The 41,895-nt window shown below is 59.0% G+C and carries 34 protein-coding genes, 3 tRNA genes and 1 pseudogene (1 of these 38 only partly in view); 21 read left to right on the top strand and 17 right to left on the bottom strand.

From position 1 onward, the window contains the following. The 4 genes from DWV48_RS02935 to DWV48_RS02950 all read left to right on the top strand — a co-directional run. Window positions 1-79 carry the end of a hypothetical protein gene (locus DWV48_RS02935; protein WP_118653295.1) on the top strand. 347 nt of this gene lie to the left of the window's left edge, so 79 of the gene's 426 nt are visible here — the last part of the coding sequence; its start codon lies off the left edge, out of view; its stop codon occupies window positions 77-79. 93 nt (window positions 80-172) lie between these two features. After that, a complete protein-coding gene (locus DWV48_RS02940) occupies window positions 173-1,684 on the top strand; it encodes a nicotinate phosphoribosyltransferase (protein WP_118653297.1) in 1,512 nt (503 codons plus the stop codon). Further along, window positions 1,684-2,802, top strand: coding sequence for a glutamate 5-kinase (proB, locus tag DWV48_RS02945; protein WP_118653299.1), 1,119 nt, complete (start codon window positions 1,684-1,686; stop codon window positions 2,800-2,802). Before DWV48_RS02940 ends, proB begins: the two co-directional genes overlap by 1 nt. Before the next feature lie 72 nt (window positions 2,803-2,874). Then, on the top strand, window positions 2,875-4,152 hold the full coding sequence (locus DWV48_RS02950; protein WP_118653301.1) for a glutamate-5-semialdehyde dehydrogenase: 1,278 nt from the start codon (window positions 2,875-2,877) through the stop codon (window positions 4,150-4,152). Between the two features lie 104 nt (window positions 4,153-4,256). Here the strand turns inward: DWV48_RS02950 and DWV48_RS02955 are convergent, their stop codons facing one another. Both DWV48_RS02955 and DWV48_RS02960 read right to left on the bottom strand, forming a co-directional pair. Next, complete coding sequence (locus tag DWV48_RS02955) at window positions 4,257-4,856, bottom strand: HD domain-containing protein (RefSeq protein WP_118653303.1); 600 nt, start codon at window positions 4,854-4,856, stop codon at window positions 4,257-4,259. A 196-nt stretch (window positions 4,857-5,052) separates the two neighbouring features. Next, the gene (locus DWV48_RS02960) at window positions 5,053-5,562 is read right to left on the bottom strand and encodes a CarD family transcriptional regulator (RefSeq protein ID WP_118653305.1); all 510 of its coding nucleotides are present in this window, start codon (window positions 5,560-5,562) and stop codon (window positions 5,053-5,055) included. 321 nt (window positions 5,563-5,883) lie between these two features. Here DWV48_RS02960 and argS point away from each other — a divergent pair, with 321 nt between their 5' ends. Then, window positions 5,884-7,737 (top strand): arginine--tRNA ligase, encoded by a 1,854-nt coding sequence (gene argS / locus DWV48_RS02965; RefSeq protein WP_118653307.1) that lies wholly within the window; start codon window positions 5,884-5,886, stop codon window positions 7,735-7,737. A gap of 450 nt (window positions 7,738-8,187) precedes the next feature. Further along, window positions 8,188-10,509 (top strand): transcription termination factor Rho, encoded by a 2,322-nt coding sequence (rho, locus tag DWV48_RS02970; protein WP_118653309.1) that lies wholly within the window; start codon window positions 8,188-8,190, stop codon window positions 10,507-10,509. 174 nt (window positions 10,510-10,683) lie between these two features. Here the strand turns inward: rho and DWV48_RS02975 are convergent, their stop codons facing one another. Beyond that, on the bottom strand, window positions 10,684-11,460 hold the full coding sequence (locus tag DWV48_RS02975) for an SDR family oxidoreductase (protein ID WP_118653311.1): 777 nt from the start codon (window positions 11,458-11,460) through the stop codon (window positions 10,684-10,686). A 285-nt stretch (window positions 11,461-11,745) separates the two neighbouring features. On the opposite strand from DWV48_RS02975, the gene DWV48_RS02980 reads away from it, so the two are divergent. From DWV48_RS02980 to DWV48_RS03000, 5 genes are all read left to right on the top strand, one after another. Further along, window positions 11,746-12,900 (top strand): hypothetical protein, encoded by a 1,155-nt coding sequence (locus DWV48_RS02980; RefSeq protein WP_118653313.1) that lies wholly within the window; start codon window positions 11,746-11,748, stop codon window positions 12,898-12,900. A gap of 6 nt (window positions 12,901-12,906) precedes the next feature. Next, a complete protein-coding gene (locus tag DWV48_RS02985; protein WP_118653315.1) occupies window positions 12,907-13,404 on the top strand; it encodes a VanZ family protein in 498 nt (165 codons plus the stop codon). 162 nt (window positions 13,405-13,566) lie between these two features. Next, window positions 13,567-13,643, top strand: a tRNA-His gene (locus DWV48_RS02990). A 25-nt stretch (window positions 13,644-13,668) separates the two neighbouring features. Continuing rightward, window positions 13,669-13,745: transfer RNA gene (locus DWV48_RS02995), tRNA-Lys, on the top strand. A 21-nt stretch (window positions 13,746-13,766) separates the two neighbouring features. Further along, window positions 13,767-13,843, top strand: a tRNA-Lys gene (locus DWV48_RS03000). Window positions 13,844-13,953: 110 nt separating this feature from the next. Here DWV48_RS03000 and DWV48_RS03005 read toward each other — a convergent pair. From DWV48_RS03005 to sufC, 9 genes are all read right to left on the bottom strand, one after another. Continuing rightward, entirely contained in the window at window positions 13,954-15,576 is a 1,623-nt protein-coding gene (locus tag DWV48_RS03005; protein WP_118653317.1) for an FAD-dependent oxidoreductase, read from the bottom strand. A gap of 356 nt (window positions 15,577-15,932) precedes the next feature. Continuing rightward, complete coding sequence (locus tag DWV48_RS03010; RefSeq protein ID WP_118653319.1) at window positions 15,933-16,937, bottom strand: GGGtGRT protein; 1,005 nt, start codon at window positions 16,935-16,937, stop codon at window positions 15,933-15,935. Between the two features lie 17 nt (window positions 16,938-16,954). After that, window positions 16,955-17,689: an iron-sulfur cluster assembly scaffold protein gene (locus DWV48_RS03015; RefSeq protein WP_118653321.1), complete on the bottom strand. Its 735-nt coding sequence runs from the start codon at window positions 17,687-17,689 to the stop codon at window positions 16,955-16,957. A gap of 191 nt (window positions 17,690-17,880) precedes the next feature. Further along, window positions 17,881-19,308 carry a lysylphosphatidylglycerol synthase transmembrane domain-containing protein gene (locus DWV48_RS03020; protein WP_118653323.1) on the bottom strand — a complete coding sequence of 476 codons (1,428 nt, stop codon included), beginning with the start codon at window positions 19,306-19,308 and terminating at the stop codon, window positions 17,881-17,883. Between the two features lie 103 nt (window positions 19,309-19,411). Beyond that, window positions 19,412-19,834 carry a Fe-S cluster assembly sulfur transfer protein SufU gene (gene sufU / locus DWV48_RS03025; RefSeq protein ID WP_118653325.1) on the bottom strand — a complete coding sequence of 141 codons (423 nt, stop codon included), beginning with the start codon at window positions 19,832-19,834 and terminating at the stop codon, window positions 19,412-19,414. Further along, the gene (locus DWV48_RS03030; RefSeq protein WP_118653327.1) at window positions 19,827-21,170 is read right to left on the bottom strand and encodes an aminotransferase class V-fold PLP-dependent enzyme; all 1,344 of its coding nucleotides are present in this window, start codon (window positions 21,168-21,170) and stop codon (window positions 19,827-19,829) included. The genes sufU and DWV48_RS03030 overlap by 8 nt, the downstream gene beginning before the upstream one ends. Beyond that, on the bottom strand, window positions 21,167-22,429 hold the full coding sequence (locus DWV48_RS03035) for a SufD family Fe-S cluster assembly protein (protein WP_118653329.1): 1,263 nt from the start codon (window positions 22,427-22,429) through the stop codon (window positions 21,167-21,169). The genes DWV48_RS03030 and DWV48_RS03035 overlap by 4 nt, the downstream gene beginning before the upstream one ends. After that, on the bottom strand, window positions 22,429-23,841 hold the full coding sequence (gene sufB / locus DWV48_RS03040) for a Fe-S cluster assembly protein SufB (RefSeq protein WP_118653331.1): 1,413 nt from the start codon (window positions 23,839-23,841) through the stop codon (window positions 22,429-22,431). The genes DWV48_RS03035 and sufB overlap by 1 nt, the downstream gene beginning before the upstream one ends. Window positions 23,842-23,853: 12 nt before the next feature. Beyond that, window positions 23,854-24,636 (bottom strand): Fe-S cluster assembly ATPase SufC, encoded by a 783-nt coding sequence (gene sufC, locus DWV48_RS03045; RefSeq protein WP_118653333.1) that lies wholly within the window; start codon window positions 24,634-24,636, stop codon window positions 23,854-23,856. 161 nt (window positions 24,637-24,797) lie between these two features. On the opposite strand from sufC, the gene DWV48_RS03050 reads away from it, so the two are divergent. Then, window positions 24,798-25,343: an Rrf2 family transcriptional regulator gene (locus tag DWV48_RS03050; RefSeq protein ID WP_118653335.1), complete on the top strand. Its 546-nt coding sequence runs from the start codon at window positions 24,798-24,800 to the stop codon at window positions 25,341-25,343. A gap of 135 nt (window positions 25,344-25,478) precedes the next feature. Then, on the top strand, window positions 25,479-27,623 hold the full coding sequence (locus DWV48_RS03055; RefSeq protein ID WP_118653337.1) for an LTA synthase family protein: 2,145 nt from the start codon (window positions 25,479-25,481) through the stop codon (window positions 27,621-27,623). A gap of 35 nt (window positions 27,624-27,658) precedes the next feature. Here the strand turns inward: DWV48_RS03055 and DWV48_RS03060 are convergent, their stop codons facing one another. Together DWV48_RS03060 and DWV48_RS03065 are read right to left on the bottom strand one after the other, a co-directional pair. After that, window positions 27,659-28,414 carry an ABC transporter ATP-binding protein gene (locus tag DWV48_RS03060; RefSeq protein WP_118653339.1) on the bottom strand — a complete coding sequence of 252 codons (756 nt, stop codon included), beginning with the start codon at window positions 28,412-28,414 and terminating at the stop codon, window positions 27,659-27,661. 10 nt (window positions 28,415-28,424) lie between these two features. Next, window positions 28,425-29,249: an ABC transporter permease gene (locus tag DWV48_RS03065; protein ID WP_118653341.1), complete on the bottom strand. Its 825-nt coding sequence runs from the start codon at window positions 29,247-29,249 to the stop codon at window positions 28,425-28,427. Window positions 29,250-29,964: 715 nt separating this feature from the next. On the opposite strand from DWV48_RS03065, the gene DWV48_RS03070 reads away from it, so the two are divergent. The 5 genes and pseudogenes from DWV48_RS03070 (at window position 29,965) to DWV48_RS03090 (ending at window position 33,024) form a co-directional block, all read left to right on the top strand. Beyond that, the gene (locus DWV48_RS03070; RefSeq protein WP_118653343.1) at window positions 29,965-30,183 is read left to right on the top strand and encodes a hypothetical protein; all 219 of its coding nucleotides are present in this window, start codon (window positions 29,965-29,967) and stop codon (window positions 30,181-30,183) included. 280 nt (window positions 30,184-30,463) lie between these two features. Continuing rightward, window positions 30,464-31,570 carry an ATP-binding protein gene (locus tag DWV48_RS03075; RefSeq protein ID WP_118653345.1) on the top strand — a complete coding sequence of 369 codons (1,107 nt, stop codon included), beginning with the start codon at window positions 30,464-30,466 and terminating at the stop codon, window positions 31,568-31,570. Between the two features lie 32 nt (window positions 31,571-31,602). Next, a pseudogene (locus tag DWV48_RS03080) lies at window positions 31,603-31,776 on the top strand (ATP-binding protein); the annotation flags it as partial. Between the two features lie 32 nt (window positions 31,777-31,808). After that, window positions 31,809-32,498, top strand: coding sequence for an IS21-like element helper ATPase IstB (gene istB, locus DWV48_RS03085; protein WP_118653347.1), 690 nt, complete (start codon window positions 31,809-31,811; stop codon window positions 32,496-32,498). Window positions 32,499-32,607: 109 nt separating this feature from the next. Beyond that, a complete protein-coding gene (locus DWV48_RS03090; protein WP_118653349.1) occupies window positions 32,608-33,024 on the top strand; it encodes a hypothetical protein in 417 nt (138 codons plus the stop codon). 104 nt (window positions 33,025-33,128) lie between these two features. Here the strand turns inward: DWV48_RS03090 and DWV48_RS03095 are convergent, their stop codons facing one another. Further along, window positions 33,129-34,061, bottom strand: coding sequence for an Abi family protein (locus tag DWV48_RS03095; RefSeq protein WP_233546084.1), 933 nt, complete (start codon window positions 34,059-34,061; stop codon window positions 33,129-33,131). A 366-nt stretch (window positions 34,062-34,427) separates the two neighbouring features. Beyond that, window positions 34,428-35,144, bottom strand: coding sequence for a hypothetical protein (locus DWV48_RS03100; protein ID WP_233546086.1), 717 nt, complete (start codon window positions 35,142-35,144; stop codon window positions 34,428-34,430). A 290-nt stretch (window positions 35,145-35,434) separates the two neighbouring features. On the opposite strand from DWV48_RS03100, the gene DWV48_RS09145 reads away from it, so the two are divergent. The 3 genes from DWV48_RS09145 (at window position 35,435) to DWV48_RS03115 (ending at window position 38,530) form a co-directional block, all read left to right on the top strand. Continuing rightward, window positions 35,435-35,635 carry a hypothetical protein gene (locus DWV48_RS09145; RefSeq protein WP_118653355.1) on the top strand — a complete coding sequence of 67 codons (201 nt, stop codon included), beginning with the start codon at window positions 35,435-35,437 and terminating at the stop codon, window positions 35,633-35,635. A 180-nt stretch (window positions 35,636-35,815) separates the two neighbouring features. Further along, a complete protein-coding gene (locus DWV48_RS03110) occupies window positions 35,816-37,585 on the top strand; it encodes an NTP transferase domain-containing protein (RefSeq protein WP_118653357.1) in 1,770 nt (589 codons plus the stop codon). A 3-nt stretch (window positions 37,586-37,588) separates the two neighbouring features. Continuing rightward, on the top strand, window positions 37,589-38,530 hold the full coding sequence (locus DWV48_RS03115; protein WP_118653359.1) for a DMT family transporter: 942 nt from the start codon (window positions 37,589-37,591) through the stop codon (window positions 38,528-38,530). 68 nt (window positions 38,531-38,598) lie between these two features. On the opposite strand, the gene DWV48_RS03120 is transcribed toward DWV48_RS03115, so the two are convergent. Then, the gene (locus DWV48_RS03120) at window positions 38,599-41,667 is read right to left on the bottom strand and encodes an N-acetylmuramoyl-L-alanine amidase (protein ID WP_118653361.1); all 3,069 of its coding nucleotides are present in this window, start codon (window positions 41,665-41,667) and stop codon (window positions 38,599-38,601) included. Window positions 41,668-41,895 lie beyond the last annotated feature (228 nt).

The following is a 41,895-nucleotide window of genomic DNA, read 5'->3' on the forward strand; positions in this document are numbered from 1 at the left end:
GCCCGTTGCGCAAAAGATCATCATCGCCGCCGCCCTTATCGCGCTCGTGGCGTTCATCATCTACACGGTTACGCGTTAGACCGCCCGCGCTGCCCTTCTCTCGCGTTCACGTTCGTCGATGGCGCTTCAAATCGACGAGGTCCTCAATCGCAGACACGTTAGGAGCCGTCTCATGGCTTTGACTGATATCACCCGTTCCACCGATGTGTCAATGAACACCGATTTATACGAGCTCACCATGGCCCAGGGGCTTTGGGAGAACGGCAAGCTTGGTGAGCAGGGTTGCTTTACCGCGTTCTTTCGCGAGGCGCCGTTTGGGAGCGTGTACGCCGTCATGTGCGGCACCGCTGAGTTGGGGGAGTTCGTCGAGAACTTCCGGTTCACGGATGAGGACATCGCGTATCTGGCCGAGCTTGAGGCTCCGGGTGGCGGTGCCCTGTTCAAACCCGGCTTTCTCGAGTTCCTGCGCGGCTTTTGTCCGCAGGTGGATATCGACGCCATCCCCGAGGGCGAGCTCGTGTTCGCGCGCGAGCCCATGGTGCGCGTGAGCGGCCCCATGCTCGATTGCCAGCTGCTTGAGACCGCCCTGCTTAACATCATCGGGTTTCAGACCCTCGTGGCGACCAAGACCGCCCGTGTGGTCCAGGCGGCTCAGGGCAGGCCCGTCGCGGAGTTCGGCCTGCGCCGCGCCCAAGGCCCGGACGGCGGAGTGGCGGTCGCACGTGCGAGTTATGTGGCGGGGTGCGCTTCGACTTCCAACGTGCTCGCGGGTCGTCGCTATGGTATTCCCGTCTCCGGTACGCACGCTCATAGCTGGGTCCTGAGTTTCCCAACCGAGTTGGAGGCGTTCCGCGCGTTCGCCAAGAGCTCGCCCAAGAACTGCACTCTGCTCGTGGACACCTACGACGTGCGCGAGGGCGTGGAAAACGCCATCACCGTCGCCCGCGAGATGGAGGCGGAAGGTGAGCGCTTGTCCGGCATCCGCATCGATTCGGGCGATCTCGCCAAGCTTTCCGCCTACGCGCGGCGCCGCTTTGACGAGGAGGGGCTTTCCTACGTGAAGATCGTCGTGTCGAACGACCTCGACGAGCACACCATCACCTCGCTGTTCAATCAGGGCGCGCCGGTCGATGCTTTTGGCGTGGGCACCAAGCTCGCGACATGCTACGACCAGCCCGCTTTGGGCTGCGTGTACAAGCTCTCCGCCCGTCGCGGCGGCGCCAACGAGCCCTGGACGCCTGTCATGAAGTTTTCCGAGCAGCCGTTCAAACGCACGATTCCTGGCGTGCAACAGGTTCGCCGTTATATGGATACCGCGGGTGCGCCGGTGTGCGATATGATCTACGACCCCGATCATCTCATGGGGGAGGGCGAGCGCCGCGGCCACACGTTGGTGGCGGTGAATGACGCGGCCTTGGTGACGGACGTTTCCGAGTTCTCCTATCGCGAGCTCCTCGTACCGCAGGTCCGCAATGGCGCGGCGGCGTCGCCGCGCGAGGACATCGAGGTTGCGCGGGCTCGTTGCGCGAGCGCCTTGGAGTCACTTGACGATGTCTACAAGCGTTTCCTGTATCCACAGTCGTATGTGGTGGGCATGGAGGCGGGCCTCGCCGCCGTGCGCGACGAGCTCGTTCGCGAGCGCATGGCTGCCACGTCCTCCGTTCTTCCCTGGAAGGCAAAGTGATGACTGCACGTAAGACCATGGTCGTGAAGATCGGATCCTCGACACTGGTCGAGGACGGTGAGCTGCGGCGCGATTTCATCTCCGCCCTCGCCTCCCAAGCGCGCGACCTGCGCGAGGCCGGGTGGAATCTCGTCGTAGTGAGCTCCGGCGCCATCGCGTGCGGCGCGCCTTTGCTCGGATTTGAGCGCAGGCCCGTGGACATGCCGAGCCTGCAGGCGTGCGCCTCGGTGGGGCAGTGCGTACTCTCCGCCGCCTACGATGAGGAGTTTCGGGCGGTGGGTCTTCTCACCTCACTCGTCTTGCTCACGCGTGGTGACACGGCACGCCGTACCTCGTATCTGCATGCTCGCGATGCTCTCACGCGCCTCGTCGATTTGGGCGTGGTGCCCATCGTGAACGAGAACGACACCACCGCCGTCGACGAGATCAAGTTCGGTGACAACGACACCCTCGCGGCACTTGTGAGCTGCTTGGTCTCTGCCGACCTGTGCGTGACCCTCTCCGATATCGACGGCCTCTACACCGCCAACCCCTCTCTCGACCCCACTGCGAAGTTTATCCCCCGGGTGGATAAGATTGACGCCGCGATCATCGGCTCTGCGGGAGATTCGACCACCACGGTGGGCACGGGCGGCATGATCACCAAGATCCGCAGCTGCCGTATCCTCATGACGGCGGGCATCGAGAGCGTCATCTGCTCAGGCGCCGAGGAGCGGCCGCTCGTGCGGCTCGCGGCGGGGGAGCAGGTGGGCACGAGGTTCGTTCCGCCCGCCGCCCGCCTCGAGATCGCGCCGCGCAAGCTGTGGATCGCGCTCGGCGACAGCGCCCACGGCTTCGTGACCGTGGATGCGGGCGCCGCGGGCGCGCTGGTCGAGCGCGGCAGCTCGCTGTTGCCGGTGGGCATTACGGGCGTCGAGGGGGATTTCGCCGCAGGCGATGTACTCGACGTACGAGATGCAGATGGGCTCGTTATCGCTCGCGGCATCGCCGAGGCGGGTCACGATGAGCTGGAACTTGCCGCCGGCCGCCACCAGGAGGACATCGCGGGCAACCATCTGCTCGCGGCGCTCGCCAACAAGCCCGCTATCCACCGCGACAACCTCATCGTGTTCGCCTAGCGCGCGATGTGCAACAGGGGCACGGGCACTTTTTACACGTGGAAGCGTACGTACATATGTGAGGAGATTGCCATGAACGACATTGCCGGATATGTCGAGGATCTCGCCCGCAGGGCAAAGCAGGCCTCGCGCTCCCTTGGGTTCGCCTCCGATGAGGCCCGTTGCGCCACCGTGCGCGCTATGGCCGTAGCGCTGCGTGATCGCGCGGACGAGGTTCTGACCGCTAATGCTGCCGACATGGACGCTGCCCGCGCCGCCGGTACGTCCGAGGGTCTGCTCGATCGCCTGTTGCTCACCCCCGTGCGCATCGAGGGGATGGCCGCAGGGTTGGAAAAGCTTGCCGATCTGCCCGATCCGGTGGCGCGCGTGCTCGATGAGCGCGATATCGACCAGGGCGTCCACCTGCGCCGTGTAAGCGTGCCGCTGGGACTGGTCGCCATGGTGTACGAGGCGCGTCCCAACGTCACAGCCGATGCCGCGGGCATTTGCGTCCGCACGGGCAACGCCTGCATCTTGCGTGGTGGCTCCATCGCCCAGAACAGCTGCGTGGCGATCGCTCATATCTTGGCGGATGCCGTTGAGGCGTACGGATTCGACCGCGCCTGCGTATCCATTATCGAGACCACCGACCGTGCAGCCACCGCTGCGCTCATGAGCCTGCGGGGCGTTGTTGATGTGCTCATTCCGCGCGGAGGCGCAGGCCTTATCCAGCGCTGCGTGCGCGAGAGCCTGGTGCCGGTCATCGAGACGGGCACGGGGAATTGCCATACGTACGTGCACGCGAGTGCCGACTTCGCCAAGGCGCGAGCCATTGTGATGAATGCCAAGACGCAGCGCGTGGGCGTGTGCAACGCCTGCGAGTCCCTGCTCGTGGACGAGGCTGTGGCGGACGCGTTCCTGCCCGGCATGCTCGCCGAGCTCGCCGCCGCGGGCGTCACTATTCACGGAGACTCCGTTGCCCGAGAGGCTGCGCGCGACGCCGACATCCTCGGCTCCTTCGTCGATGCAACGGACGAGGATTGGGGACGCGAGTACCTCTCGCTCGATATCAGCGTGCACACGGTGAATGGTTTGGACGATGCCATTGCGCACGTGAATCGCTATGGAACCGGTCACTCTGAGTGTATCGTCGCCGAGGACGCGGACGCATGCGACCGCTTCCTGCGCGAGGTCGATGCGGCGGCGGTCTACGCCAACGCGAGCACGCGCTTCACCGATGGCGGGGAGTTCGGCCTGGGAGCCGAGATCGGCATCTCCACCCAAAAGCTCCACGCCCGCGGCCCGTTTGCCGCCGAGGCCCTCACTACCTACAAGTACGAGCTTCGCGGCACCGGCCAGGTGCGCCCGTAGCGCATGATGGCACCTGCTTAGCAAGAGACCCCGCAGCTCGTCGATCAAGCTGTGGGGCCTATCCTGTTTCTTACGCGGTGCGGTGCACCCGCCTGCGGGGACGGTTACTCGGCGACGAAGCTGTCGCGGTCGGGCGCGAAGGACTGCATGGCCTCGATGGTGCGGGCGAACAGCTCGTCGAGCTCCCATCCGAGCATCTCGGCTCCGGAGCGGATCACGTCGCGGCTCACGCCGGCGGCGAAGCGCTTGTCCTTGAACTTCTTCTTGAGCGATTTAACGTTGAAGTCCATCACGCTCTTGGAGGGGCGCATGACCACGGCGGCGCCGATGAGGCCGGTGAGCTCCTCGGTGGCGAACAAGATCTTCTCCATCATGAGCTCGGGGCGGGGAAGGCTTGTGTTGAAGTCGCTCGTGTGCGTTTGGATGGCGCGGATGAGCTCCGGGCTGCCGCCTGCCGCTTCGATGTCCTTGGCGGCGTAGATGGTGTGGTTCATCGGGTCATCGTCGTGCTCTTCCCAGTCGAGGTCGTGCAGCAGACCCACGATGCCCCAGAACTCCTCGTTCTCGGGGTCGTACTCGCGCGCGAAGTAACGCATGGTCTGCTCGACCGTCTCGGCGTGCTCGATGTGGAACGGATCCTTGTTGTGCTCGCTGAGCAGATTGAACGCTGCCTCGTGGGTTATACCGGCGTTGAGCTGCGCCATGCTTCCTCCAAATGACGGTGCCTGTAGACAAAAGGTGCCCGAGACCCTGCCTTATAGCGCGTGAACGCCGTACCTATGGTCGGGGATCGGACACCTTGATTCCCCCATCCGGTGAAGGGGGGGGTTGCTGCATCACACTATAGCACGCGCTCGTTCGATGTGGCCCGTGCCCCTCGCGCGGCAACGTCAATTGAGATTAGTTGACCGCAGGAATCTCGCCGGCCTTCGTGGCCGCATCGATAAAGAGCTGTTCGACAGTCGACTCTTCGGCGTCCAGCGCGAACGCGAACTCTTCGACCGAGCGACGATGCGCTTCCTTGAGCACGCGTGCATAATAGCTGCTGGGCTTTTTGCCCCGCGCCTCCGCCTCGTTGATACGATGGTGCATGGTTTTCGCCACGCGCACCGTCTCGGGTGCGCCCAGTTTGAGCTGCTGCTTGAAGTGCGTTTCCTCGAGGGCGCTGTTGCGTTCCGTAAAGGTGTCGACCGGCAAATCGGCATAATTCCCCAAAAGGCTCTCGGCATCCTCGCGTGAAATAATAGCATGCAGGCGGTCCTGTTGGGCAAGGGGGTACATGAGGTGGGTTTCCGCATGTCCGGACTTTGCGCAGAGTAGAATCATGGGATGGGCTTTGTCCTCGGTGAATCCGGTGACGGTGCAAACACCTTGCCCGGGGTGAATAACGTGCTGTCCGATTTGAAACATGCTTCCTCCAACTGAATACTCTACGCGCTCGATAGGTTTTATATTACCACGAATACGTGCGGAAATTAGGTAAATGGCACCAAAACCTGATAATTCAAATGAATAAGGAAATGCAAAATCCAGTGAAGATACATCGATTAACTGATAATCCGACCGAGGATTATTCGTCTTGATGTGAAAAAGGCAAAGAAAACGCGTCTGGAGTATGCAAATACCTCCATTTCAGGATGTCTCGAGGATTCGCTGTGCTACAGTACAGTGCATCTGTACATGAGCCCTGCGAGAAGGACATCTCAGGGCCATACGATGAGGAGGACCTCTATGCCGGAGAAGATTGAAGAGCTGGTACGCGCTGCGCTGGCCGCTGCTCAGGAGGCTGGCGACCTGCCCGCATTCGAGCTTGAGGATTGTGGCATGGAGCGACCGGCCGACACTTCTCATGGCGAGTGGACCTCCACTTGCGCGATGAAGTCCGCCAAGCTGGCCCACTGCGCACCCAAGAAGATCGCCGACGCCATCGTGGCCCACATGCCCGAGAGCGCCGAGATCGCCAAGGTCGAGGTCGCCGGCCCCGGCTTCATCAACTTCTACCTGAACGCCGCCGCCAACAACGCCATTCTGGACGTCGCTCGCAAGGAGGGCATGGACTTTGCCAAGTCCAACGTCGGCCAGGGCCTGAAGACCCAGGTCGAGTTCGTTTCCGCCAACCCCGTCGGTCCGATGCACGTCGGCCACGGCCGTTGGGCCGCTCTCGGCGACTCCCTCTGCCGCGTCATGAGCCACGCCGGCTATGACATCCAGCGCGAGTTCTACATCAACGACCACGGTTCTCAGATGGACGTGTTCGGTAACTCCATCTCTTACCGCTACATGCAGCTCATCGAGATCATGGAGAAGGAGGGCCTCGATATCGACGGCGCTCGCGACTTCCTGGCTCAGGACCGTGACAACTTCGTCCAGGACGAGGCCGACGAGCACCTCGATTCCCATCCCTACATGGACGCCTTCACCGAGGGCCTGGGCGGCAACGCCTACGGCGGCACCTACATCATCGACGAGGCCGCTGCGTTCTACAAGAAGGACGGCGACAAGTGGGCCCATGTCACGGATGAGGAGCGCATGCTCTACTTCCGCGAGGAGGGCTACGCCAAGATGGTCGAGAACATGCGCCAGCTGTGCCACGACGTCCGTTGCGATTTCGACAAGTGGTTCTCCGAGCGCACCGTCTACATCAAGGATACCGAGGGCCCGAACGCCGGCACCTCCGCCGTCGACCGCGCCTTTGCCAAGCTCGACGAGATGGGCTATCTCTACAACAAGGACGGCGCCCTGTGGTTCCGTTCCACCGATCTGGGCGACGACAAGGATCGCGTCCTGGTGAAGGCCAATGGTGAGTACACCTACTTCGCCTCCGACGTCGCCTATCACTGGGATAAGTTCCAGCGCGTCGACCACGTCATCGACATCTGGGGCTGCGACCACCACGGTTACATCAACCGCGTGCGCTGCGTCTGCGACGCGCTCGGCTACCCTGGTCAGTTCGAGGTCCTGCTCGGCCAGTTCGTGAACCTGCTCCGCAACGGCAAGCCGATCCGCATGTCCAAGCGCAAGGGCACCATGGTCACCTTCCAGGAGCTCGTTGACGAGGTCGGTGCCGACGCCACCCGTTACACCCTGATCTCCCGCTCTTCCAACCAGGCCATCGATTTCGATATCGAGGCCGTCAAGGAGAAGAGCCAGAACAACCCCGTGTACTACGTCCAGTACGCGCACGCCCGCATCTGCTCCATCCTGCGCAAGGCCGCCGGCGTCACTCCTGAGCAGGCCGCTGAGATGGGCATGGACGCCGTGGCCGCCAAGGCCATCGGCGAGAACGTCGATTACGCGCTGCTCACCGACCCCACCGAGCTCGCGCTCTCCCGTAAGATCTCCGAGCTTGAGGACCTCATCGCCAGCTGCGCCCGCGACCGTGCGCCTTTCCGCCTGACCCACTTCGTCGAGGAGCTCGCCGCCGGCTTCCACAGCTTCTACCAGGCCTGTCAGGTCCTGCCGAGCGAGGGTCGTCCGGTCGAGCCCGAGGTCACGCGCGCGCGCCTCGCCGCCTGCGACGCCGTGCGCTCCGTCCTCGACCTGGTGCTGAGCCTTATCGGCGTCTCCGCCCCCACCAAGATGTAGCGGGCGCAACCACAGCACCCAACCTTGCCGCGCGCCCAGAGGCTTATGTACGTCAGTACACTGCGCCTCTGGGCGCGCGGCAATCTTGGGTGCCGTGGCACGCCCGGGGCTTCCTCAGACACCGCATCTCAGGGCTCAATCGTCGGGCGCCGCACGCCAGGCGTGCGCCCTCCTCTTTCGCCGCGATCTGCGGCACCTGAGAAACCGAGCGGCGTTTCCAAACGCGCCGTTTTGCCCGGATGTCTTGTCGACATCCGGGCATTTTTGGTCGAATACGGGCACGATGTGGACAGATTCGCAGCTCATTGTTGCCGTCTGGTTGGAATATGGTATATTTTGCCGTAACGCGAACTGCGCTTTGCATCCCTTTTACAACGAATTCCACTATGAGCTCGTTCTTGGACAGATCAGAGCGCTCGCATTACCAACGCGAGAAGAAAGTAGAGCCGCGTGTCTGAAGAAGTGAATATCGAGAACGCGCCCGTTTTGGCCCCCGCTTCCGAGGGTGCCGCTGGCCCCGCCGCTTCCACTGCCGCTCAAGCGACAGATGTCGAGGCGATTCGTTCAACGGAGGGGGAGGGGGCGGCTGCCGCAGAAAAGGCTCCCGCCAAAAAGCGCTCCACCGCCAGGAAGAGCACCACGGCAAAGAGGGCTTCTGCCAAAAAGTCCGCAAATAAAGCTTCTGCCGATGGGGAGGCTCCTACGCAGTCCGGCAGTGATGTCGAGTCGGAGCCGGCAGTGAAGCCGAAGCGCCGCGCGCGCAAGGCAAAGACCGCGGACGAGGCGGGCACCCCGGCATCTCCCGAGATCATCCAGGCTCGAGCGCTCGCTCAGGTGAGCCAGGCATCAGTGGTCCGTCGTCAGCGCCGCGCGGCGGAACGCGCGGCGGAGATGGTTGCCGGAGAGGCCCCGGTCGCGGAAGTTCCGTCTTTGTTGGAGAACCCCACCGTGCCGCTCATCGACCCCGCACTACGTCCGCATCGTCGCGGCAGAAAGCCCAAGGCGTATATTGAGGCGGAGAAAGCCGCTGCTGCGGCGCTGGCGGCCCAGCAGGCGGCATTGATGGCCGCCCGGGACGAACAGGCTGCGGCGAGCAATGAGGCGCAGCCTAAGGTTCCCGCGTCCGGTGTTCAAGACGCAGAGTCCGAGGACGTGCAGACTCCGAAGGGCGCCGCGCCCAAGAAGGACGCTCGCCCTGGTCGTGGCGCACGTGCAAAGAAGGCTCAGGCGCTCGATGCGCCCGCTTCCTCCGACACGGCGGACACCCAGCCCACGCCCCCACATCCGGGCGAGTCGGACGAGGCCAAGGGCAAAGACGATGCCCGTACCGATGGTAAGCAAACCCGCCGCACCCATCAGAATCGCCGTGACGCCGAACATGGCGAGCGTGATGACAAGGGTCCCAAGACTCCCTCCAAGAACGCGGAGCGCCGCGAGCGTCGCGAGCGCCAGCAGAACAACCGCAAGCAGCGCAACAACCGTTTTGCTCCCGTCGAGCCCTCGCTTAAGCGCGAGGAACTGGCCGCCATGAAGGTGGCCGAGCTGCGCGAGAAGGCCCGCGAGCTCGAACTTGATCCGACTGGCATCAAAAAGCCCGAACTTATAGAGGCCGTGTATGCCGCAGCCGCCCGCGCAGAGGGCTTCCGTGACATCTCGGGCATCCTCGATATCGACAATCAGGGATTCGGGTACGTCCGCGCGCACGGCTATATGCCCAGCCGTGACGACGCCTTCGTTCCCGCGCAGATGGTTCGAGCTGCTGGCCTGCGCCCCGGCGACTTGGTCGAGGGCACGCTGCGCCCCATGCGCGCAAACGACAAGCTTCCCGGCCTCGCCAAGCTTCGCTCGGTGAACGGCATGGACCCCGAGGAGGTCAAGCGTCGCCCCAAGTTCTCCGATCTCACGCCGATCTATCCCAACGAGCCGCTCAAGATGGAGCATGGCCGTGATTCCATCACGGGCCGAGCCATCGACATCGTGAGCCCCATCGGCAAGGGCCAGCGTGGCCTGATCGTCTCGCCGCCCAAGGCCGGCAAGACCACCATCCTCAAGAAGATCTGCCAGTCCATCGCCATCAACAACCCCGAGGTCCATCTCATTTGCCTGCTGGTGGATGAGCGTCCCGAGGAAGTCACGGACATGCAGCGCTCCATCAAGGGCGACGTCGTGGCTTCGACCTTCGATATGCCCGCCGAAAACCACACACGTGTGTCCGAGCTCGTGATCGAGCGCGCCAAACGCATCGTGGAGCTCGGCGGCGACGTCGTGGTGGTACTCGACTCCATCACTCGACTCGCCCGCGCGTATAACCTCGCGGCACCGGCGTCCGGACGCATCCTGTCCGGCGGAGTGGATTCCGCAGCGCTGTACCCGCCCAAACGCTTCCTGGGTGCGGCTCGCAATATCGAGAACGGCGGATCCCTCACGATCCTCGCCTCTGCGCTCATCGATACCGGCTCCAAGATGGACGAGGTGATTTTTGAGGAGTTCAAGGGCACGGGCAATATGGAGCTCAAGCTCGATCGCGATCTGGCCGACCGTCGCATTTTCCCGGCCATCGACCCAGTGGCATCGGGCACGCGCAACGAGGACCTGCTCGTTGACGAGCAGATGCGCCCATTCATGTGGGGCATCCGCCGGATTCTGGCGGGTATGAACAATACCGAGCGCGCCGCCGCGTCCTTCATCAAGGGCCTCAAAGGCACGAACTCCAACCAGGATTTCCTTATCCGCACCGCCAAGAAGGCTGCAGACCACGCCGACGCGCTGTAGGGGCTTTTGGGTCGCGTAGCGGGGTATACGCTTCGGGTCGTGGCTTCGCTTCGCTCCACAAAAACGACCCTACGGTATACCCCGCCACGCGACTAAGGCCCGCACGTGATTGTGGAATCTGCCTAGACGAAAAATCCCCTCGCAGCTCTTCCTGCCGTGAGGGGATTGCCTTGCTTACAGGATGCCCAGCACGCGCTCTGCCGCCAGAGCTGCTTTGTAGGGGAGCACGCGCGAGACGGCATAGTAGGCCCGCATGTCCAGGGACGGGATGCAGAGGTCTTTGCCCGCGCACGAGGCACGTAGGGCTGCCTTCGCCACGTTCTCGGCGCTCTCGAATCCAATTGCGGTCATGGCGCGTGCGGCGACATCGTCGCCCGGTTTGTCAAGGAATTCGGTCTTCATGAATTTGGGGCACACGGCGGTCACGTGGATGTCTGCGCTGCCGAGTTCTGCGTCGAGCGAGCGCGAGAGGTCCAGGACGAACCGCTTTGCCGCCGAGTACACAGCGAGCTTCGGTTGGGGAATGAACGCAGCCACGCTCGAGATGTTGATGATGCGGGAACCGGCGCGTAGATAAGGGAGGGTACGGTAGATGAGCTCGACCGGTGCCTGCATGAGCAGACGTGCCATTGCGCCGCCGTCTTTCGTGCGCTGGGAGGCGACCGAGCCAAAGATGCCGAACCCCGCATTGTTTACCAGGAGCGCGACTTCCGCGCCGGGCGTCTCGGCAAGAGCTCCCTCGATGACTTCGAACGAAGACGGATCGGTGAGGTCGAGGCAAAAGGGGCGAACGGGCGTCGAGCTCGTGCGGCGAAGCGCCTCAAGACGCTCGAGCCTCCGAGCAACGGCCCAGATCTCATCGATGTGCCCCGCCTCGCCGGCGTCTATGCGCCTGACGAGCTCTCGGCCCAATCCGGAGCTTGCTCCCGTGACAATGGCGACTCGCAGCATATGAACTCCCTACGTATCGATATCGCTTGTGCGATTTCGCATCGGCAAGGTTCTTGTTCCCGATTTCCACTTGCCAAATTCACTTGAAAATACCTGCGAATTCTTACATAATCAACGAAGATCGCGACGGAATAATGCAGATGAAACGAACCACCATCCGTTGCTTGGGGCGCACTGCGCCATCGAGCCATACCATTCATCTTTTCCATCCGACCTCAAGCCGTCGCCCGACGTAGTCTGGCGCGGTCATCTGTCATGAAACGTATGGTACCGAGGGAGTGCGCCATGGCTGAGGCAAGAATTGGATATCGTGGCAACGCGGTCGGCATCTCCGCGGGATTGGGCATTGCACTTCCGCTTGCCGCGTATGCTGTGAGCTTGCCGTTCGATGGTGTAAGCGAGGTCGTCCGCGCCGACGCCATGCCGTTCGCCGCCGGTATCGTCGCCGGTGTCGGCATGCTGGCGCTCACGGGTCATCTTCTCGACGTCCATGCCGATCGTGTCGCCGCCGAAGAGGCCGAGGCCGCGCGATTCTCGTCCATGTACGAGACGGGCGTCATCAATCGGGGTGCTTCCAATTCGCATTCCCAGACATCCTCGGCACCACGGGGCAAGCGCTTTGCCCGTAAGGGCACCCCGGCCGGCGTCCCTGTGATCTCGCGCGCGGTCGATGCGCTCGACGAGATGGAGGCATGGGCCGAAATCGACGCGATGTTCAAGGACGGCTCGCCTATCAGCTGTGACCCCACGCGTTCGAAGGATATGTACCAGATTGCGCTCGAGGAGCTGCGTCGTTCCGAACGCGCTGCAACGGCCGCCACCTCCGTCACCACGGCCACGGCTACCGCTGCCACCGCGGCCGTTCGAGCCACGACCCCCGCCCCTCAAACTGTCAATGCGGGTGGGTCGCTCGTCGATGATTTCGATTTGGACGAAGCCGACGCGCGCGACGAGGCCATGGCCTCCCTGTACGGCCCCTCGGTCGTCTCTCGCTCCCATGCGCCCGTGCTTCCCACCATGTCCGCGCCCGTCGTCCAATCGGCGGTCCCCGTGCGAACGGCCCAGGCTTCTAGCCCTGCTCAACAAGTACGGTCGCAGGAGGCCCCGAGCGTCCCGGTTGCCGACTACTCCGGCCATGAGGGTATGTGGGTGGCGGCGCTTGCCATCCTCGCCGACGAGAGCGTATCTGCTGTGACATCCGTCTCTTCCGCACCCGCTGTTGCCGAGCCTGCCGAGACCTCAGTCATGGATGCCAAGCGCATGGCGGCCATCGCCGAAGGCGGTCATGCCACGCGCCTACATAGCCATGTCAACTCGATCATCGAGGAGGAGTTCGACAAGGTCCCGTCCAAAAGCGTCCACAGGACCGCTCATGAGTACCTTAAGGTCATCGAGGGCGGGACGGCGGGGATGCCGGCCCTTCGGTCTGCGGAGGGGTAATTCGTCTTGTCGAACTTGTCCGGTCAGTTTCGTTTCAAGGTGAGCACTCCCTGGCTGCTGCTCACCTTGGTGTTCGTCACCTTCATATGGGGCAACTCTCTCGTTCCCGGTCAGGGGAGCGGTTCTTTAAGCCTGAGTGTCATGGAATGTGCCCATGAGGTGCTGCGCTCGCTGGGGCTTCCCTATGCGTGGCTGACGAACTTCATCATTCGCAAGACCGCGCATTTCACCGAGTATCTCGTGCTTGGTCTGTTCGCGTCGCAGGCGTTCGACAGGACCGGTGCCGCGTCGCGCGCCTCCCTTGTCGCCACCGCCGTGTTTTGCGCATTCATTCCATCTATTGATGAGACGATTCAACTCTTCGTCGCCGATCGTTCCGGGCAAGTGATCGATGTGCTCCTCGATTGCTGTGGGGCGGCAACGGGTATCGCGCTCCGGACAGCATGGATTAAGATGCGGAGAGTTCGTAACAACTCGCGTCAAGTGCGTGCGAAGCGCGCGTAACCGCATCGCGCGGGATTGGACGAAGCCGGCGGTGGGGCATGGGACGGCCATGGGGCCAATGGATTTTCACCCTCAGGCCAAGGCTCTCAAACTTTTCTTGAATTACCCCTTGCATTGAACGCCATGAGCGTGCATAATACTCTTCGCTGTGTGACAGACATGGTGGGTGTAGCTCAGTTGGCTAGAGCGACGGGTTGTGGTCCCGTAGGTCGAGGGTTCGAGTCCCTTTACCCACCCCATTCCCTTTCACACGGCAGATGCAAAGGGCGATTAGCTCAGCTGGCTAGAGCAGGGGACTCTTAATCCCAAGGTCCAGGGTTCGAATCCCTGATCGCCCACCACATTGCATCCTTTGGACATACGGGCGATTAGCTCAGCTGGCTAGAGCAGGGGACTCTTAATCCCAAGGTCCAGGGTTCGAATCCCTGATCGCCCACCATTGAATGCATGCTCCCGCAAGGGAGTTTTTCTTTATGTGCGTGTTTTAGTTCCTCAAATCGATTGCGTTCGGCTGCATCCCATTGAATCCAGGGGATGCAACAACGGTGATCAGGCACGCGGGTGATGCACGTGCGGCGGATAATCGGGTCGATAGTGGGATCCAAGGCTCTCACGTCGTTCGCGCATGGCGCTTAGCATGGCATGGGCGAGCTTGAGCTGCGAGGAAATGCGAATTCCCCGTGCGAGTGAGGCGTCACGGGGGATGACGCAGCCGCGGCATGCTCCGTGGAAACGCGCCTCACGCTGTAACTGCTCGATATCCCGCAGCGCATCTGCGAGACCTGTCTCGGTGCGCTGGATCATGGCGTGCGCGCTCATCGTGCACTTCATGTCCCCCGTAATGCGGGAAGCATCCATGTCGTCCAGAGGTGCTTTCGTCATGCGGATGTCTTGAAGCGCCAGCTCGAGGGCGCGTGTCGCGACTTGACGCATTGCGGCACCGGATTTCATGCGCTCAGCTGCCTTCGCTGCCTGTGTGCCGGCAATCCTTCCAAACACGAGTCCATTGGCGCTCGAGAGCCCTCCAATGCGATCGGCCCCGTGCATGCCTCCCGTCACCTCACCGCAGGCATAGAGACCGGGCACGCCGGTCTGAGCGCATTCATCGATCTGTATCCCACCGTTTGCCGCGTGTGCGTACATGGCGACGCGCAGGTTATCCGCGGGAGTGATGCCCAGCTCGTCTTGCATCCATTGGGCGAATGTCCTCACAAATTCGGGGGCTCCCTCATGCGGGAATCGATAGCGAACAGAAAGCCCCTCGTCGCCAGCAGCGTCAATCGCCATGTCCACGAGTGCATCGTTAAGACGGCAGGTGAAGGGTCCGTGCCCGGAGCGCCTCTCAAGGAGCGCGCCGAGGTCCTCTGGCTCCCTGGGCAGCAGTTTGTTCTCGTCCTCGAACATGGCGTAGCGAAACGTCTTCTCATTGAAGACGATGCCGCGGGCGGGGTAGACCAAGCCGGGCATCATCTGCATGAATTCAATGTTGACGAGGGAGCAACCGGCATCCATGGCGATGCCCTGGGCGGAGCTTAGGACGTCTTGGGAGGTGAGGCTTCGCTCGAATAGGCCTCCGGTTCCACCTGTCGAGAGGACGACGGCGTTGGCGATGCATCCGAAGAGTTCCTGAGCTCTTCGGTCGTAGAGGATGGCACCCGTAATCGCCCTCGTTCCCTCTTCACCGCGGGTGAGGCGCATCAGCTCGCATCGTTCGAGGACATCGATGCCGAGCTCCTTGAACGCGCGCTTTGCGGCAGCCTCGAACTCCTTTCGTGTGATGCCACGCCACAAGCGGTGTTTATGGTCGAAGCAGGGTATAAAGGTTGATTCAAGGGCGCTTTCGGCGCTCTCCGGACGTTTGAGCCTCACGCCAAGCTCATCTTCGAGCCAGGCGATCGACGGGTGAATACCCCGTACGAACGTCTCCACGAGCCTCTCATCGGCGACACCGCAGCCAACGCGTAAGATGGATGCGATCAGATCCGCCTCGTCGGTATCGGATTCGGGTCCGATGAGGCCGAGCCCCCATGTGCCCGGGTAGAAGCTCGATCCTCCGAATAGCGGTCCGGCGCAGGCGAGTGCCACCGATGCGCCATGGGATGCGGCTTCGATTGCGGCGCTGATGCCTGCAATGCCGCCTCCGATGACGAGGGCATCGCATTTGAGTTCCATGGGGTTCTCCTATCTGCGGATTGGCCGATGATGCGCCGTTCACTAGGGTACGTGGTCGCGGTATCGTTCGGACGCGCGGGTCGGTACGCGGCAGATGCTATTGCGCGGACGGTTTGTCATACGAGTCATCTAGTCGGATATTGCATGAGATCGTCTGAATTTTAGATATATGCGTACGCGCCTCTCGTGCGCCTGAGGGCTGTCGCGCCCGTACATCGGCGGGTGCGCCCGTTGCCGTGTCCGCCTGTCCGCCCTCCATCCTCCACCTGGAATCCTCTCCAAGAAAAAGGGCCGCCACCCGAAGGTGACGGCCCGTATTGCCGAGTCGTTGGCGTGCGTCTCGCGCGGCGCGAATGCTACTCGTTGATAGCGGCGTTCACGGCGACGGCGCAGGCGACGGTGGCACCGACCATGGGGTTGTTGCCCATGCCGATGAGGCCCATCATGTCGACGTGCGCGGGCACGGAGGAGGAGCCGGCGAACTGGGCGTCGGAGTGCATACGGCCCATGGTGTCGGTCATGCCGTAGGAGGCAGGGCCGGCGCCCATGTTGTCCGGGTGCAGGGTGCGGCCGGTACCGCCACCGGAGGCCACGGAGAAGTACTTCTTGCCGGCCTCGAGGCGCTCCTTCTTGTAGGTGCCCGCGGTGGGGTGCTGGAAGCGCGTGGGGTTGGTGGAGTTACCGGTGATGGAGATGTCCACGTTCTCGTGCCACATGATGGCAACGCCCTCGCGGACGTCGTCGGCGCCGTAGCAGTTGACGGCGGCACGGGGACCATCGGAGTAGGGGATGGTCTCGACGACCTTGAGCTCACCCGTGAAGTAATCGAACTGGGTCTTCACATAGGTGAAGCCGTTGATGCGGGCGATGATCTGGGCGGCGTCCTTGCCCAGGCCATTCAGGATGACGCGAAGCGGCGTCTTGCGGGCCTTGTTGGCGTTGAGGGCCAGCTTGATGGCGCCCTCAGCGGCTGCGAAGGACTCGTGACCGGCGAGGAATGCGAAGCACTCGGTGTCGTCGGACAGGAGCATGGCGCCCAGGTTACCGTGGCCCAGACCGACCTTACGGTCCTCGGCGACGGAGCCCGGAACGGTGAAGGCCTGGATGCCCTCACCGATGATGGCGGCAGCCTCAGAAGCGCTCTTGGCGCCCTTCTTGATGGCCAGCGCGCAGCCCAGGGTGTAGGCCCACTCGGCGTTCTGGAATGCGATGGACTGGGTGTCGTGCACAATCTCGCGGGCGTTCACGCCCTTGTCGAGGCAGATCTGCTCGGCTTCCTCGAGGGAGGCGATGCCGTTCTCGGCGAGGCAGGCGTTGATCTTCTCAACGCGGCGCTCGTAACCTTCGAAAGTAACAGCCATTTTCTATCCCTCCCTTTCTACTCGTGAACCGGGAAGACGTTGGCGACCGTGTGGGTCTCCTCGTCGGTGCGCGGGTCGATGTACTTGGCGGCGTTCTCCCACTGGCCGTAGTGGCCCATGGCGCCGGCGATGGCCTCCTCGGGGGTCTTGCCGGCCTTGAGGGCGTCGGTGAACTTGCCGAGGTTCATGAACTCGAACGCGATGATCTCGTTGTTGGCGTTGAGGGCCATGCGGGTCACGTAGCCCTGGGCGAGCTCGAGGTAGCGAGCGCCCTTGGCCTTGGTGCCGAACATGGTGCCGACCTGGGAGCGCAGGCCCTTGCCGAGGTCGTCGAGGGAGGCGCCCACGGGCAGGCCGCCCTCGGAGAACGCGGTCTGGCTGCGGCCGTAGACGATCTGCAGGAAGATCTCGCGCATGGCCACGTTGATGGCATCGCAGACGAGGTCGGTGTTGAGGGCCTCGAGGATGGTCTTGCCGGGGAGGATCTCGGAAGCCATGGCGGCGGAGTGGGTCATGCCCGAGCAGCCGATGGTCTCGACGAGGGCCTCCTCGATGATGCCCTCCTTGACGTTAAGCGTGAGCTTGCACGCACCCTGCTGCGGGGCGCACCAGCCAACACCGTGCGTGAGGCCGGAGATGTCCTTGATCTCCTTGGCCTGGACCCACTGGCCCTCCTCCGGGATGGGCGCGGGGCCGTGGTATGCGCCCTTGGCGACGGGGCACATGTTCTCCACTTCCTGTGAGTACTGCATGCCTCTCCTCTCTTTCGTAGTCGCTGCCGGACGCACGGTTTTGATTCCGATGGACCGGGCAAACCTGACATGCAGCTTTATTTTAACCCGAGTTGGGTCGCCTGCGAGGGAGAAGGTAAGTTGAAACGCTTTAATATGGGCGAAGCGTGGCAGGAGTGATCATGTCCGAGGGGCCGCGCCAACGGGGGACGCTATGCGTTGCGATCTTTGCAGGTGCCCGATGTGGAACCGTCTTCGTGCGCGCGCGCCTCCTTGTTCGTGCGTTTTGCAGGAACCTTGAAGGTGACACCGTCGGACTTGCGCGCGGCGTTGACTCGCGTCGGCGTGCTTGTTCGCTTGTCCGTCGGCCTGAACTTGACGCCCGCCGGCCGTCTGACTCCGCCCCAGTCACCATGTGCTACATGATGGGCGTTATGCGCGCGGCGGCTCCAGCGGTTGTAGATGCTCTCTCCTGTAGTGGAACGCATGCCCATGCAGGGGGCGGCGATGACGACGGGCAGCAGATACTCGATGGAGCGCCATATGACGAGACCTGCAGACAGATGCCATCCGAACATATTGCCAAACAGGTAGGTAAAGCCGACTTCGGCGCCGCCTGCTCCACCTGGCAGCGGAATAGCGTTAACGAGCAGCTCGACCATGGAGCCGGAGGCGAGGCAGACCAGCAGGTCGGCCTCGAGGCCAAACGAGCGCAGAACGAAATAGGGCAGCGCATACATGCAGCCGAGTTGGATCAGGGTAAGGAGCTCTACGATGGGGAGCACATGCCAGTTGGATGCTGCAGAGCGGAAAGCCTGTGAAAACGTGGTGACCTGCGTGGTGAGGAAGTCGAGGTAGCGCTCATAGCGCTCCTGGTTGAGGATGTGCAGCGTGCGCCCGATCTTGAGACCGAGCGAGCCGAGTTTTTGGATCGGTCTGGGTAACAGGCAGAGCAACAGCACACCGCCGACCTGGATGAACTTGTATCCGAACATGAAAATGCCGATCCAGATAACATCGAGCCCGATGATCTTGACGTCGGCGAAGGTCTCTAAAAAGTAGTTGCCGCAAAAGAGCAACATGATGGCGGCGAAGATGCCCTCACCCGCCTCATAGAGGGTGAAGCGTACGAATTGCAGGGCGGAAGCATCGGCCAGGGAGAGTCCCGCGCGCGTGAGGCGGTAGATTTGCGACGGGATGACGCCCGCGCCTCCCGGGGTAAGACGCATGAAAAAGACGCCGGATGCCTCCACGCTCATGAGGTCGCGGAACCCGACGGGGGAGTCGTGGTCGATGACGACGATGGCGGCGTACGCCAGGATGCCGAAAACGTAATAGCACAGAAAGCACGCGACGCCCGCGATGATCCATTTGGGATTGACGCCGATGAGCGCGCGGACAAAGTCATCGAGTTGTCCGCTCATGACGAGGTAGGCGGCGTAGGCGACACCAATGAACGCAAGGAAGATGAAGGTGGAGCGCACCTGCTTCATGGAGGTGCTGTCGGCCTTGCGGTCCTGGACGGCGGAGACGTCTCCAACTGCGATTTTGGGGGCGCGGCGTTCACGCTGCTGCTCGGTTGCCCCGGGCGTTACGGACGCCGTTGAGCGCTCCTGTTCGCGATCGGTCTGTGACGTCATCCGTGCCTCCGTGGGTACATCGTGGCCGCGCCGTCGCGACCGTGTACACAGTGTACCCGTCTGTCACGGCGCCGCGCCGGGCATGAGCTGATACACAAGAAGGTTACGCGCTGAGTATGCCGTCGAGCGTGCGCCAGGCGAGCTCGGCACACTTGACGCGCGCGGGCATGTGCGAGATGTCCTTGAGTTGGGCCGCCTCGTCGAGGTCGTCAAAGTCGTCCTCGGTGAGCTCCTCGCCGCGGATCATCGCCAAGAAAAGCCCGGAGAGGCGCTTGGCCTCCTCAACCGTCTCGCCCGTGATGAGGTCTGCCATGATATCCGCTGACGCCTGCGAGATCGCGCAGCCGTGCCCGGTGAAGGCGGCCTCTTCAATGACTCCGTTCTCCACGCGTAGGGAAAGCGTGAGCTCATCGCCGCAGCTGGGGTTGATGCCGTCATGCGTGTGCGTGGGGGCGTCCATCTCGTACTTGTAATCGGGGTGCGAGCTGTGTTCCATGAAGGATGCGGAACGGTAGATGTTACCCATTGAAGACACTCCAGACGTGGTTGAGGGAGTCGATGAAGCGGTCGATGTCGTACTTGTCGTTATAGAAGGCAAGGCTGGCGCGGCAGCAGGCGAGGTTCTCCACGCCGAGCCAGGTGAGGAGCGGCTGGGCGCAGTGGTGCCCTGCGCGGATGCACGCGCCGTCCATGTCCATGATGCTCGCGACGTCGTGCGGATGGATGCCGCGGATGTTGAAACTAACGGCCCCATGGTGCTGGTCCCAGTAGATGGACCCGATGATGTCAACGAAGGGAAGCTCGACCATGCGACTCATGGCGTAATGGACGAGTGCGTGCTCACGCTCGGCAATGGCGTCGTAGCCGACCTTGTTCACGAGGTAGTCCAGCGCCACTCCGGTGGCGTAAATGCCAGCAGCGTCCTGTGTGCCGGCCTCGAACTTCTCGGGCACGGGGGCCCAGACGGCGCCCTGCTCGGTGACGGAGTCGATCATCTCGCCGCCGGTGAGGACGGGGTCGGTTTGGTCGAGCAGCTCCGCACGTCCCCACAGCACTCCCACGCCCATGGGGCCAAGTGCCTTATGTGCGGAGAAGGCGAGGAAGTCGGCGCCGAGCTCGTTCACGTCGACGCGCATGTGCGGGACGGATTGGGCGGCGTCGACCACCATGTAGGCTCCGTTTGCATGAGCGGCCGCGGCGAGTTTGGCGATGGGATTTTCCACGCCCAGGACATTGGAGACGTGCGCGGCGGCGACGATTTTGGTCGCAGGCCCGATCTTGGCAGCGATCTCCTCGTCGGTGATCCGACCGGTTTTGGTGGGGTAGAGGTAGATGAGCTTCGCACCTGCGGCGCGGCACGCCTGCTGCCACGGAATCAGGTTGGAGTGGTGCTCCATGATGGTGATGGCGACCTCGTCACCGGGCTTGAGCACGTGGGGCGCGAAGCCCTTGGCAACAATGTTCAGCGCCTCGCTCGTGTTGCGGCAGAACACCACCTCGTTGGCGCGGGCGCGACCTCGCTCGTCTACCGCGCCCAAGAGCTCGGCGATCTGGGCGCGTACGCGTGCGATGGCCTCGGTCGCCTCAACGGAGAGCGAGTACAGACCGCGCAGGGGATTGGCGTTCATCGTTTCATAGAAGCTCCTTTGAGCTTCGAGAACGCATGCAGGGCGTTGCGCGGTGGCGCCGCTGTCCAAAAAGGCGATGTCCTCTCGCTGGGCGAGGAGCGGGAAGGAGCTTTTATACGGATTGAGCCCGATGTCGACGCGGGGCCATCCGCGACTTACCTCATCAGAGGCATCGAATACGAAACTGGAAGGTGTGGTGCAGGTGTCGCAGGTCACGTTGTCGGTGTCGATCACGCGATCTCCTCCTCAAAATCCGGGACGATCTGGTTGCCCAGGCGGACGACATGGGCGCGAATCGCGTCATTGGGCGCGCGTAGAGCGGCGTCCTCAAGTTTGGCGGAGAGGAACAGGGCCTCCGTCTGCTCTTGGGAAAGGCCGCGACATGCGGCGTAGAAAAGCTGCTCGGGACGCACATGGCCGATGGTGGCACCGTGGTTGCCCGCGACGTCGTCCTCATCGCATAAGATGGTGGGAATGGTCTTGTTGTCCACGCCATGGTTTGCCAACAGGACCGTCTCGCGCTCGGCGCCCTCGGCTCCCTTTGCCCCGTGGATGAGGTCGATGGTGCCACGTAGGCATTTCTTGGACGAGCCGGTGAGCACGCCGTTTGCGTCCATGTTGGAGAGCGTCTTGCGACCGCGATGGCGGATTACGTAGTTGAAGTCGCGCTGTTCGGTACCAGCGGCGAGATAGCTCGTCTCGACGTCGATGCGGGAGCGGTCGCCCCGGAGGTCGGCTGCGAGGCCTGTGGCGGTGAAGCCGCCTGCGAGGACCACGTGACGGACGGTCACGCGCGCGTCCTCGTCGAGCACGAAGCCGGAATCCTCCATGAGCGTGACGGCATCGCTGGCGGTGACATAGACCGTGAGGTCGACGCGGGCGCCGCGTCCGGCGAACACACGCAGAGTGGAGCCCATGAAGGTTGGCTGCTCGGCGGTGGAATCGAGGGAGATGGTCACGGCGAAGGTGGCACCGTCCTCGGCGATGATGTCAACGCTGGCACCCGATGCAGTGCCATTCTCAGCAGTAACACGGATGTTCGCCTGCTCGGTCTCACCAGCCTCGGCTGCGAGGACCGCGGTTCCGCCGGCGAGGAAGTTCAGATAGGCGCGGGCGTTGATGCCGATGCCGGTCTCAAAGTCGGCGGCGACATCACCGGCCATCTCGGAGAGGGCGGCGCGCTTCTCGTAGGAGGAAAGGGCGGGGACATCGAGGTCCTCGGCGCCCTTGTCCTTGCGCGTGGCGGCAACGCAGATGGCGCGGGAATCTGCACGGGCGTCGCTGCGTTCGGCGTCGAGGCGCTCCTGCAGGCGCGCGATGGCGCTTTCAAAACTCGTGGTGTTGTCCAGGGTGTCGCCTGCCTCGATTTCGACCTGGCATGTGCGCTCCAGGCCATCGGGGATCTTCACGGTGACGTCGTTCATCTTGAGCCAGCTCCAAGTTGGAGCAGGCATCGCACTTGCATGGCGAATGGTCATACCGTCCATCTTCATTATCCGATAGCCCCTTCCATCTCGAGCTTGATCAGGTTGTTCATCTCGACTGCGTACTCGAGCGGGAGCTCCTTGGAAACGGGATTGGCGAAGCCGTTCACGATCATGGTGCGCGCCTCTTCCTCGGACATGCCGCGGCTCATGAGGTAGAACACCTTATCGTCGCCGATGCGACCAATCGTCGCCTCATGGCCGATGTCCACGTTCTTGGCGCGAATGTCCATCGCGGGGATGGTGTCGGAGCGCGAGATGTCGTCGAGCATGAGCGACTGGCACGACACGCTCGCCGCAGAGCCCTCGGCGGCCGGGGTGGCGACGATGGAGCTGCGGAACGTGGAGATGCCTCCGCCCTTGGAGATGGACTTGGTCTCGACCGTGGCGGTGGTGTCGGGCGCGCCGAGCACGACCTTGCAGCCGGTGTCGAGGTTCTGGCCGGCGCCCGCGAAGGTGATGCCGGTGAAGCTCGAGCGGCTCTTGCGGCCCGCGAGCACGCTCATGGGGTAGAGGTAGCCCACGTGGCTGCCAAAGGAGCCCGAGATCCACTCGATCTCGCCCTCCTCCTCGCAGCGGGCGCGCTTGGTGTTGAGGTTGTACATGTTCTTCGACCAGTTCTCGATGGTCGAATAGCGTAGATGGGCGCGCTTGCCCACAAAGAGCTCGACCGCACCGGCGTGGAGGTTCGCCACATTGTACTTGGGTGCCGAGCAGCCCTCGATGAAATGCAGGTCGGCGTCGTCCTCGACGATGATGAGCGTGTGCTCGAACTGACCCGCGCCCGCGGCGTTGAGGCGGAAGTAGCTCTGCAGCGGGAAGTCGAGCTTGACGCCCTTCGGTACGTAGACGAACGAGCCGCCAGACCACACGGCGCCGTGCAGCGCCGCGAACTTGTGGTCGGTGGGCGGGATGAGCGTCATGAATTTCTCGCGGATGAGCGCCTCCCACTTGGGCTCGTGGAGTGCCTCCTCGATACCCGAGTAGACGATGCCCATCTTGGAGGCGGTGTCCTGCATGTTGTGGTAGACGAGCTCGGAGTCGTACTGGGCACCCACGCCGGCCAGATAGCTGCGCTCGGCCTCGGGAATGCCCAGACGCTCGAAGGTGTTTTTGATATCGTCGGGCACGGAGTCCCAGTCTGCCTTTTGGTCGGTGTTGGGCTTCACGTACGTGACGATGTGGTCCATGTCGAGGCCGTCGATGCCCGGGCCCCAGGTGGGGTTGGGCGTGTTGTGGTAGATCTCGAGGGATTTGAGGCGGCGCTCGAGCATCCAGGCGGGCTCGTTCTTGCGCTCGGAGATCTCGCGGACGATGTCGGGCGTGAGGCCGGCGTCGAGGCGCTCAAAGCCCTCTTCACCGTATGAGAAGTCATAGAGGCTGCGGTCGATGTCCGCGACCTCGGTTCGGTTCTTAGCCATGACTGCGGCCTCCTAGCGGGACTCGCCCGCGGCGAGCTGCTCGGCTGCTTCGCGCTCAAAGGAGTCGAAGCCGTTGGCGTCGATCCACGGGATGAGCGAGGCGTCGTCCTCGCGCACGATGCGGCCGTTCACCATAACGTGGACGCGGTCGACCTCGAGGTGCTCGAGGATGCGCGTGTTGTGGGTGATGATGACAAGCGAGCCGTCGGTGGAGCGGCGGTACGCGTCCATGCCGCGGGACACCACGCCGAGGGCGTCGACGTCGAGGCCGGAGTCGGTCTCGTCGAGGATGGCGAGTTTGGGCTGGAGGAGTAGAAGCTGAAGCATCTCGACCTTCTTCTTCTCACCGCCGGAGAAGCCCACGCCCAGCTCGCGGTTGAGGTAGGCGGTGTCCATGTCGAGCTCGGCGGCGAGCTCCTTCACGCGGCGCCGGAACTCCTTGCCCTTCATCTCGAGGCCGGGGCGCCCGGCGATGCTCGCGCGCAGGAAGCTTGAGAGTGGCACGCCGGGGATCTCGACGGGTGCCTGGAAGGAGAGGAACAGACCTGCGCGGGAGCGCTTGTCGGGGGAGAGGTCGGTGATGTCTTGACCGTCGAAGGTGATGGTGCCCTCGTTCACGGTGTAGACCGGGTCGCCCATGATCACGTGGCCCATGGTGGACTTGCCCGCGCCGTTGGGGCCCATGAGGACGTGGGTCTCGCCGGCGGCGACATCGAGGTCGATGCCGTGGAGAATGGTCTTCTCGTCCACCGAGGCGGTGAGGCCGGTGATGCTGAGCAGGGGTGTTGCGCTCATAAGAAATCCTTTCGAGGTGCACGGGCGATGTGCGATCCGCGCTAAACTCTAGAAGTTCACTCGGATTAACGATACGATGATAGCCGATTTCTGCGAGAATATGCAGACGTTTCGAGACCAGGCTCGCTGTTTCACATGGTTTACCGCAAGGGGGTTCGCCCATGCTCATTTCCTCAAAGGGCCGCTACGCGCTCAAGCTGATGATATACATTGCCGCGATCGGCGGGGATCCCGTTGCGGGAAGTGCCGTTGGTGATGACGCCCCTGCACCAGGGAATGGGTCGCGCTCAGGGTCGTTGGCCCTTGATGCCCCCGCACGACCCCTCGCGAGCGCCTCGCGTCCCCAGACTAAGGTGTCGCTGCGCGAGGTCGCCGAGCGGGAGGTCATCTCGCTCAAGTACTTGGAGCAGCTAGTGCGCCCGCTCATGAAGGCGGGCTTGCTCAAGAGCGTACGTGGCAAGGGCGGCGGGTACGTTCTGGCCAAGCCGGCTGCGCAGATTCGCGCCGGGGATATCCTGCGCGCGGCGGAAGGGGAGCGGTCCACCGTCGCTTGCGAGGGGCTTGAGGGCGCCTGCGGGCGCAGCGACCTGTGCTCGACCGTGAAGTTCTGGACCGGGCTCGAGGAGACCATCGACGCCTACGTGGACGGCGTGACCCTCGTCGAGCTCGCCGCTGTGCCGGAGATTAAGGTGGAGATTGAACTGTAGGTGCTAGTGGCGGCATCGGCGCGAATCGATGCCGCTATCGCGCGCACCGATGGTGCCGGGCATTGTTGTGGCTACGCGCTCCCGTGTTAGGATGATGTTTACCGTCTCCTTACCTTGTCTTGAACGGATCGTTACATGCCCGAGTTTGCTCCTGCGGCGTATTCCATACCGCTTTTCGTTTCTGCGCTTGCTCTGACCGCATTGGCAGTTTTCCATGCCGTGAGCATGTGGAGGCAATGCCGCCGCTTGCCTCTTGGAGACATCATGTGGTCGGTGTTCTATGTGGCACTCTTGCTCGTTGTTGGCATTTTTTGCTTGCTCGGTGGCATAGACGCCGAGGCTGGAATCCTCGACCTTGGCGCTTATGCTGTGGCGTTGTTTTTGTGCGGCACCATCACGCTCATGCGAAATCGCATTTCGGACGGCATGGCGGAACTTCCCATCAAACTGCGGGCTGCCCTGCGTGCCGTCGCCATCGTCTGTGTTATCGCATTTGTGTCCATCGTTTCCGCATGGATGATCGATTACGTCTGGCTGGATACGAGCGGGTCGATTCAGCTGCAGTATTTCGCTGTAACCGTCTTGCTTTTTGCGTTGGCGTCTGTTGCCCTGTATTTTCTGGGGCAGCGAGGGGGAGCTCTCGTGACGTTCGTTCCCCTTTGCGCGGTTGGCTTTGGCATAGCTCAGTATTTTGTTGTGATGTTCAAGGGCACGCCCATCATGCCTACGGATCTGCTCTCGCTTAAGACGGCTGGTGCGGTTGCCTCCGGTTATAACTACGTGCTTACTCCCAAGATGGTTGTGGCCCTGTGTGCGACCGCAGTATGCGCTTGCAGCTTATCTCTCATCAGGCCGAACTATAGGAGCTTTTCTCGCAGGACGCGCGCAATTACCGCAGGGGCAAGCACGCTTGTGGGCGTGGTCTTACTCGTTGCCCTTGGCGGGCTGTTCAACACGGTGAAGCTTGAGGATGCAATCGAGTTTGAGTATGATCGCTGGATGCCCATCACCACATATCAGACGCTTGGGTTTGCACCCGCGTTCATCGAGGTCGCGCAAGATTTGAAGATTCCCGAACCTGAGGGATATGACAAGCAGCAGACGGCTGTCTTGCTGGATCAGCTCGTCGAGGAATTCGATTCCACGATGGGCGTTGCATCCGAGCGCCTTGCGGCGGAAGCCCAGTTCAGCGATATCAAACCAACAGTAATCGCCGTCATGAACGAGACGTTTTCTGATATGTCCATATACGAAGCAGTTCGTGAGGCGGGCTACGGGGGACCGCAATTCTACAGCTCGCTTGAGGGGACGTTGCAGCGCGGCACACTTATGGTTTCTGTTGTAGGTGGTGGAACGGCAAACTCGGAGTTTGAGTTCCTTACGGGAAATTCGATGGCGTTTATTGGGACGGGGAAATACCCGTATCAGCTCTATGATTTGAGCGAGTCCGATAGCCTAGTCAAGCAGTTTAAGCAGCTGGGATACGGCACGGTCGCCATGCATCCGCAGAGCGCAGTTAACTGGAAACGTTCTTCCGTGTATGAGCAGCTTGGTTTTGACCGGTTCCTCTCTATTGAGGATTTTGAGTCCGCGCCCGTGTACCATTCCGGCGCGACGGACGCGTCTACGTACGACAAGATTCTCGAGCTGCTCGAGCAGGATGCCGCGCCGCAGTTCATCTTCGATGTCACGATGCAGAATCATAGTGGATACGGAGAGGGGAGTGTGCCGGCAGAGGATGTGGTTGGCCTAGATGTTGCGGGCGTTGATGACCCAGCAGCCCTGTCCGAGCTAGGCGTGTATCTTGCGTGCATTAATAGGTCGGATCAGGACCTAGCGTACTTCATTGAGAAGCTGAAGGGTGTCGATCGCCCTGTCGCACTTGTGTTTTTTGGGGACCACCAGCCGGGACTCGCTGGCACCTTGGCGGATTCCCTGTATGCCGATGCGGCTCAGCTTGACCGAGAGTTCAAGAAGCATGAATCGACGTATATGGTTTGGACGAATTACGAGGTTGCCGGCACGGGGTTCGGTCAAGTTCGGACGACGAGCTCATCGCAACTTGCCGCGCAGGTTCTGTATGCGCTTGGTGCGCCTCTGACTGATCGTCAGAAGGCAGATCTTGTCTTGGGGCAAAGCGTGGGGGCAATCAACCTGCTGGGCTATATTGGAGCCGATGGATTGAGGTATGAGCTCGGCACCGATAGCCCCTATCGTGAGACGATTGCGCAGATGCAAGCGATTCAGTACCTAAGGTTTACGGAGAAGCTTGGCCAGTAGTTTAAGTGTGACTGCGCTTGTCTTTCATTCGCAGCCTACGCGAACTGCGCCCGATACGCCTTGCAGACCTCGTCCACGGGGCCGTCCATGCGCAGGTCGCCCTTCTCGATCCACACGGCGCGCTGGCAGATGCGCTCCACCTGGTCCATGGAGTGGCTCACGAACAGCACCGTCACGTTGCCGTCCTCGATGAAGTGCTGGATGCGCCTCTCGCACTTCTCCTGGAAGAACACGTCACCCACGGAGAGCGTCTCGTCCACGATGAGGATGTCGGGCTCGGTGATGGTGGCGATGGCGAACGCGATGCGCGCGACCATGCCGGAGGAGAAGTTCTTCATGGGCATGTCCACGAAGTCGGGCAGCTCGGCGAAGTCGATGATCTCCTGGAAGTGCGCGTCGATGAACTCCTCGGTGTAGCCGAGCAGCGCGCCGTTGAGGTAGATGTTCTCGCGCGCGGTGAGCTCGAGGTCGAATCCCGCGCCCAGCTCGATGAGCGGCGCGATGTTGCCGCGGACGACGCACTCGCCCTCGCTGGCTTCCAGAACGCCGGCGATCACCTTGAGCATGGTGGACTTGCCCGAGCCGTTGGTGCCAACGAGCCCCACGACCTCGCCGGGGCGCACCTTGAACGAGACGTTCTTGAGCGCGCGGAACTCGTTGAAGAACAGTTCGTGCTTCACGAGCTTGATGAAGTACTCTTTGAGGCTGTTGAGTTGCTCGGATGCCATGTTGAAGATCATCGTGACGTCGTTGACCTCGATGGCGTATTCGGAAGATGCGGTGGTTGCCATTGATGTGTCCTTAGACGTAGAGGATGAACTTGTGCTGGGATTTGCGGAAGACGAGGATGCCGATGGCGAGCATGACGACAGCCCAGACGGCACAGAGCGCGAGAATCTCGGTCGAGGGGCTCTGATTCCACAGGAAGATGTCGCGCATGAAGGTCACAAAGCCGTACATGGGGTTCGCCTTGACGATGCCGATAACCCACAACGGGGCACCCTTATCGATGAGCAGCTGAAAGTCCCAGAACAGGGGGGTGAGGTAGGTCCATGCGGTGAGGATGACGCTCCACAGGTGGATGACGTCGCGGAAGAACACGGCGAGCGACCCGATGATGAGGCCGATACCGATGCAGAAGATGATGAGGAGACCCAGGCACACGGGCAGCCAGATAAGGTGCCAGGTGGGCATGACGCGGAACCACAGCATGACGAGCGCGACGGCGACGAGTGAGAAGGCGAAGTTCACGAGCGCGAACAGGACCTTCTGCACGGGGAACACGAAGCGCGAGATCTTGACCTTCTTGAGCAGAGGTGCCGCATCGAGAAAGGACGTGAGGGCGGCGCTCGTTGAGTCGGACATGAACGAGAACGTGATGTTGCCCAGGATGAGGTAGAGTGGGAAGTTCTCGATGCCGTTGCTGAACAGGAACGAGAACACGATGCTCATGACGACCATCATGAGGAGCGGGTTCAGCACCGACCAGACGACGCCCAGCACGCTGCGGCGGTACTTGAGCTTGAAGTCCTTGGTGACGAGCTGCTTTAAGATAAAGCGGTTCTTCTCTGTTTCGTTCTTCGCGTACGGCTGAATGGTAGCCGTGTCGGTAGAGTTATCGGCCACGAGCAGTGCTCCTAGGGCGTAGAGGTTTGTCTAACGAAATGACATCTTACCATGTGGTCCCGTGCCGCACCGTATCTGCACGGGGCGGGGTGACGTAAGACGCGTGGACTGCGAGGTGTTATCGATTGCATGCCATGCTGCCGATTTAAGCGATTTCCTCGATATAATCACACTCCTACCGAGCGGTAAGAAATTGTCTGATGTTTCAATAGCTTACCGAGCGGTAAGACATTAGGAGATGGTAGAATTTAATCCCGTTCGGTACGAAATCGAGTTGTCAGTTGCGGAAATGAGCGGAGCGGAAAAGAGTAACGGTCCGAGGTTCTCGTACGATTCTGGATATCTCGCCACGCCTAACGCGACAGCCATCTCTAGGAGTTTGCCTCTTGTCGGTGAATCGCTCCCCCCAAAGCACCCGGGCGTTTTTCGATGGTCTGATTCCAGAAGGTCCGATGAGGGAGGCGTTTGAGCGCTGCTTCTGGCTTGGCTGACGAGGGCTTCCCAGAGGCAAAGGAAATGGCAGGCAAGATGGTTGAGGGGGCATGCAGGCGCGTAGATGTGCTGAGCGGATAATCAGGACGGTGGGTTTGCCGCATTTTTGTCCTGTATGGGGCATCTGGAAAGCATGAAACTGCCAAGCGGTGGTATGGCGGCTACAGATTCGACGACGGAGACGTGTATAACCCCGGGAGCATGTTGAACTATATCGATCGGGATGGCACCGTTCGTCCTGGGCATCGTGTTTCCCGAGATGGAGTTCAAAGGCGATGCCCTTAAGAGTATGCTGTACCTCGCCGGTTATCTGACGATCGATGAGACCGCTCTGCCAAACGATACACTCTCGTTGCGCCCCCCGCGCATTCCCAACCGTGAAGTCGCACTTTTGTATCGTGTGGAGATCGTCGGGCGGTTCCAGGGCACCGCATCGCCCTAGCGTTCGAGGATGGCAAAAGCGGGGTTTACGACGTCATGCCGCTACTCGGCAAGGGTGTGTTCAGAGTACTTGAGAACCCACCGCCTTCATTGCCGTGTGCGTGGAGTACGGCGCTGTGACGTGGCGCGGGGAGATAGACATCGCACCCGAGGAGCCTACACGAACTGTAAGGTTGCCTAGGTCGACCCATCGTCGGCTGTCGATTAAAGCGATTCGGTCGATTCCGTCGATTTGAGCGATATAATCGATTTGAGGGATATGACTGGATGGGTGATGCTACATGGCGTGTTCAAAGAAGTTCTTCAATCCGTTTAAGCCCAGCGCTGGGGCGGAGCCGCCGCGCATCATAGGTCGCGATCAGGTTTTCTTGGATTATGTCGGTGCGCTGGAGGGCGGCGCGGGCGCACCGGCCCGCTTGATGAGGGTGACGGGGCCGAGAGGATCGGGAAAGACCGTTCTGCTCACCGATCTGGGCGCCCGCGCTCAGGATATCGGCTGGAATGTGGTCAATATCACTGCGGGTGTCAACATGGTGGACGACTTGATGTACGAATTGAGCCCAGATTCCTCCGTTGACTCAATCTCGCTCGCAGGCAATGCCGCGATAGCATCTGGTGAAGTGTCGATGGGCGTTAAGAGGCCGAACCTACGAGCGCTGATGAAGCGTCGTTGCGGCGAGGGGAAAGGGCTGGTAGTCACTATCGACGAGGTCCAAGATGCGCCGCTTGAGGCCATGCAGCTCATCGCCGGTTCGGTCCAGCACCTCATCAGGGAGAAGGAGAATATCTCGCTTGTGTTCGCCGGCCTCCCCATGGGGGTTATGGATTTGATCAACGGCAAGGCGCTGACGTTTTTAAGGCGCGCCCAAAGCGAGGAGCTTGACTTTATCAGTCTCATCGAGGTGAAGCTGTCCTTCAAGGACGGGTTCGCCGCCTCGGGTTTGATTCTCGACGATGATCAACTTGAGATAATGGCGCATGCGACCGAGGGTTACGCGTACTTGATCCAGCTGATCGGATATTACGTTTGGCGATTTGCGGACTTGCACCGCGCGAGTTCGATGCAGGTTTCCGACGAAGATATGCGCCTCGGTGTGGAAAACGCTATGACGCGATTCCATGAAGTGGTCCATGAGCCCGCGATCTCCAAGTTGACCAAAGGGGCGATGGAGTACCTTGTTGCGATGGCGCGAGAGGGCGAGCGCGCCTCGACCGCCGACGTCGCGAAAAGGATGGGAAGGGAGCCGAAGGCCACGAGCTCATTTCGGCGTTCGCTCATACAGCACGAGGTGATTCAAAGTCCCGTTCGTGGATATGTTGAGTTCTCCGTTCCTTTTTTGAGGGAGTACGTGCTGGATAACGCGGAGGAGTTGCTCGACAGGTACTGAATGGCAGCGACTGCTGACCGTATAGGAGGAGGAGCATAGTGTTCACGACGAACGTGGAGTTCAGCAGGTGGGGCACGGTCTTCGCGGACGACAAGCTGGCCGCCGCGATCGTGGACCGGGTGGTCCACCACGGAAGGCTCGTCGAGTTCGGGGGCCCGAGCCACCGGCTCGAGGAGTCCCTCATGCTGGGCAAGTCAGGAATATAGGGGCGTGCCCGCGCCCGATCCCGAAAACTTTCGTGGCGAAACCCGAAAGAAAGGAGTGCTCTTTTACGAAAGCGAGGCTTGACGAAACACAGCAGGTCGAGTACCTGGCGGGCTACCTCGAGGCGGAGCGCGACAGCCGGGACGCCTCGAGGCGCGCCCAGCTGCTCAGGCGCTGCGGGCTGCCGGCGCCCAAGACCTTCGACGGGTACGACTGGTCCGCGGTCTCGTGGCCCGACGGCCTCGGCCGGGAGGACCTGCTGTCGCTCTCGTTCCTCGAGCGCCGGGAGGACCTCGCGCTCATGGGCGACGTCGGCACGGGCAAGACCCACATGGCGAGCGCCCTGTGCCAGCTGGCCTGCGACAGGCGCCCGGGGGCCCGCTTCTTCACCGCCTCCTCGCTCGTGATGCGCCTTCGCCGCGCCCGCGACGAGGGAAGGCTCGACCGCGAGGCCGCGCAGATCGGCCGCGCGGCCCTGCTCGTCATCGACGAGCTGGGCTTCCCGCCGCTCGATGCCGACGGGGCGCGGCTCGTGTTCCAGGTCTTCGCCGACGCCTACGAGCGCCAGTCGGTGGTGATCACGACGAACCTGGAGTTCTCCCGCTGGGGATCGGTCTTCGGGGACGACCAGATGGCGGCCGCGGTCATCGACCGCATCGTGCATCACGGCAGGCTCGTGCAGTTCAAAGGAGAGTCGTACCGCGTGCGCCACGCACTCATGTAGGGCGGGCTGCTCAAAAACGGTGCGCACATTCCGTGCGCGCCCTGCTCAGATTTTACTGCCCATTCTGCTCAAATCTACTTGACGAAACGCCCGCAAGGAGCCCGTCGCGGTGGTCTGCGGGCGCGGCAAGCCCTCCGCCGCCCGCATCGGGGCGGCGCTCGGGGGCCGCGTCGCGGAGGGCGCGACGCTCGTCCGCGACCGCGAGAGGGCCCATGACGTCCCCGTCAGGGAGAACGGTCTTGCGGACGAGTCCTACAAGGCGGACGCGCGGGACCCGGAGTACCTGGAGGCGATGGAGCTGGTGAGCAACCTGCGCTCGTGGCTCAAGCGCTACCTCTGGCGCTTCACCGGCATGGACCCCGGGAACCTGCAGTCCTACCTGAACCTCTACGTCTACTTCTTCAGGGTCAGCGCGACGACGAGAGGTGGCCCAAGATCGCAAGGGTGGTCCGCCATCTGCTCATGGCCGAAGCGAGGTTCCGCAGGTGAGGGGCGTTCCCCTATCACCTATCTGGGTGACTGTTAGAAAAAGAAAAAGGGAGATCGACTGGTCAATCTCCCTTACGGCTATTTGCCGTTTATTGATGATGACTCTAATTCAAGAGTTCCGAACTGTCAAGTTAAGAACTATTATCGACTCATGAGATATCGCTCGGTTGCGACGAGTTTCTGTCTGTCTCCTGTACCAACAATTCTAATATATCTGTCGGTTCCAATTTCCTCCTGTAAATCTCTCAACAGGTTTCTGCAGTCTCTCAGAAATGACCTTGCGGGTGTCGTGCGCTGAGACACTTTGAATCCGATAATTGTGACGAGGGAGATATAGTCAATGAGTGTATCGAATCTGGGCTCATATGAAAGTCCTAATTCGTTTTTTAGAAGCGCGCCGGTAATGTGAAGATGCTTGTTCTGTTTTTCCAATTTGGCATGCGGGCTAAACCGCGCATCGAACACAACCAGATTATGAGCAATCGCATTTCTAAGAGGGCGAAGGGTTTCAATAATGGATGCGAGAAGTTCAAGATTGGAACCGTCGAATCCAATGTCTTTCAATATGACCTGAGTGGTTTGTGGAGGGAGGCTTTGGCAGAGCTTGTATAAATTTCCGAGAGTCATGCTTTCAAAAATACTCCAGAGGGGAGCGTCATCATCTCGATCGACATAGTGTTTTACATGGCTATCTGAATACCTGTTCTTGACGATACCGATTAAGGTGGTTTTGAGCTGTAATTTATTTAGCATTGCGGTCTTATTGATTGTGCCGTTGGGTAATTTGCAGTCATTCAGGCCATTTTTGAGAAATGATGACAGGGAAGGGTCTTGTAAGTTTTCTACAATGCGAGCAAGAATAATGTTCTTAAGTGCGGTTTCGATATACATAATCTGTGGGTAGAATGCTGACTTAACCCGAGCATCGAAATGATAAACATATTCAAGGTCTGCAAAAGATCTAAGCTCAAGTTTTGCATCGGGTCTGCGAATATAGCGGTAGCCCTTGTATCCATGGAAGTATCCCATGTTGCGCAGACGAATCTTGCGGCTGCTGCCGTACAGGTCTTTCATGCCGTGGTCATCTCGGAGGTGTTTCATGAGCATATTGAGAGTGTTTCCTCGTTTCATTTTCACTCCAGTCTCCGAGAGTGTCGCCAATTACAATAGCAATGGGTGTTTCTGTTCAATCCTATTTGCAGTATAAGATTCGATTGAAGAAAAATAAATCGATTCGATGCGTAAAGGGATGCGCTGTGCTTCATCTTTATGTCTCTCCAAGTCCGATCTCGTGCCGCGCTTCGAGTTGGGGTGGATGTGATGGGGTTGCGGAAGTGTGAAAGAGTCTTTGTTTGGAGCCTCTCTTTTGGCTAGGTGGGCAATACTTAATAAAGCAAAAGCGCGTGCTTTGCCTAACGGTGTCCCAGCTGCACAAGCTGTTTAACTCATATCGGTGAAAAACCGACTCAAATCCTGGAGCTCAATACTTGCACTTAAACGTATCGGGAACTCGCGCGGTTCTGCAATTTGTTTCTTGGTCAGTATAAAACGATATTCCTGCTCCTTGTCGAAGAACACGTCTTTGCACAGTAGGGAGCGAAAAACGTATTGGGATTGAAAGGAATAGGTAATTTTTCCGTCTTTCTTTAGTGGGGGCACATCCTGCATCAGATACTTGAAGTAGTCCAAACTGTTTACAGGTCCATATTCACTCTGGATGCCAGTCAAATCATAATATTTCACCAAGTCGGAAATGCATCCTTCTCCAACAGAAGAGCGAACGTCTTTAACAAAGCGTTCAGGTTCTTTTATGATTGCTACTGTATCTGCTTTGGGAAAATGAGAACTTATGTTTTCTCTTATTTCGTGCGATAACCGAATGAAAATACTGCCGTCTTCTTTTTCCATGCTGTCTTTTTCAAAGCAGGCAAAAACACAGAAGACCGGAAGTAAGTCGGCGGGTTCGAAATACAGGGGTATCGCACCATTTTTCATGGGCGGAAGCAAAACAGAGGCATCACCTTTAGCTAGCTTAATTTGATTGGCTATAAGCTCCGTGCCGCCTTCTAAGCGATCTCCCTGGCCTTTGATGGCATGCTGCATCTCAAAAGCACGTAGTGTTTGAGCGTTGGAGAAGTATAAATTGCCTTGCTGCATTCGTTCTAGATACCTACGTTCACCAAACTTTAAAAATGCAATTATTCTCTGCATACATTCCTCCGTCATTACGCGTCTATCAGTTCAGTTGATGTTGTATTGATGCTATGAGGGTGTTCGTTTAAGAATTGTATATTAATGCGCTTCCATTCAATAAGCGCTATCTAGAAACGATGGTACCTACAGTTCCTCGATTTCTGGCTTTATTAAAGGGCTGAATACTCAAGCGGTATGCAAGTCATCGAGTTTTCATGTGGAGTTAACCGAAGCCGTATCATATAACTGCACTGATGCTTTCCCTGCTTTGCGTGCATTTGGACGTCTCGAAACCCATCGACTTGTTCTCCGGCGCTTTTGCTTTGATTTTTGAAGTAATGATTGAACAAGTTAATTTGATGATGGAGGTTCATATGAACGATTCGATGATGCTTCTCATGTTGGCGGCTGGCTTAAGTGGAGGTTCCGGACGTGATGCCGTTGGGCAGGATTAGCGTACTTAAGCCGTGGGTTCGATGCCCAAGCCTCCACCACTTTTGGCAAGATGCCATTACCCACGTCATCCGTTGTGCTAAATTCAGTTTAACTGTTCAAATCTATAAATCTAATATTGATATCTGAACACTGTTCAGTATACTGAACTGAGATACTAGTTCTGAACATAGGAGTCCGCCATGCCCCTCTCGAGAAGATCATTTGAGGTTCTAAACCGTATTCGTGAGTGCTCTGGATGTGGCCAGCGAGAGATCGCCGAGAAGACTGGTCTATCTCTGGGTACTGTCAACGCTGCAGTCAGAGATCTTGCGAAACAGGGCCTTATTGACGGTGCTGAGATAACCGATGCTGGATTCGAGGCCTTGCATCCATACAAAGTCGATAATGCCATCATCCTGGCTGCCGGCCTCTCTAGTCGCTTTGCACCCATCTCCTATGAAAAACCCAAAGGTCTCTTGCGGGTTAGGGGAGAGGTACTTATTGAGCGTCAGATTGAGCAGCTCCGAGATGCAGGTGTCTCCGACATTACAGTCGTGGTGGGTTATAAAAAGGCGTATTTCTTCTATCTTGAAAGTAAGTACAGCGTGAGTATTGTCGTTAACGATGAGTATGCTTCGCGCAACAACCATTCTTCGCTCTATCGGGTTCGCAATCGGCTGGGGAACACTTACGTCTGTTCCTCTGACGACTATTTCACGACTAATCCTTTTGAGCCGTACGTCTGGCATGCATATTACGCTGCTCAATGGTCGGAGGGCTCAACGAGCGAGTGGTGTATGAAGACGGGTTCTCATGACCGTATCATTGACGTCTCCGTAGGCGGCTCCCACGCTTGGTACATGCTTGGGCATGTTTATTTCGATCGAGCCTTCTCTAAACATATGGTTGAAGTGCTCGAATCGGAGTATGACAAGCCCGAAACGATTGACAAGCTTTGGGAGGATTTGTTCATCGACCATATCAAGGAATTTGATATGGTGATTCGTCCGTATGATGATGGCATTATTAATGAGTTTGACTCTCTCGATGAGCTTCGTGTTTTCGATCCGGCTTTTATCGAAAATGTCGATTCCGATATCTTCGATAATATCGTCCAGATTCTAGGCTGTTCAAAGAGCGAGATTCATGATGTCTATCCGCTTAAGCAGGGGCTTACAAATCTTTCCTGCCATTTCGCGACAGACTCCGGTGAGTATGTGTATCGTCATCCAGGCGTGGGAACTGAATTGCTGATTGACCGCGAGGGAGAGGTTGCAGCGCAGAAGGTTGCGCGTGAACTTGGACTTGATGGCACGTATATTTTCGAGGATCCCAAGCGTGGTTGGAAAATAAGCAAGTTTATTCCTAATTGTCGAAATATCGATCCACATGATGCCGGGCAGGTCGCAAAAACTATGCGCATGGCTCACGATCTCCATGCATGCGATGTGATTGTCGACAGGCATTTTAATTTCTTCCGAGAAGCCAAGCGATACGAAGCCTTGCTGCTCGAAAAGGGTCCGATTGATATCCCCGGCTATCATGAACTTGCCGTTCGCTTCGACAGGCTCGCATCGCATGTTAATGAAGACGGGGCACCCGTTTGCCTTTGCCATAACGATTTCTTTGAGCTTAATTTCCTCGTTGACGAGGACGACGCCTATTACCTTATTGATTGGGAATACGCCGGAATGAGCGATTATGCCAACGATTTCGGTACATTCTGCGTGTGCTGTCAATTGTCCGAGAAAGAAGTGGATAAGGCTCTAGTTGCGTATTTCGATCGTGAACCCACCTTGGAGGAGCGTCGTCATAATCTCGCACATATCGCGCTTGCCGGCTGGTGTTGGTATCTTTGGTCGCTTCTCAAAGAAGCCGAGGGTGATTTTGTGGGTGAATGGCTTTACATCTACTACAACTACGCAGTTCTTTATATCGACAAGGCGCTTGCTCTGTACGGGGAGGAGTAGAACATGAAGTACGGTCTGTTCAGCGGTGTTCTATGGGGACTCGATACAGTGATTCTTGGAATCGGGCTTGCCCTTGCACCATATATTGGATCAGTGGAGGCGCTTGCTTTTGCCTCCATCGTCGGTTCGTTTTTACATGATGCGTTTTGCGCTATATGGTTGCTTGGTTATATGGGCGTACGCCATCGTTTTGCCGACACCCTTAACGCCCTCAAAACAAGGTCGGGGAAGGTCGTGATGGCTGGTGCCCTGCTTGGAGGCCCTATTGGAATGACGGGGTATGTGGTTGCCATTGCCAATCTGGGGGCCGCTTACACTGCCATCATCTCTGCTTTCTATCCAGCAGTTGGTGCATTTCTCGCGTTCCTGCTGCTTAAAGAGAAGATGACCAAAGGCCAGATTGTTGCCCTATTTGTGGGTCTCTTTGGCGTAATGGCCATGGGACTGTTGTCTGCCGGTGACTCTCAGGTTGTAAATGCTCCATTCGGATTGCTTGGCGCTCTCTTGACCGTTGTCGGTTGGGGTTCTGAGGCTGTCTTATGCGCATGGGGCATGAAGGACGACTCTGTTGATAATGAGACGGCTTTGCAGATCAGAGAGACGACATCCGCCCTTGTATACGGGCTGATTGTTTTGCCCGCCATGGGGGCCTGGGGCTTTACTTTGCAGGCCATTCCAAGTTTGGCGACTGGCTACATCGCGCTCGCTGGCTTGGCGGGGGCTGCTTCATATCTCTTCTACTACAAGGGTATCGCGGTGATCGGTGCCTCTCGTGCGATGGCGTTGAATATTTCTTATTCTGCCTGGGCGGTACTGTTCGGCCTTATTCTGCTGGGGGCGGTTCCAACTATTTCTACTATTATCTGCTGCATGGTAATTCTTGTGGGTACGATCCTTGCAGCGTGCGACTGGAATGAGCTATTTGGAAAGAAAGCAGTTCGGTAATCTCGAATTGAGGAGTGGCCTTAGGACGGGGCCGTCGTGCGATGTACGCGACGGCCCCTGTTGGTAGCCTAGAATATTGACATGATCATCGTGACGATTTTAATCCCATATTCTTTGCTTGACGCCCATCCAACATGATGGGGGTTTTCTTGGATGCCAAGATGTTGGACGTAGGGGGAGCTTCCTTTTTTAACCAAGTTGAACCGTGGATCAACGCAGGCGTTAGTGAGCACAGGATTTTCCTGAGCATATGCTTTGAGGTGCTGTACTTGCGCCCTGAGCCCAGTTTTTACATCTTTAAAGCTTGCTGGCTTTCCACCCCCGTCTGTTGCTCCGAGTCCACCAAAGTTGTATTGGTCGATGGTAACCGCTCCTCCGAATCTAAGGTAACCGGTCTCTAGCATCGCCTGACAGAAAAGGACACGAGGGTCAACGCCTTCTGCGCTTGCCTCATCGTACAAGATGTTGCAAAAGGCCAAAATGGAGTCTGCTCCGCCCTTAGAGAGTGCTTTTGTTGGATATTGAGCAGCTGACATCGTATATGCGGCGACCATCTTTTTGACTGTCGCGCCTTTGTTGGGGCTCGAGGCAATAATGGGCATCAAGGCTTGCGATTTTTGCGAGTCCCATTGGCCGCCGGCTGAGAAGTAATCATACTTTCCGTTTATGAGATTCCAGCCAGTTGCCATAGCTCCGCTCGCGTGCATATAGTAACGCGAGTCGTTGTAGTCTTGCCAGCCTGTTAGCATTGCTCCATTTTGGTCGTGGTAATACCACGTTCCGCCTAATAGCGACCAACCCGTGACCGGAATCCCCACATGTAAGAAATACCACGTGCCATCGATAAGCTGCCAGCCTTCCCCATAGCCGATCCAAGCGCCCGAGGGGGCGAACTGGGACCATGCACTGCCGTCGAACCCCCATCCAGTTGCCATGGCGCCAGATGAACTAAAGAAGTACCACGTACCGTTTATGGTGTGCCAGCCGGTTGTCATTGCGCCAGAATCATGAAGAAAATACCACGTATCCCCAAGCTTGAGCCATCCGGTCGCCATGGCGCCGGACGCGTAGGAGTAATACCATGAGCCGTCAGCGATGTACCAGCCCGTTTTCATCGCACCGCTTGCCTGATCGAGGTAATACCACGTTGGCCCTTGGTTGAGCCATCCAGTTGCCATAGCTCCTGAGCCGTGGAGGTAGTACCATGTTCCGCCTATGCTCTGCCACCCGGTAAGCATCGCGCCAGACGAATTGGAGTAGTACCAAGAGCCATCAACGATGTACCACCCGTTGAGCATCACATTTGTTTGAGGGTTGAGGTAGTACCAAGTTCCCCCTATGTTCTGCCACCCGGATAGTGCCTCGCCGGATCCGTCAAAAAGATACCAATTATTGTCTACAAGCTGCCAGCCCGTTTGCATCGCGCCAGAAGGTGCAAAATAATAGCGTTTGTCGGCAATCGTTTTGAGCCCGGTTGCCATGGAGCCGTCACTGCTCAACCAATACCAATTTCCACCTTGGAAGAGCCAGCCGGTTCTTTTTTCACTGTTAATGTAGTAAAACCACGTATCGCCTTCAAGATGCCAGCCATTCTTGATGATGAGCACACCGTCAGACCCGAACTCCCATTTCTTGCCATCAACGATCTGGACGCCCGTTGCCATGTGTCCATCGGGGAAGAAGTAATATCGTTTTGCATCGATATTTTTCCAGCCAACAGCCATGTCGCCATTATAGTTGAGGTAATAGGTGGTTTTGCCTTTGGTGAGCCAACCTCGGTGCATGAAGGCATTTACGGGATCGAGGTAATACCAATTCCCGTTAATGGCTTGCCATCCGGTCAGACAATTGCCGCTTCCATCAGCGTAGTACCAAGAGCCTGCCGCCATAAACCAGCCGGTTTGGACTTTACCAGCAACATGGTACTGCCATGCGCCGTTCGTGTACCTCCATTCTGAAGACCCTCGTTTTGCAAGGCCATAAGTTTGGGCTAAGCCCTCCGCATCCGCTTCACCCATATTGTGCAACCATGTGTCGCTGCTGAGCTTGTTGATGTCTGCAGGATTATCAATAAACGCATGTTCAACGATGATTGCGGGTATGCCGGCGCTGCGAGCATGGCGGAGAATTGCGTAGTAATCTGCCATCGATCCGTCGGCGTACGATCCGCCCGTGCCGTAATCGCGCATCTTAATACCGCGGTTGGTCAGGCCTAGACCAACCAGTTTATCGAGGATGTTCTGTGCGAGAGTTTTTCCCTGGCCATGCGTCTCTTCATATTTCCAACTACTGGTGTTTGGATAATAAACTTCGGCTCCGTTGCCCCCACCGGAGTTGATATGAAGACTTACGATGACATCTGCGCCGTTACTAATTGAATTTGTGACACGATTCTGTAGATCCTCAGACGTGTTTGATCCTACGGAGGCGTCCGTTGTTCGGGTCATGTAGACCCCCACGCCGCTGTAGGTATCGAGCGCAGATTTGCAATAGCTGGCAATTTTGAGCGTAAGATCTTTTTCACGCAAATTGAAATATACGGCACCTGGATCATAGCCGCCATGTCCGGGGTCTAATGCAATGATGAGATTGTCTTTTGAAAGAGAGCGTGTTGTCTTTTCAGACGACGCCGCAGCGAGTACTTCGTTTGCATCCTCTACAGAGGTACTTAGCTCATTGTGCTCATTGAGGGTATACATGACAAGCTCATCGCTTGGTGCAGTAGACAGTTTGGTCTTTCCGTTAACTACACCATCGAAACTAACGCTTTGTGTCTCGCTGTCGGCGATACTGATTTCCGCTTGCCCTTCGATGGACTCGAATGTCACGGAATCAAGATAATAAGGTGCGCTTTTGTCAATAGGTATGCTGAACAGGGCGGCATTCCCGTTTATTGCCGATGCGGCCGTTCGATACGAATCGTCGTAGACACGATATCCAAGTGAGGCATGGGTAAGCTTTATATCTTCATCAGCTATGATGGCGATATTCTGAATTCCTCCCACTGGGACTTCCGCATGATCTATGTATACAAAACCAATACCAATATCTTGTGCAAAAGCTTGGTTGGGGAGAATGGTTAGAAGCATGAGCAGCAGTGGGATAAAGGCGGCTTTGGCACGATTTCGTATCTTCATTCGATGCTCCCATTCAATGGTCTCGGATGCGAGGCTAATTATACGGCACCGCTTCGATCGGGGGATATGGAGGGGCTATACTTAGTCGGCATAAAGCAAATGTTGGTCACCACCCCAGCGGGGCGCCGGCCGCCTCGTAGCGGACGTCGGCCCTGAAGCCCCCGAGGGAGGCGGCGAGCGGGTACTCCTGATGTGGCAACACCTTCTTGAACAAATCTACGAGAGGAT

This window comes from Collinsella sp. AF08-23, assembly GCF_003479805.1.
In the GTDB taxonomy this organism is placed as follows: Bacteria; Actinomycetota; Coriobacteriia; order Coriobacteriales; family Coriobacteriaceae; genus Collinsella.

What these genes read in the sequence shown, in the direction of transcription:
- DWV48_RS02950 (WP_118653301.1), top strand. Translation starts at nt 2,875, where the DNA reads ATGAACGACATTGCCGGATATGTCGAGGATCTCGCCCGCAGGGCAAAG.
- DWV48_RS03015 (WP_118653321.1), bottom strand. Translation starts at nt 17,689, where the DNA reads ATGCAGTACTCACAGGAAGTGGAGAACATGTGCCCCGTCGCCAAGGGC.
- DWV48_RS03120 (WP_118653361.1), bottom strand. Translation starts at nt 41,667, where the DNA reads ATGAAGATACGAAATCGTGCCAAAGCCGCCTTTATCCCACTGCTGCTC.
- DWV48_RS03055 (WP_118653337.1), top strand. Translation starts at nt 25,479, where the DNA reads ATGCCCGAGTTTGCTCCTGCGGCGTATTCCATACCGCTTTTCGTTTCT.
- sufU (WP_118653325.1), bottom strand. Translation starts at nt 19,834, where the DNA reads ATGGGTAACATCTACCGTTCCGCATCCTTCATGGAACACAGCTCGCAC.
- proB (WP_118653299.1), top strand. Translation starts at nt 1,684, where the DNA reads ATGACTGCACGTAAGACCATGGTCGTGAAGATCGGATCCTCGACACTG.
- sufB (WP_118653331.1), bottom strand. Translation starts at nt 23,841, where the DNA reads ATGGCTAAGAACCGAACCGAGGTCGCGGACATCGACCGCAGCCTCTAT.
- DWV48_RS02960 (WP_118653305.1), bottom strand. Translation starts at nt 5,562, where the DNA reads ATGTTTCAAATCGGACAGCACGTTATTCACCCCGGGCAAGGTGTTTGC.
- DWV48_RS03100 (WP_233546086.1), bottom strand. Translation starts at nt 35,144, where the DNA reads ATGCAGCAAGGCAATTTATACTTCTCCAACGCTCAAACACTACGTGCT.
- DWV48_RS03115 (WP_118653359.1), top strand. Translation starts at nt 37,589, where the DNA reads ATGAAGTACGGTCTGTTCAGCGGTGTTCTATGGGGACTCGATACAGTG.
- DWV48_RS02980 (WP_118653313.1), top strand. Translation starts at nt 11,746, where the DNA reads ATGGCTGAGGCAAGAATTGGATATCGTGGCAACGCGGTCGGCATCTCC.
- DWV48_RS03010 (WP_118653319.1), bottom strand. Translation starts at nt 16,937, where the DNA reads ATGGCTGTTACTTTCGAAGGTTACGAGCGCCGCGTTGAGAAGATCAAC.
- DWV48_RS03095 (WP_233546084.1), bottom strand. Translation starts at nt 34,061, where the DNA reads ATGAAAGACCTGTACGGCAGCAGCCGCAAGATTCGTCTGCGCAACATG.
- DWV48_RS03060 (WP_118653339.1), bottom strand. Translation starts at nt 28,414, where the DNA reads ATGGCAACCACCGCATCTTCCGAATACGCCATCGAGGTCAACGACGTC.
- DWV48_RS03050 (WP_118653335.1), top strand. Translation starts at nt 24,798, where the DNA reads ATGCTCATTTCCTCAAAGGGCCGCTACGCGCTCAAGCTGATGATATAC.
- argS (WP_118653307.1), top strand. Translation starts at nt 5,884, where the DNA reads ATGCCGGAGAAGATTGAAGAGCTGGTACGCGCTGCGCTGGCCGCTGCT.
- DWV48_RS03005 (WP_118653317.1), bottom strand. Translation starts at nt 15,576, where the DNA reads ATGGAACTCAAATGCGATGCCCTCGTCATCGGAGGCGGCATTGCAGGC.
- DWV48_RS02975 (WP_118653311.1), bottom strand. Translation starts at nt 11,460, where the DNA reads ATGCTGCGAGTCGCCATTGTCACGGGAGCAAGCTCCGGATTGGGCCGA.
- DWV48_RS09145 (WP_118653355.1), top strand. Translation starts at nt 35,435, where the DNA reads ATGCTTTCCCTGCTTTGCGTGCATTTGGACGTCTCGAAACCCATCGAC.
- DWV48_RS03075 (WP_118653345.1), top strand. Translation starts at nt 30,464, where the DNA reads ATGGCGTGTTCAAAGAAGTTCTTCAATCCGTTTAAGCCCAGCGCTGGG.
- DWV48_RS02955 (WP_118653303.1), bottom strand. Translation starts at nt 4,856, where the DNA reads ATGGCGCAGCTCAACGCCGGTATAACCCACGAGGCAGCGTTCAATCTG.
- DWV48_RS03020 (WP_118653323.1), bottom strand. Translation starts at nt 19,308, where the DNA reads ATGACGTCACAGACCGATCGCGAACAGGAGCGCTCAACGGCGTCCGTA.
- DWV48_RS02940 (WP_118653297.1), top strand. Translation starts at nt 173, where the DNA reads ATGGCTTTGACTGATATCACCCGTTCCACCGATGTGTCAATGAACACC.
- DWV48_RS03070 (WP_118653343.1), top strand. Translation starts at nt 29,965, where the DNA reads ATGGCACCGTTCGTCCTGGGCATCGTGTTTCCCGAGATGGAGTTCAAA.
- DWV48_RS03110 (WP_118653357.1), top strand. Translation starts at nt 35,816, where the DNA reads ATGCCCCTCTCGAGAAGATCATTTGAGGTTCTAAACCGTATTCGTGAG.
- sufC (WP_118653333.1), bottom strand. Translation starts at nt 24,636, where the DNA reads ATGAGCGCAACACCCCTGCTCAGCATCACCGGCCTCACCGCCTCGGTG.
- DWV48_RS03035 (WP_118653329.1), bottom strand. Translation starts at nt 22,429, where the DNA reads ATGAAGATGGACGGTATGACCATTCGCCATGCAAGTGCGATGCCTGCT.